Origin of the sequence: Ktedonobacter robiniae (genome assembly GCF_016587375.1) — a bacterium.
GTDB classification, from domain to species: Bacteria; Chloroflexota; Ktedonobacteria; order Ktedonobacterales; family Ktedonobacteraceae; genus Ktedonobacter; species Ktedonobacter robiniae.
The window spans coordinates 918383-976053 of sequence record NZ_BNJG01000003.1; the positions used below are offsets into that span (position 1 = coordinate 918383).

Consider the following 57671-nt stretch of genomic DNA (forward strand, 5'->3'; position numbering starts at 1 on the left):
CGGCGACGCGCCCGGAACCCAGCTACCACCAATCACACCCCCACCTCCCTTGCAGGTCCCACCACATACCGATGCCCCGACCCAACCAGAGATGTCCATGCTAACACCAGATCCTGACAGATTCAGGCGAGCCGCGAAGCGCTAATGATCTATGTTTTGAGTATTGTGATGGTCTGGCAGAGCCAGACCATCACAATACTCAAAACACTTTTCCCCTCTAAAAATTTGCTCAAGATTCTGGTCGCTGGCGCTAAATCTCTTTCTATGAGCGATCACGTATGCTATATTCAGCGTACAATTGATGCTCTATTAAGAAAGCTTAAGCTTACATATGGATAACCCCGATAAACTCTTTAATAGGGTAACATACATCGGTAAAGACAATGCGGAGATACAAGCAGATGACTACGATCTGCAGACGCCTGTAGGCGAGGAGCGACGAGGCGGGCGCCTGGGCGATATGCGCTATGTTATTATTCGCCCAGAGAATCCCCCTCTGCGTCGCGTCGGCAGTGGTATGTTAGAGGCCACCGAGGCTGCGGAGATTCCCGAGGGTCGCCTATCCAAAGCGGCCTACTGGACCAAGCGCGCCCTGATTGGCGTCCCCCTGGCCAGCGCTAAGGCGGAGCATGAACGCCTGAGCAAATTTAAAGCCCTGCCTCTCCTCTCATCTGATGCCATCTCCTCAGTTGCCTTCGCCACCGAGGCCATATTGATCAACCTGGCAGCCGCCGGGCCTGCTCACCTGGGCCTGACCCTGCCCATCAGCCTGGTCATTATCCTGCTTCTCTGCATCGTCACCATCTCATACCGCCAGACTATTCCCGCCTATCCCAATGGGGGCGGCTCCTATACTGTGGCGCGCGAGAATCTGGGCAAGCTTCCCGGGCTAGTTGCCGCCGCCGCGCTCCTCATAGACTATGTGCTTAACGTCGCCGTCTGTATCTCGGCTGGCGTCCTGAACATGGTCTCGCTTTTTCCAGAGCTACATGGCTCGATTGTGCTCCTCGACATCGCGCTCGTGGTACTCGTCACACTGCTTAACCTGCGTGGTGTGCGCGAGTCCGGCTCTATCTTTGCCTTTCCGACCTACTTCTTTGTCATCAACGCCGCCCTGCTCATCGGCGTTGGCCTCTTCAAGGCCTATGTCATTCATCACCAACCTTTCATTGGCACTTTTGCACCAATGAAAGACACAGTTTTCGAACCCCTCACAGTCTTGCTCGTACTGCGCGCCTTCGCGACCGGCTGTTCAGCGATGACGGGCGTAGAGGCGATCTCCAACGGCGTGCCTATCTTTAAGAAGCCAGAGACACGCAACGCCGCGACCACCCTGACTATCATGGCTGTTATTCTAGGAACACTCTTTCTAGGCATTACGCTGCTGGCAATGACCTATGGCATTGAGGCTCATCCCTCCGGCAACCCTACTGTGGTGGCCCAGATCGCCCTGAAGGTCTACAGCAATTCTGGCCCGTTTATCGTCCTCTTTCCCATTTTTCAGCTCGCAGTGCTGGGTATTCTGGCCCTCTCGGCGGAGACAAGTTACGCCGACTTCCCACGCCTGGCCTCGCTCCTCGCGCACGATGGCTTCCTCCCCAGGCAGTTCTCGTTCCGGGGAGACCGCCTGGCATTCTCGGTTGGCATTATCGCCCTTGCCATCATGTCCTGTATCCTGCTCATAGTCTTTGAGGGCAGCACCGATGCCCTGATCAACCTCTTCGCGGTCGGCGTCTTTATCGCCTTCACGCTCTCGCAGGCAGGTATGGTCATGCATTGGTGGCGCCTGCGCGGGACCGCTAATAACTGGCGCAGGAGCATCATGATTAATGGCCTGGGCGCTGGCACAACCGCGATTGTGGCTATGATCATTGCCACTATGAAGTTTATGGAGGGAGCCTGGATCGTCATCTTATTGATACCTTTGCTGGTCCTGATGTTTCTAGGTATCGAGCACCACTATCACGTCTTCGAAAGCGAGCGCACCACCGACGTTCCCGCGCAACCACAACAGATCAAGCATCGCGTCATCATCCCTATTGACCGGCTTGACCGCGTCACCATTCAAAGCCTCTCCTATGCGCGCTCTATTACACGCCACGTGACCGCCGTCCATGTCGTCGTCAATGAGGAGAGCGCACTCAAGATACGCCAGGACTGGATGAAGTGGCAGCAGTATATTGGTGAGGATGAGGAGACACACCTGCTGCTGATAGAATCTCCCTATCGCTCACTCTTTCGCCCATTGCTGGCCTACATTGATACGATACGCAAGCGTCATCCCGATGAAACCCTCTCAGTAATTCTGCCAGAGTTTGTCGTCGCACACTGGTGGGAGTATTTTCTGCATAACCAGACCGTGTTACGCCTGAAGGCCAAACTCCTGTTCCGTCCAGGCATCGTTGTGATCAATCTGCCACAACACATTCGTGGCAAACAGCCTGCACTCAGACCGCTTCCCTGGTAAAATAGAGACAATGCCAACCCGGGCATAATAATCAGTGTAAAATACGGAGTAGTCCCTGTATGTATGATATACTCTGGCTTCTATTGCGCATCCTGGTCTTTATACTAGGGGCCACGAGCGTCATTGCCGCGGCGCTTTCCGCGATACGCACCTTTGTGCTACCACGTAGCGTCTCCGATGTGTTTAGCCGCAACGTGTTTCTCGTCGTGCGCATGCTTTTTGAAATACGCAAACGGCGCACCACCACCTATGAACAACGCGATCAAATTATGGAGCTGTACGCCCCCATGAGCCTGTTAGCTCTCCTGGTTACCTGGCTCCTCTGCATCCAGTTGGGCTATACTGCTATGTTCTGGGGATTGAACAGTGGCTCCCTCTACCGGGCGTTTGAGATTAGTGGCTCCTCGCTCTTCACCCTGGGAATAGCCTTTGTCGATACCTTTCCCGACACGCTCCTGACCTTCTCGGAAGCCGCTATAGGCTTGCTGCTCGTTGCATTATTAATCTCCTATCTACCAACCATCTATACCTCGTTCTCACGTCGCGAAGAGGCCGTGACACTGCTGGAGACACGTGCTGGCTCGCCACCTTCGGCGGTCGAGCTGATCAAGCGCTACTACCGCATTGGCGGCCTGGAGCGACTCACCGAGGTCTGGCGTAGCTGGGAGAAATGGTTTGCGGAGATCGAAGAGAGCCACACCTCGCTGGGTTCGCTCACATTCTTCCGCTCACCTCAACCGCAGCGCTCATGGGTGACCGCCGCAGGTGCTATCCTGGATACCGCCTCGCTGATCAATGCGGCTCTGGATATTCCGCACGATCCCCAGGCGGATCTCTGTATTCGTGCTGGCTATCTCTGCCTACGCTATGTCTCAAGCTTCTTCAAAATGCCCTTTGATCCTAATCCCGCGCCAACCGATCCTATCAGTATCTCTCAGGTAGAGTTTAATCTCGCCTATGACGAACTCGCCGCGGAAGGTGTGCCGATGAAGCCGGATCGCGAGCAGGCCTGGCGCGACTTCGCCGGTTGGCGTGTCAACTACGATACGCCCCTTCTGGCCCTGGCGGAGCTAACCGACGCACCGCGCGCCCCCTGGGTCTCCGACCGCTTCCTGATTCATCCCCCTCGTCTGCTAGTTCGCTACCGCAGGTAAAATGGCCCCCGCTCATACAGGAGGGCACGGTAGTGCTTGTAAACGGCGCGTTCAATGATTGTGCTGCTCAACGTTCGCGCCTTTTACCACTCTCATCGCTTGATAACGTGCAGGTGTGATCCCAAAGGTGGCTTTAAACATCCGACTGAAGTGCGCTTGATCAGCAAAACCAGCCTCTATAGCGACCTCGGCCAGCGATCGGCCCTGGACGAGCTGTTCGCGAGCAAAGTCAAGACGCCGCATAAGCAAATAGCGGTAGGGACTGGTCCCACACATGATCCGAAACTGCCGGGCCAGATCGTAGCGGGTGAGTCCAGTCACCGCCTCCAATTCCAATGAGTGGACGACCCGCGTTTTCTGAGTGTCAAGATACTGGCCTGCTCGTTTCAGGGCAGCAACATCGAGATGACGAGGAAGGGGGGCTTGCTTGCAACTCGGATCTGCCTCCATCAGCCCCTCTGCCAATTGCATGATGAGACTATCGATTGCCAGCGATTCGCGGGTGTCCTGAAAGGCATTGATGACTGCGGCAGACAATTTCTGATTCATTGTAACCGGCGCGCATACAAATGGCAGCGAGCAGTTATGAGTACACATGGTCTGGATCGCTTCAAAAATCAAAGCCGGTTCCACATACAGCTCGCGATATCCGAAGCCCTCTTCCGTGCCTGCATGCCCATCATGGACCTCATCGGGATGCAGTACCACTACCTGGCCTGGTGTGCTGATCTCTGAGTGGCCTCGGTAGTCGAAGGCCTGGATACCAGCGGTCGTCAGGCTGATCGCATAGGTGTCGTGGCGGTGCTTCTGATAGGCACGCCCTTGAAACCATGCTTCTAAGAATTCTACTCCATATTCCGTCTCAGTACTCCGCATCCAATCCTGTGTGCACAATCGTTCAAGACCAATGCCGCTGGCTTTGCTATGCTTCTCAATCATAACGACTGACCTCAAGAATTCTAGTATGAGGAGGGATCTCAGTGATGACAGCCAGTCAAGGTATCACCTTTTTGCTCTTCGCCGTCGTTGCTGCTATTACGCCTGGACCCAGCAATCTCATCTTAACCTCGACAGGTGCCAACGTAGGGTTGCTTCGTGGGCTCCCCTGCCTGGGTGGGGTGGTAATTGGAATGGGGCTCATGATGTTCCTTGTTGCCTTCGGACTTGGAAACGTCGTTCTGGCGAGTCCGGGACTCATCCTGCTTCTCAAGTGGGGGGGCATTGGCTTTCTGCTCTGGCTGTCGTGGAAGGTTGCCACGGCAGGTCGCAGTGACACGACAACAGAGAAACAGCCTCTCGGTTTTTGGGGCGCAGCTGCTTTTCAATGGATCAATCCTAAGTCGTGGCTCGTCAGTGTCAGCGCGGTTAGCGTCTACTTGCATCCTATCGCAGGCACAGCATTCACCCAGGCGATAGGCTTTGGTATGCTGTTTATCCTTGCCGCTCTGCCAAGTTGTTTCATCTGGCTGGCGTTTGGAGCAAGCGTACAGCGATTTCTGTCCACGAAACGAAGCGCAAGAATATTCAACGTTACAATGGGAGTCCTGCTCGCAGGATCTGTTCTTCTGTTCATCTGGTAACTAAATAGTCCACTGTCTCTTTGCTCTCCTGCCGGGCGGGGGCATGGCCAGTTTATTCTGATTAATGGTGTGTTGAAGGATGGCGCCCAAGGCCGCCATCCTTCAACACACCATTACCCGGCGAGAAACACCGCAGGGGCAAAAGAGGTTGCCTACTGGCTGGTGAAGCGGTCGATGGTCACGCGAATAACCTGGTTATACTCCTGCCTCATCGACTCGGGAGTATAACCTATTTCCTGCATTTCAGCGCCATATTTAGCCTTATAGGCGGGCAGGGTAGTGTCGGGCCGCTCTTCGTCACTTGAGAGCACACGCGCCTGGCCTTCAAGGATAATCACGTCGCCACCATCATCAGTATTGTCCAGGGCTAACACGACATTAGGATTCTGGGCAAGGTTGCGGATCTTCTGGTTATTCTTGCTAAAGATGAGGACTGATTCGCCCTCCCACAGGAACCAGACGGGCACGCTATGTGGGCGTCCATCGGATCGCACCGTTGTAAACCAGGCAATCACCTCATTTGTCAAACGCTCTTTTGTGTGCTCTTTTAAGGTTTCAACAGAGAAACTCATCTTTCTACTCCTTTATCATAACCGTTACTTATCATAACCATTACTTCTGCGATTCCTTTACAGGTGCATAGCCGATTAATGCCAGCAGCAGGAGCACAGGCGCGCTCCCCAGGAGGGCCAGGCCAGCAAGCAGGCCAAAGCGTGCCGCCAGCAGACCTACAATAGCGGGCAGGGCGGCCTTAAGAGGCTCTCCAAAGCCAGTAATAGCTCGGACCAGGCTGGAACGTCCCGGCAACTGCGCATAAGTCTGAGCCTGAGCAATGGGATACCAGCCCGCAGCACCTAGCCCGACTATACCCAGAGCCAGGCCCGCTAGCCAGGTGACATGCGTCGTCAACAGCAAGAGCATGCCAGCCAGGACAACTACAGCCATCCCAGCCAGCACGCGATGCGGCACCTGGCTGGCGACTCGGCGTAGCCACGGCTGACGATCCAGCAGCGCCAGACCCAACAGACTGCTCATCAATGTACCTGTAAGTAGCCAGCCAATGGTCGTCTCGCTGGCATGGAGCGTATCGCGCAGGTAGAGCGCTGCAAAGCCAAGCAAGACCTCATCCACCATATCTGGAATTAACGCGAGCAGCCCCCAGCGCAGTAGAGCAGGATTGCGCATAGCCTGGCTCAAAGCACTCCAGGTACTTACACGACCTTCTTCTGGGATGACACCAGGCTCGGCGCGAGCTATATCATCACTGCTAACGAATGACCCTTCAGCTTTTATTCCCACAGCTTCGCACCTGGGAAATGGCTGCGCGACCGTAAGCAGGAACAGAAGCGCCCATAAGCCAGCCGCGAGCCAGCAGATCTCGGGCCAGCCCTGCTGTAAGCTCACCAGGGCCGTTACCAGGAGCGGCGCCAGGATATCTCCCACGCTGGCAAGCAGGGTCCAACGCGTCATTATCGCTACACTCCTGGCAGGATCACTATCAATCAGTGTGGCCTCCGCCAGCCCCACAGCGGTTCCTACGGCGGGATAATAGAGCGCAAACACCACCAGCAGGACACCATAACTGGAGGCGAAAGCCGCCACGACAAAGCACAGGATCAAACACAGCAGCCCACCAAAAATCCACCAGCGCTTGGAGTGGCGGTCACTGAGCACATTGATAATCGGCTCCAGAACCATAGCTGAACAACTGCCAACGGCAAACAACAGGCCAATCTGTTCATAACTGAGTCCCAGGCGATCACGCAAGAGGGGCAGGCCAACAACAGGAAAACCTGAAACAATCTCGTCAAACAAACCATAGCTGAGCAGGGTTGCCTGCATATAGGCCGCCGATATCCCCCGGGTAGCAGGCTGGCGAAAAACATTCTTGAAGTACATCACGCAAACTTCTCCTCCAACAAAAACTCTGAATAAAGAGCAAAATCTCATTCAGAGTGGGAGGAGCGCGCGCACAAAGGCCGCGACCGGCCATTGCCGCTCGCGACCAATCTTCACCCGTGAAAGAATTCGGGTTGCAAAACTGAAAGTTACTTGCGGGTTAGCAGGGGCTATGTGTACTCATAGAGGTGTTTACCTTATAGACAAACGTTGTTACTCATAGTATACCTCAAAATCTGCATTCGCGCCTATAGCACCCCGTCTATCTTGCAACTGATCAGCGACAAGATGCGTACTTGTTTTCAGTACACACATTCGTCGCATGTTTGAAGCGGCGCTAGCAGAGAAAGGATATGCTGTGTCCGAAAATCCATCGACTGCAACGACCCCTCGCCTGGAAGAGTTCACCACCTTTGTCCACCAGATGCTGAAGGAATGGCAGGTCCAGGGAACAGCCATCGCGATTGTCAGAGATGGGCAGGTTATTTTCCAGCAAGGCTTCGGCAAGCGCGATACAAAACATGACCTGGATGTCACGCCTCAGACGCTCTTCCCCATTGCATCATGTAGCAAGGCCTTCACGACGGCCGCTCTCGCGATCCTGGCCGATGAGGGACGCCTGGATTGGGATACACCGATTCGCACCTACATCCCTACCTTTCGCCTGGCTGATCCCTTTGCCAGCGAGCGCCTGACGGCTCGCGATCTGGTCTCGCATCGCTCCGGCCTGCCACGCCATGATCTGGCATGGTATAACTCAACCGCCAGCCGGAAAGAACTTTTTGAGCGCCTGCCCTACCTGGAACCAACCAAAGACTTTCGTACCCTCTGGCAATACCAGAACCTGATGTACATGGCCGCAGGCTACCTGATTGAGCAGATCACCGGGCAGACCTGGGAAGAGTTTGTACGTGTACGCATCTTCGAGCCGCTTGGCATGCGCCAGAGCAATTTCTCTATCGTGGAGACGAGCGAGCAGGCAGAAAACTTCTCCCATCCCTACAAGGAAAGCAAGAGTGAGGTCAATGAAATAGCTTTCTATGGAGCGCAGGGAGCCATTGGACCCGCGGGAGCCATCGTCTCTAATATCGAAGAGCTAAGCAACTGGCTTCAACTACACCTGAACAAGGGACTTTACAACGACCAGCGCATCCTCTCTGAGAGCCAGGTAACACAGCTACATGCCCCTCAGATGGTCATCCCAGGCATAGACAACTATCCCGAACGCCCCTTTGCCAGCTACGCGCTGGGCTGGTTTGTACAGCCCTATCGTGGCTACCCCATGATCCATCACGGTGGCAATATTGACGGCTTTAGCTCCCTCGTTTCGCTCTTCCCCGGCCAGAATATTGGTATCGCCGTGCTGACAAATATGAGTGGCTCCCCTGTACCAACTCTCCTGACCTACGCGGCCTTTGAGCACCTGATGGGCCTGGAGAGAGTGGACTGGCACGCACGCGCGCAGAAAACTCGTGAAGAATTCAAAGCAGCGGAGCAGCAAGGCCAGGAGCAGGACGCAGACGAGCGCATACCAGACACTCAACCATCACACCGACTTGAAGCGTATGTGGGAACCTATACACATCCAGGCTATGGCACATTTGGAGTAACACTGGAGGGCGAAGAGCTATATGCCGAGTTTAACCAGATGAAAGCGCCGCTCAAGCATTACCATTACGATATCTTCTCCCTGGAGATTGAGCGTTTCGATATCAACCTCAAGGCCTCGTTCCAGGGCACTGTCCGTGGTGATATTGATACCCTCATCGTTCCGCTAGAGCCCACCGCCAACGATATCGTCTTCAAACGCAGCATCAATAAGCAGCTCACCGAGAAGAGCTTTTTGGAGCAATTTATCGGTGAATATGAGGTACTTGATACAGTTATGGTCGTCGTCCTCAAGGGTGAACAGACGCTCCAGGCAACCATTCTCGGTCAACCCGACTACGAACTCCTACCCTATAAAGAGACAGAGTTCCACGTCAAAGGCCTATCAGGCATACGCATCAACTTTGTGCAGGGGGCTGAAGGCCAGATCGTTGAAGGCAAACTAACACTCCCCTATGGCGTCTTCAACGCCAAAAAGAAGTAGTAGAAAGCAGAGAAAGGGAAAGGGACCGGTGCGACGTATACGTCGCACCGGTCCCTTTCCCTTTCTCTGCTTTCTGACTTGTATCAATAAAAATTAGGGACTAAAGTCCCTATACAGTTGGGGCTACACTGGAATAAAACATAGCGACATAGTGAGCAGGTAGAATCAGCAATCAAGACTATAAGAAGGTGCGCGTATATTAAGGAGTGCCACCAATGGAAACCAGCCCTACTCCGGCTCAACCGCATAACAGTCCTACACCTGAGCGCCACACAGACCAGGATCCCTTTCTGAGGCGCCTGGATATCGACGCAAACGTTCCTCTGCAAGCTACCCAGCCTGTTCATGCCTTGCGCCAGCTCCCAAAAACGCTTACTAAAAGAGACCTGCTAGTGTTCTCCTTGCTCACCGTACTGATGTTTACACCCGTTAGCATAGCAGGCGGTGTAGGGTATGGTGCACTCATCTACTGGCTCCTAGCCTTCCTCATTGTCCTTCCTATCATCATTATCTCACGCTGGCTTTCGCTACGCGTTGCCAGTTATGGAGGACAGTATCGCTGGATTACGGCTCTGGGAGGATCACAATGGGGATCAATTACGGGACTTTTCTTCTGGCTCGCGGGACTCTTCGCTACTATTGCCTCCCTCATAAGTAGTCTGGTAATATTCCAAATATTTGCTTCACCTCTATTTGCTACACCTGTTGAAGAGCTAGAGGGGTTGCTATGCCTCACAGCTATTGTGTTGGGACTCATCTTTATTCCTCTAGGCAAACTCAAATATATTCTTGCAGGTATTCTCATCCTCAATATGCTTCAGATTCTTCTCCTGGGGCTGGCAGGCTATCTCTGGGTCCTCAATGGGCATGCCCCGGCGACAAGTTCAGCTACCATACTGCCAGGGCCGCAGCATATGGAGTTTTTTAGTATCGCCATTTGGGGCCTGCTGGGAGGCGAAGCTCCATACATTATGACAAGCGAAATGAAAAATCAGCATCCTGATAGAGGCCGTAAGGTGGGTAATTTTATCTGGAGGAGCTATGCCATCATCCTCCCGTTCTACCTGTTCTCAACACTAGGCGTTCTCTTATTCTTCGGGCAACAAAACAATCCTATCCCTATACAAACAGGTATTGCTGCGATTCAAAACACCTTCGGGCTAGCGATAAGTAAAGTTGTTCTCATTTTCTTTCTTATCGGTACGACTGGAAAGACTGTGCTGTTCATCACGATGTCCTCACGTCTCCTGTTTATGGCCGCTCGCGATGGGATGTTACCCGAAGGGCTAACGCGCATCAACCGCCAGGGCATTCCCTATATAAGTTTACTGGTTCAGGTAGGGATAACTGCGGCTTTTGTTCTCTTGATGGACCTGCTTCTAACAGGAATATCTGATTTTAATCCAATCAGCACGCAGCACGGTCTCCCTTTCTACCTTTTCCTACGTGCTATTACTACAGTTATCTGGCTTTTGGCCGCCATCCAGGTCTTCGCCATGGTCATTCGTTATATTGTGCATTTAAAAAATCGTTCTCGCCATTCACGCTTAGAGGCCCGTATTAGCGGACGTGAGGGTGCCTGGATTGTAGCTGTTTCATGCTTCGGCATTATCACAATGTTGATTAGCATCGTAGAGATTATTGGCCATTCCTGGGCACCCACGATCTTTTCACAAATGCGCTGGAATTTTACCGTCGTCACCTTTACTCTCATCGCTATTGTCATTGGTTGGCTCTGTGCCGAGATACCGCGGAAACATACCCTGCTGACGACGCTGCGCAAGGTCAATACACGTGAGCAGGCACTCCGCAACCAGTTAGAGGAGGCATATCACGAGCAACAGATTCTCGTTGCCCAGCAGCAGGAGCTTCTCACAGCCGTGGATCAGCTTTATCGTGAAAACGCCCGCGCGGCAGTAACCGATCCCATCACTAGCCTGCCAAACCACCGGGCAGTCATCGCATACATTGACACAGCTCTACGCGAGGCCAGTGAAACGCAGGAATCCATAGCCCTCCTCTTCGTGGATTTAGACCGCTTCAAGCTGATCAATGACAGCTGGGGGCACCCGGCAGGCGATGCTGTCCTGCACGAGGTTGGCATACGCCTGCAAGACACCGTTGGCATAACAAACTTTGTGGGCCGCTACGGCGGCGAAGAGTTTGCAGTCATACTGCGTCACAGTAATGTCTCTGAGGCCGTTCAGATCGCTGAAAAAATTCGTCACAAGATCATGGAAAAACCCTTCATCTGGGATATCGACGAGAGCGCAACACCGGTTGAGCTAACCATTACGGCGAGTATCGGTATCTCCATCTATCCCTATCATGGTGAGACACGCGAAGCCTTGCTTGAGCAGGCCGACCGCGCGATGTACCGCGCTAAGCATAGCGGTCGCAATCGCGTCTGCATCGTCTTCGCGGAAGAGCGCGCTCACCAGATCATTACCGTCTCGGGATTGGGCAGTTTCTCCTCTGAGGAGATCTGCACGGCACGCGCCCTCCTGGCTGCCATGCAAGCGTATGACAAAGAGACATATGAGCACGCGCAACGCATGGTTAACCTCTCGGAGGCCGTCGCCCGTCGTTTACGCTGTGGATCGGAAGAAATCCATAACGTGCGCCTCGCTGCCATGTTCCATGATATAGGCAAGGTCGCCGTTCCAGATAGCATTCTACACAAGCCAGGGCCGCTGAACACAGATGAATGGGAAGTTATTCGACGCCACCCAGACACCGGCAGGCAGATCCTCTCACGCGCCGGCGGGACCTTCGCCATTGTCGCCTACATCATTGGCGCGCATCATGAGCGCTGGGATGGCCAGGGCTATCCTGGTGGCCTGGCCGGCGAGCAGATTCCGCTGGCCGCGCGTATCCTCTCGGTTGTCGACGCCTATGACACCATGATCTCAGGGCGCATCTATCGCAAACCCATCAGCCATGAAGAGGCTTGCGCGGAACTCAAGCACTGTGCGGATACCCAGTTTGATTCCACAGTCGTCGAAGCCTTTTTACAGGTCCTCCAACTGTCTGATGTCACAACCGAGGCCAGCGAACCTTTCCTCCCCCAACACCTGGTCGAAGCCATAACAGAATAGTAAGTCAGGGTACGGAATGAGGATGTGGTTGATGGGCTTCGCCCATCAACCACATCCTCATTCCATACCCTGAGCGCCGCAGGCGCGAAAGGTCAGGCTCTGATGTGCACGGGGCGCAAACCAAATAACAGGACGCGCATAGGAATATCGCGCAAGAAGGGAATGCTAAAGAAGACGCGCATCATCAGCGGAAGGCTGGGTGGCGTTCCCTCCTTCTCCAGGGGCTTCACCAGGCGCTTTTGCAACTTCTGCTGGTGATTTTGAATCAGCTTGACCGGTAGCATGCGAGCACGCTGAATCTGCTCCATATCCGCTGGCTGTACATTCTTAGCCTTCAGCTTATCACCCAGGATATTCGAGGCGGTCACCGCATCCTGCACCGCAAGGTTGATGCCCGCACCCGCAATGGGAGACATGGCATGCGCGGAATCTCCAATCAGCAGCACGCCCGGAGCATACCAGCGCTTAAGGCAGTAAGCCTGGATAGAGAAGACCGAGACCTGCTTCCAATCCTTAATCTCATTGACGCGCTCCTCAAACAGCGGCTCGATATTGGCAATCGAGCGACGCAACGCCTCCAGACCCCGCTCATGCACACGAGCATAGCCCCCCTTAGGAATAGGATATCCAAGCTGCCAGACATCCGGGCGCGGCGAGACCGAGAGAATTCCTTTATCTGACTGGATGACCGTCGCCAGCTCAGGATCGGATGGTTTACGCGAGAGGCGCGTCCAGAGAATATCCATAGTTGGTTCCGCGAACTGAGGCTCCAGGCCTGCCATCTTGCGTACACGCGAGAAACGCCCATCCGCGCCGACAACCAGGTGCGCCTGTATCTCTCCTCGTCCGCTCTGGCCGCGATAGCGCACACCGCATACCTTACCATTCTCCTGCAACAGGCCATCAACCTGGGCGCCCATCAAGACCTGGAAGTGAGGATACTGCTTGGCCTCCTCTATCAGCATCGAGATAAAGTTAGGCTGAGGCAGAATCGTCACATGCGGAAAGCGAATCCGCAGGCGTGAATAATCCGCTAGAGAGATTACCCCCTTCGGCGTCTGCATACTCAGCTTTGAAATCTTGGTATGCGGAATCTTCATAAGCTTCTCAATCAAGCCAAGTTCATACACCACATCCAGGACCGAGGGAAATACGGTATCGCCGCGAAAATCCCGGTCAAAATCCATATGCGATTCAAGCAACACAACAGGAATATTCTGCCGAGCCAGCAGCAAACCAAGCATAGCACCGGCAGGCCCCCCACCAACAATACAACATGATGTCTGTGAGACCGAAACAGATGTATCTAACATATCTCTACTCTTACCTCTCTCATGCCTATTCCTAAATGATGAAGCATAGCAGTCAAGCATGGTACGACACTACTGGATAATTACTATACTTAAGCCCATCATACGCCCATACTTGAAAAGCACTTCATCTATAAAGAGAGGGAGGTGGTGAGGCTGTCCTCACCACCTCCCTCTCTTTATAGATGAAATTAAACACATCTTTTCTGGACAGGGGATATAGTAACAACAGGAGCGGGAACGAAACGCTCCTGAAGAGGCGTAATCCACCATCGAGACAACGTATCCGTATCTTGCTTGCTTACCACTTTGGGGCAGATGCAGCGCACCAGTCGGGCATAACTCCTATGCTCGTCTAGTGCTGCTGCCGCTGTTCCAGCAACTTCACAACAGGGGTCTTAGCGGTAATATCCTGCGCCGCCAGGGGGAAACGCAGGGTAAAGCAGGTCCCCAATCCCACCTCGCTCTCAACTTCCACACTCCCACCCATAGCCTCCGTCATCTCTTTGACAATCGCCAGTCCCAGGCCGGTTCCAGAGGCAGGCTGCTGGCGCGACTTCTCCGTGCGGTAGAAGCGTTCCCAGATGTGAGACAATTCGTCAGCGGGGATACCCTCACCCGTATCTTTGATTTGCAGCACTACCTCTTCATGTGCCAGATCTGCCTGCGCACCGACGGAGATAATACCTCCCGGTGGTGTATGCCGTACTCCATTGTTGAGCAGATTTTGCAGAATCTGCTCCAGCCGGGCCTCGTCAACCACGGCCTGCGGCAGGTTCGCCGCAACCTCGGCGATGATCTCCACACGACTACCACGCCAGGTCAGGGGAGCCAGCACGTCCACAATACGCTGTATTAACACATCCACATGACTGGGGGCACAGCGCAGCTTCAATTTGCCAACCTCGGCCCGCGCCAGGGCAAAGAGGTCATCGATCAATCCCTGCAAGCGTACCGTCTGCTGATTAATAACGTTCAGATCCTGGCGCAACATAGGAGGGGGAACCTCATTCCAGTTGGCCAGGGTTGACTCAAGATAACCACGCATGGTCGCCACAGGCGTGCGTAGCTCATGCGAGACGCTGGCTATCAGCTCCCGGCGCTCATTGAGCAGTTGCGCAACGTTGTCGCGCTCCTTCTGAAGCTCATGCAACGTCTCTTCCAGGTGGGCGGCCATGGCGTTAAAGTCGTTCTGTAGCCGCGCCACCTCGTCCTCGCCCTGCACTGGAATACGGATGCTATAATTGCCCGCGCGCATGGCGCTGGCCGCGCCCACAAGTGTCTCTATGCGCTGCGTAATACGGCGCGCGAAGAAGTTCGAGAAAAGTAAGACAGGCGGCAGCACAAAGACCAGAATCGCCGCGATGGCGCTCCCTGAAAGAAACAGATTCAAGAACAGGTAGAGCGGCAGGTTCTCCGGTTTTGAGTAAGAGAAAGCACTCGCGAATAAAATAAAAAGCGAGAGCACGCCCACTCCAAACATGGGAATCATCATAATAGCATGGGTAAGCGCCCAACTCAAGTGCTGCTTACGCAAGCGATTCCAGGCCTGGAGCACACGAATCGCTGCTCGCAGGAACAGGAAAAAGCTGGCGCTACAGAAAGAGAGGAAGACATCAATAGCAAGCGAAGTTGCCGGAGAATGGGCTACATCAGTGGATCGAAAGCGATCCGCATAGTCAGACCAAATGATCGTGTTCAGACCCGATAATGAAGGGAAAGGGGTCCAGACCAAAAAAACCATCTCAAGGAGGAAAATCACAAGCACACAGGCCGCCATGAGAAATTCGACGCCCACCTGTCTGCGCCAGGGACGCACTTTTGACGTACGCCAGCGCATGGTACTCCAGAACACACTTACGGGGCAATAAAACAGGAAAAATGTGACTGTATTATTCATTAATTGCCCAGGTTCGTCCGCCATCTGCGCACGAAAAAACAGCCACCAGGTAATGATCACTACTGCCTGGATGAGCACCATCTCGAACAAGGCCTGCCAGCCACGCGTCTGAAACCAGAACTCGCGCACCTTCCTGATCAATGTATTTCCCATATCATATGTCTCCAGGCCACAAACTCCAGGTTGCTGACCATTTTACTCTGCTCGCTTTGTAGGGGTCATGCTTGCACGGCCTTACCCAGGGAGTCAAGCATTTCTCTCCCCCAACAAAAGTCCAAGCAAGCGTGGACCCTACACCTTACCTGATGCTCCATTGTGCAGGCGGTAGCCGATGCCCCAGACCGTCTCAATGGAATCGCCCAGTTTGCCCAACTTTTTGCGCAAACGCAAGACGACGTTATCAACCGAGCGATCACCACCAATATAGGTACCACTCCATAGCGTCTCTATGAGATAGGAACGACTAAAGGCGCGCCCGGGGCTGCGCAGCAGCAGTTGCAGCAGCGCGAACTCGGTGGGGCTCAAATCCAGCATCGCACCTTCGAGGGTTACCTCGTGCGTTTGAGGATTGAGGCGCAGGTTGCCCAGGCATAGCTCCTCGCTCGCCACACGGCGGTCCGCGCTAATAGTCAACTTAATCAATTCGGCGCGCCTGAGCAGGGCACGCACACGCGCTACAAGCTCGCGCATACTAAAAGGCTTGGTCAGATAGTCGTCTGCCCCGATCTCCAGCCCTATGACACGATCCGCCTCCTCGCTACGAGCCGTCAGCATTAACACGGGGGTCGCCGAGCTCTGACGCAAGCGTCGTAGTACCTCCAGGCCATTGAGCCGGGGCAGCATCCAATCCAACAAGACCACATCTGGTTGGTGGCGCTCATGTAGATCTAGCGCGCTCAGGCCATCCTCAGCGTGAAATACCTCGTATCCCGCACCCCTCAACTCGCGCATAACAATCGTTGCCAGGTCGTTCTCGTCTTCAACTAGTAGTACCTTCTCCATAACAGGTGCGTCATCCCCTCTATACATGTGCTCTATTATAGCTTTGCCAACTGGACATGAAAATAGCATACAGACCCTACAGAGTATATACCCATAAATTGCGACAAAGTTGCGACAACTTGCATCACACCACCAGACAATTACCCTTTTATAGGTCAAATGACTCTTTCAAGGAAGAAGAAAAGCATCTATACTATTGGCAAAACAATGCATATACGGGATTGTACACAAAAGAGGGAAAGCTAGCATGCAAACCGAGGCACAGAATAATCATCCCCTTGGGCAAGATGCTGGGGGAGAACAAGCTCTCAAGGCTACATCTACAACCAAAGGTAAATTCCGGAAACGTGGCAGCATAGTTTCTCTCATGGCACGTTTCTTGCTGGCGCTGCTTTTCCTTGGCGGCATATACACCTCGCTCCTTCCCTGGGGCCAGGCGACTCTGCGCGCAACCTTTATTCTTCCATCGCTGCTCACGGCTTCAGAGCCGCTACCGCTCACACTTGGGGGCGAAACATTCACTCATACGCAAAAAGTCCTTCCCGCCGAGCATGGTATTCTCTACCTGGATATCTTTACACCCAACACAGTTCCGCTCATCCATGGCGAGCGCCAGGGCGTGCTGCTCTTACCTGGAGTGGGAGACCAGCGCCAGGTGCCACAGCTGATCAATCTTGAGCAGACGCTGGCACGCTCAGGCATCGTTGTCGTGGCAATGACCACCTCGACCCTCTTGCAGGATGATGTCTCTATAGAGGATAGCGCGGACGTGGTGCAAGCCTATCAATACCTACAAGCTCTCCCCGCCTTACAAGGCCAGCGCACGGGCATGATCGCCTTTAGCGCAGGTGTGCCACTGATAACGCACGCGGCGGCGGACCCCCATATTCGCGACCAGGTGGCCTATGTCACCGCCTTTGGTGGCTACTATAACGCCGAGACCCTGCTTGAGACCTTTGGGCGCCGCGCCGTCTCCTACGATGGCAAGACCGAGTCCTGGCAACCAACCGCCTACGCGCTACAAGTACTTGCCAATGTGACCACCGAACAGCTTCCCGTCTATGAGCAGGAACTCATTCGCCAGGCTCTCAGTCAGGATGGCTCACCACTCTCACAAGGAGAACAGGATCAGCTCTCGCCAGAGGGACGCGCCGCCTATCAGCTCCTCAGTGGTACAGCTCCGAACCGGGTCGCACAGAATATGGCCGCGCTAACGCCCGCGATGCACGCGCAGCTCCAGGGCCTCTCAACCAGCCAGATCATCAAAGAGATTCACGCTCCCGTATACCTGCTGCATGATCGTAACGACGCCTTTCTGCCCTTTACCGAGACCCGCGCTTTCGACCGGGATCTCACGCGCCTGCATCATCCACATAACTACGTCGAATTCCATATCTTTGATCATGTCGAAGTGCGTTCCAACCTCAACTTCTTCCAGACCATCGGCGATGGCTCAAAGCTCTTCAACCTGATCAGCCAGGTCTTCCAGGCAGGATAAATTGGGTGATGGGATGTGGATTGTGGAAATGCAGGAGGCATTTCCACAATCCACATCCCATCACTTCGGACAATAGAAAAGAGAGATTACAGATGACAGAACTATCACTGACACTTGGCTGGCTCCTGCTGGGGGCGCTACTGGGTCTGTTGACATGGCTCACCCGGCTGGGACAGCACCACCGCTTTGGCTGGTGGCGCATGACCTTTCTTGGCGCATTCCTGGCGCCCATCAGCGGCTGGGGTGCCTCGCTACTGCTGGGACGCTTCTTCGCGACAGGCGTCGTGCTCTGGCTCACTATTGCTGGCTGCCTGCTCCTGCCGCGCCTAGTACGCATGCAGGGCTGCCAGGGTGCCCAGGCGCGGACTGGTCAACATGGGTAGTTCAATATCGGGACACAAATCGCTCACACCTGCCATAGAGGCCTGAGACAACACCACAACGTTGGCCTCATGAGCATGCGCGCGGTGCTGCGTAGCAATCTTGCCCAGGTAGGTCTGTTGGAGGAGGAAGAGGTCTAAGCCAGGAGGTGGCTAACAACGTTGTTAGCCACCTCCTGGCTTAGACCTCTGAATTCTAGCTCACGCGCTGTGCGAGCTAGAAAAGACGGGCGTTAGGCGCGCTGTGAGCGGGCCGCGACGTGTGTCAGGTGATCGTCGGCATCCTCTTCGGGTGAACCCAGTTGCGCAAGCAGGACGCGATGATCAAAAGTGGTGCGCACTTCATGGATCTGGCCGTCATAAATGACGAAGTTGTCGATGCGTGGGAGGGCGAAGCGCACGCCGCTGGCGGGAATATCGTGGAAATCACGCTGGTGGACACCGCTCATGATGGCATAGGCGGCGACCTTCTCGTCATCGGCGATAATGACCTCAATCTTGAACTGAACGTTCAAGGCGCTACGAATCTCACTGCTGAAGCCCAGGAAACCCTCAGCACCACGAATGCCATCGGGGGGGCCATAAAAGGCAAAGTCCGAAGCCAGGATCTCATTGGCGACCGCGCGGTCACCCTTGCTGAAGACATCTTCGAAGAAACGTTTTACCAGTTGCTCGCTCTGCTCTTTGGACATAAAGCTTAGATACCCTTTCCAGGTACTACCTAATTAAGAAGGTAGAAACACCATACTTCCTTATTGGGAAGAGACAACACTGCCAGGGGCAGTGTTGCGATAGCTCGCGGTATAAGACCACCAGGGGATGCCCACATATCCGGCATCCTCCAGCCCAGCCGCTTCGGCGCACCTGCGCACCATACCAGGCAGGCAGAAATCAGGATCGCAGAGTTGCTCTGTGACCGATACTACACCTCCCACTTTGAGCACACGCGCACACTCGCGGAAGAACGCTACTGGATACGGAAGCTCGCCCACGACCGTCACCAGGAAGACCATGTCAAAGCTTCCCTCGGGCAGAGGCATATGGCAACCATCCGCTTGAATGATCTCCACATTGCCCACCTCTTCCCGCTCCAGGCGCTGGTGCAGCAGTTCAATCATCTTCGATTGCACCTCCACACACGTGACGCTGCCAGAGCTTTTGCCCGCAGCCACACGACGCGCCAGGACGGTCGTGAAGAGTCCCGGCCCCGGCCCGATCTCCAGGACACGCATACCAGGCAGCACGCCAGCGCACTCTACGATGTGCTCCGGGGAGCCAAAGAGTTTGCGCCTGAGCGGGGCATCCAAGTATGGCGCGATCTCAGGGGGCATGGGTTCCGGGTGAAGCCTGCGCCTGATACGGAGAAATACCTGGCCAGTAATAAAAATGCTTACGAGGCATAAGAGCACAATCCCTAACCCTCGTAACCACCTGACTGCAAATAGGCGCATAACTTCCCTTTTCTCAACGAAAACTATTAAAAGTAGAGCAAAGTTATACGAGAGCCTTTACTCATTTTAATATTTTTGCGTATCTCAAAGCGTTCTTATTTCTATTGTAACTCTTCGCTTTTAACTCTATATAGGCATATATCACAACTTTTAGTGCACATTTTTGTCACTAAGTGTGATCGCTTTGTGATTGCTATCTATACTGAAATATAGGAGCAATACAGGTAGCAATTGGAAAGGATAATTTTCGATGAGTAAAGCGTTGCCGGAGCGACCAGAGGTTCAGGAGTTTTCCGCGCAGCAGGAGAACATACATGAGATTAAGAAGACGACCTGTTGTATCGTGGGGGCGGGGCCAGCCGGGGCCTTTCTCGCCCTGCTGCTCGCGCGTCAGGGGGTGCCTGTCATACTACTTGAGGCGCATAAAGACTTTGCGCGCGAGTTTCGTGGCGATACCATTCATCCATCTATTCTGGAAGAGATGCAGAAGCTCGGCCTGGCTGAGCGCCTGCTCCAACTCCCCATACCAGGGCCTATAACGTCCAATTCCATATGGGAGAGAGGCAGCTTACCTTTGACGATTTTCGTCGCCTGAAATCGCCCTACCCCTATATTATGAAGCTCTCACAGGTCAGGTTTCTCAATTTCCTGGTGGAAGAGGCCAGGCAATACCCTCACTTTCAGCTCGTGATGGGGGCGCGCGTCGAGCGCCTGCTGAAAGAGGAGGGAAGCATCCGTGGCGTACGCTATCGCACGCCCGAGGGCGAGGTGGAGGTACAGGCCGTGCTGACCATCGGCGCGGATGGACGCTTCTCCTGGACGCGGCGCCTCGCGCATATGGCGCCCATTACGCTCTCGCCACCACTGGACTTCCTCTGGTTCCATCTCCCACACCATGAGAGCGATCCACACTCTGAAGCAGTCGAACTGCATTTCGCACCCGGCATGTTTATCATCCTCCTGGATCGAGGCGATAAATGGCAGGTCGGTTGCGCCATTAGCAAAGGAACCTATCAGCAGGTGAGGCAGGCGGGCATTGAAGCGCTTCAGCGAGAGGTGGAGAGCTGCGTCCCCTGGTTCGCTGATCGCGTTGAGCACCTGGATAGCTGGAAGCAGGTCTCGCTGCTCTCGATTGAATCCAGCCGCCTGGAGCGCTGGCATCGCCCTGGTCTCTTGCTTATTGGGGACGCGGCACACGTCATGTCGCCCATCGGCTCCGTCGGCATCAATCTGGCCATTCAGGACGCGATTGCGGCGGCCAATATGCTCACCAGGCCCCTGCTAGACCAAACACTCAGCGAGAGCGATCTGGCCGCCGTACAGCGCAGGCGCGAATTACGTACACGTATCGCCCAGGGCTGGGTTGGCCTGATCCAGCAACAGATCGTCAAGTCTCTCAATGCACGCATGCCTTTCCAACTACCGCCAATCGCCCGCCTGCTGCTACGCGCCCCCGTGATTGGTACGATTCCTACGCGCATCACAGCCCTCGGCTGCTGGCAAGAACGCATCAAACCACGCTTGCTGCGACCTGCGTCAAAATTGTAGGGTTCATGCTGGCATGGACTTTTAGGCCGAGCAAGCTCTGCCCCTACACAGCCTGTGTACGCAGTAGCGTACACAGGCATTAGCGAACATGGACGAAAGCCATGAAACTTTACCTCTTTCTTTCCAGCAATTTGTTAGTGCAAACTACTCATAACTAGTTATAAGGTAATTGAATATTTATTTTCTACCGTACTCTATACTTAACTCAACAGGACATAAGAAGCGCGTGACGCGAGATCAAGTCAGATCAGATCTAATATGTTCTTAGTTCTCAGTTCTTAGTCCTTAAATAATAGTAGACGGTATGCATTCAAGAAAGGATTACTACAATGAAACACCTTCGTTCTCAGGATGTCCCAACCGATATCGTTCGCGAGCCAGGTGCCAAGCAGGCCACCATTAAGCGTCTCATTGACACTACCGATGGTGCGGACCGCTTCGTCCTTAGCCTCTTCGAGGTCATGCCCAATGGCTCAACCCCCCCTCACTACCATGAGTGGGAGCATGAAATTTTCATCCTCGAGGGTTCGATGACGCTGCAGTTGCCGCAGGAGAAGCGTGACGTGAAGCTCAACGCTGGCGATGTTATCTTCATCCCTCGCAACGAGCCCCATGGCTTCATTACCGGTAGTGATGAGACCTGCCGCTTCCTGGTTGTCGCTCCCACGGAGCGCCCGCCCATCCGCAACTACTTCCTGACCGAGGAGCCATACCAGTACGAGGAGACCGCTGGTCATCGTCGCTAGTTTCTGGCCCTACTGTCAACTCTTTATATAAATAAGCCTCCTCCTCTCCTCTTCTCTGAGGAGGAGGCCTTAATCCATCTTTTATTCATCCATTAGATCTTATTCGGAAACCAACGCCGCTCTCGCGGCTAGCGCTTCGCGCTCAGGTTTTCCGAAAGGCAACACTCTTATCCGTACCAGAAGCGTCTATGGCTACCCACTGGCTATGCCTTCACATTGTTTGCATTGTTTGAGAGCTACATTATGCCGCAGATTATTGACTTAAGCTTGCCTATTGAGCCCCATCCACGCGACCCAAACTTTGGAGGGATACGCACGACCGATCACACTACGGGTGGTGACCAGATCTGGCGCGCGCTCTTCTTTCCCAAGAAGGCATCCCTGCGCAAGAGGCTCAATGGCTTCCGGCGCTACCTGCGCCTGCGCCATAAGGCGAATCGCCACAGTTTTCCTGATGGCAAGTTTCTCAGCAACGAGGTCTACACGGTCTCGGTGCACTGTGGAGCGCACTTTGACGCACCCTATCACTTCGGTCCCGAATGTGAAGGGAAGCCGGCCCGCCGTATTCACGAGGTCCCGCTTGAATACTGCTTTGGGCATGGCGTTGTGCTGGACCTCTCGCACAAGGACCCCAGGTCCGCCATTACGGTCGCCGATCTGCAAGAAGCCCTGGTGCGCGCCAACTATGAACTACAACCCAAGGATATTGTTCTCATACGCACGGATTCCGATAAATTGTGGCCTCAACCAGAGTATTTCTCGGCTCACCCGGGAATGACGCTGGAGGCGACTCGCTGGCTTGTGGAACGCGGCATCAAGGTCATTGGCATCGATACCAACGGCTTCGATCTCCCCTTCATGGAGATGGTTCAGTCCTATCTCGCGACCGAGGATTCGGAGAAGCTCTGGCCCACACATATGTATGGGCGAGAGCGCGAATACTTCCACATGGAGCGGCTAGCGAATCTGCACCTCCTGCCGAAATCTCATGGCTTCCAGGTTGCCTGCTTTCCCATCGCGCTTCGCGATGCAGGTGCCTCCTGGGTTCGTGCTGTAGCGATTGTGTGATTGTGTAAAAAAGGGGAATCATGGTACTGCAAATTTCCAATCAAGAGCTGCTCGCGCCCTACCTACAGGTACCGATTGCCGCGCCACTCTTAGACATCAACTTTGGCTTTGCCCGAGCCAGGGTCCTTGATACAGCAATTGAGCTCAAGCTCTTTACGCACATCGCGGGGGGAGCACACACCTGCTCCGCGCTAGCCACGGTCGCGAGCTGCAACGCCCAGGCGCTACAGGCCTTGCTCGATGCCCTGGTGGGACTCGAGCTCCTCCAGCGGAAGCGCGAGGCCTACAGCTTAAGTGCACTCGCGGCAGTCTACCTGGTAGAGGGGCAACCGGGCTATATCGGCTCCCACCTGAGCGCGGTCATGGAGCAATGGGATACCTGGGGTAACCTCACCGAGGTCATGCGCACAGGCAAGAAGAAGTTGCGGCGAGACTGGGGTTCACCCGAGGGCCGTGAGCAAGACCCTGGCATGTTCACACACCTCTTCCCGCTGGTCTTTCCGGCAGCCTGGCAGGCCGCCTCACAACTAGATACCGAGCTACAAGGGCGTGTGCTCGATGTCTGCGCAGGCAGCGGGGCCTGGAGCATTGCCACGGCGTTACGCCATCCACAGGTCGAGATCATCGCGCGCGACGAGCCAGGTCTCCTCCCAGACCTACATGAACAGGTCTCACGGTTTGGTCTGCAAGAGCGTATCCTTCTTCAACCCACACAGTTGGAACTACGCTCACTGCCTTCCGAGAGCTTTAGCCTGGTTATTGTTGGTCACGTATGCCGCTTCAAGGGAGCGCGCAAGAGCCAGGCACTCTTACGCGAATGCTATCGTCTGCTCCAGCCAGGCGGAAAGCTGCTCCTCGCCGATATCATGCCTAATGATGAGCGAACCGGGCCAGCGGCGGCCCTGATGATTGGTCTGAGCCTCTTCCTCAATTCCCAGGAAGGCGGCGTGTTCACCACGACCCAGTTCCATACATGGTTACGAGCCACTGGTTTTGAACAGATAAAAGAACTGAGAATAGGGCCACTCCCCTTGCTCTTAGCTTCGAGGTAAAAGAAATGCGCAAAGTTGTCTTGACAGGATTAGGTGTTGTCAGTCCGCTTGGTATCGGCAAAGAACAGTACTGGCAGGGATTATCTGCTGGTCGCAGCGCGACAAAACACCTCTCACAGGTAACCAGTTGTCAGTTGTTTGAGAAATTTGATTTCGCCTCGCAGGTTGTCTCCGAGGTTGATAACTTCGATCCCGCGCAGCTTGGGCTTCCCCGCGAGGTACAGAACCTGGACCGCTTTATCCAGTTCGCAGTCGCGGGAGCCATGCAGGCTGTCGCGGATGCAAAACTTGATGTGAAGTCCATCGACAGCGACCGGGCCGGCGTCGCCCTCTCAACCGCGATCTGTGGCACGCGCCAGATGGAATCAGAGTTTATCAAGGTCACCAACCTGGGACGCGAAGAGATTGATCCCAGCAAGGTTAGTCCCAACCTCTTCCTGGCCTCAATGTCGAATACACCGGGTATTCTGATATCGGCGCTCATGGGCCTGCAAGGCCCCTGCGTGACACTCTCGACCGGCTGTATTGGCGGTCTCGACGCCATTGGCTATGCATTTGAAACCATTCAGAATGGCGACGCGGACATCATGCTCACGGGTGCCAGCGAGGCGCCGATTACGCCGGTAACCATCGCCTCCTTTGAGATCATTCACTGCCTCTCGCAACGCCATAACGACCAGCCACAACACGCCTCCCGTCCCTTCGATGGCAAGCGTGATGGCTTCGTGCTCGCCGAGGGCTGTGGCGTCCTGGTTCTGGAAGAGTTGGAGCACGCTAAACGTCGTGGAGCGCATATCTACGCCGAGATCACAGGCTTCGCCAACACCTCCAACGCCTTGCATATGACCGACCTCCTCTCCGATGGGGATGACCTCGCCCGTGCCATCAATAGCGCGATTGAGCAAAGCGGCATCCAGCCAACAGAGATCGATTATGTCAACGCGCACGCCAGCTCAACGACGCAGAATGATAGCTGCGAGACGAGTGCGATCAAAATGGCCCTGGGCGATCACGCATACAAGATTCCTGTCAATGGCACCAAGTCCATGCAGGGACATGCCCTTTCAGCCGCCAGCGCCATGGAGGTCGTCACCTGCGCCCTGAGCCTGGAGCACCACTATATCCATCCTACCATCAATTATGAAGAGCGCGATCCCCTCTGCGACCTTGACTACGTGCCCAACCAGGGACGCCCCTGGAATGGTGATGTCATCCTCACCAACGCCAGTGGCTTCGCCGGGCTACACGCATCAATGGTTCTGAGAGCAGCACCAGGAGAGAAGTAATGAAAAAGGTTGTCATCACAGGTATCGGGTGTATCACACCCGCAGGAATAGGCATGGACGAGCTATGGAAGCGCGCTCGTTCGGGAGAGGCCTGCACACAAACCATTGACCGTTTCGACCCTGCGCGCTACCAGTGCCAGGTCGCGGGCCAGGCCAACACCTTTGACGCGCAACAGGAACTGCCAGCGCGCACCGTCAAACGCACGGACCGCTTTACGCACCTGGCTCTCGCTACGGTCAACCAGGCCCTGGCAGACGCTCGCCTGAGCGTGGATGCCGAGAACGGCGTCCGCCCGGAGCGCGTCGCTGTCATGGTCGGCAACGTCCTCGGCGGCTGGGAGTTCGCCGAGCGCGAACTGCGCGAGTTGTGGCGCGATGGCGCACGCGAGGTCAGCCCCTACCAGGCCACGGCCTGGTTCCCCGCGGCGCCCCAGGGCAATATCTGCATCAACCTGGGCATCAAAGGGCCAGCACGTACCTTTGTCTCTGACCGTGCCAGCGGCGCCTACGCGCTCATTCATGGCGCAGACGTCATTCGCCGTGGCCAGGCCGACGTGGTTATCGCGGGCGGCACCGAAGCGCCGCTCTCACCCTACGCCTGGCTCTGCTGCCAGACCGCAGGCTATCTCACCCGCCACGGCAACAAGCAGCCAGGTGCGGCCTATCGCCCCTTTGAGCGCAAACACACCGGAACCGTTCTCGGCGAAGGCAGCTCCTTCCTGATTCTGGAAGAGCTGGAACATGCACAGCGTCGTGGCGCGACCATCTACGGAGAGCTCAAAGGCTGGGCGGTTGGTAGCGATGGCTATATCCCGCTCTACACTGTTGAGCCGCATGGCTACATCCTGGCCAAAACCATCCAGAAAAGCCTTCGCCACGCAGACCTGGAGGCTGGACAGGTCGACGCCATCTTCGCTCACGGCTCCGGCATTCCAGTAGAGGATATGACCGAGGTCTACGCCTTCAAGGATACCTTTGGCGCACGCAGCCAGGATGTCCCGGTTACGGCTCCTAAGTCCGCCATCGGGCATATGCTTGGCGCGGCTGCCCCGGCAGACGTAGCCCTGGCCCTACGCGCCATGGCGAAGAAGGAGCTTCCGCCCACTGCCAACCTGGATCAGCCAGCGCCCGGTTTTGACCTGAACTTCGTGCGCGGCAATGCCCAGAAGCTGGAATCCTTCCAGAACACCCTCGTCGTCTCACGCGGATTTGGAGGAGTGAACGCATGTATGGTAGTGAGCGCCTGGCCGACAACCGTGGCCTGATCCAGATACAAAACATTCAAGCACCCATGCAATCGCTCGCACTTCTGCCAACCATACAGGCTCTTGGGGTAGACCTGGTGCATATACAACGCATGCAGGATATCTACAATCGCTGGGGCGAGCGCATCCTGGTCAGGCTCTTTACTGACCAGGAGCGCCACTCCTGCCAGAACGCCAATGGCTATGGCTATCGCTGGCGCTCGCTGGCAGGCCGCTTCGGCGCTAAAGAGGCCGTCAAAAAGATCCTGGCGAGCCAGGGGCAACTGGTGGGGCTGAATGAGATCGAGATCCTGAATGGGACGTATGGCGAGCCATATATCAGGCTTCACGGGCGTGCGCAGGCCGCATTCGAGCACCTGGGATACACCCGCCTGATGCTCAGCATCTCACACGATGCAGGCATGGCCATCGCCACTGTGATTGCTTCATAGTAAAAGGGAGGTGCAGGAGGGAAACCCTCCTGCCGGGGCGTGGGGTGTCCCCACACAATTCCCCTGTTTACGTTGTAAACAAATTACTAACGAGAAAAGGGATAGAAACTATGAATATTCGTGCGGAACTTCTCCATGTCATGCAAGACCTGCACATTGATATTAGCAAGGTGACGCCCACAACCAGACTAAAAGATGATCTGGATATGGACTCCACCGAGATCGTCGAGATGGCGGTCGCGCTTGAGAAGCGCCTCCCTCTCACGATTGATGACGCCGCTCTGGGTAAATTACAGACCTTTGCCGACGTAGAAAAATTCCTGCAAGCCCTCATGGACAAACAGGTAGCCGTTTCCTAATCGCCAATTAAACAAACATAAAAATATAATATGGAGGATTACAACCATGCCACGCATTCAAAACAGCATCATTATTTGCAAAGACCCGCAGACCGTCTTCGACATCACCAACGACATCGAGCGCTGGCCCATTCTCTTCAACGAGTACCACGGCGCGAAGATCCTTAATCGCGAGAGCGAAGGCCGCTACACCCGCTTGGTCTTCCAGCTCACCAATGCCGAGGGCAACACCTGGCGCTCTCAACGCCTGTTAGACCGCCAGCAAATGGTCGCCACCGCTGAGCGCGAAGAGCCACTCTATCCCTTCGCGTACATGCACTTGAAGTGGACCTGCGAGGCCGCGCCAGAGGGTACAAAGATGACCTGGACCCAGGACTTCGAGCTCGATCCCAAATATCCCGATCCCCTGCCCGTCGTGCTTGACCGCATGAACGCTCACACCGTAGAGAACCAGCAGAATATCAAAGAGAAGATCGAGTCTGGACAGGCGGAGAAGCTGGCAGCAGAGGCCACGCGCTAACTCAACCAATTCCACGTCACGTGGTGTGTGGTAAGTCCATGGCAGCCTGCAGCCGCCATGGACTTACCACACACCACTAAAAAGCGAGCGCCGCAGGCGCGAGAAGTCAATAAAGCATACATGGCATCATCGAATATTTTGCAGTAAGAGGTGAGTGGGAGGGAATGTGAAAACGTCTTAATTGCAGTATCCTCAGACGGATCGAAGGAGGAGTCCGAGAGCTCAGCATTCGCTTCCCGCATCCAACCTCTATCTGCGGGAGCAGCATAACATGGAAAAGCCAAAGATGTCAATTGGTTTTGCATTAAGGAGTAGAAAAGTGTTTGATGCTACCTTAAAGTTAAATGCTCAGGTGCCTAACACCATTTATAGAAAAAGCGTGGCGGAGGTCGAGGTACAAAACCTGGCGAAGCGTTATGGCAAGCTAGAAGCGGTCAAAGGCATCACTTTTGGCATAAATAGAGGAGAAATTTTTGGGCTTCTCGGGCCAAATGGCGCAGGCAAAAGTACCGTCATCAATATGATGTGTGGCTACCTACGTCCCACCGCTGGCGATACCTACATTCGCAATCTCTCCGTCAAAAAGAAAGGCAGAGCCGTCAAATATCACATCGGCGTCGTGCCACAGGAGCTTGCACTATATAGTGATTTAAACGCCCTGGAAAACCTGACCTTTTTTGCCAAAATGTATGGCATTCCTGACCAGCAACGTAAGAAGCGTGCCGAAGAGGTTCTCAACTTTGTGGGACTCTACCAGCGGCGCAAAGATACGCCGAAGCATTTCTCTGGCGGCATGCAGCGCCGACTCAATATCGCCATTGCCTTGATGCACAGTCCATCCTTCCTGCTCATGGACGAGCCAACCGTCGGAGTAGATCCGCAATCGCGCGAGCACATCTTTGCAACCATCGAGCGCCTGCGCGACCAGGGAACAACCATTCTCTACACAACGCACTATATGGAAGAGGCCGAGCGCCTCTGCCAGCGTATCGCGATCATGAATGAAGGGAGCATCATCGCTATAGGCACATTGCCCCAGCTACTTGCCCGGCTAGAACCAGAACGCACTATTCAACGACCAAGAGGACTACAAGAACTCTTTATCCAGCTTACAGGCAAAACGCTACGGGACTAGACTGAAAGAACAATTCTATGAGAACGCTCTGGCATATCGCGAAAAAAGACCTCTTGCAGGTTATTAAAGATAAACACTCGCTCATTCTGCTACTTCTCGTCCCGCTTTTGCTGATCAGCATTATGGGCAGTGCCTTTGGCAGCGCCTTCAGCAACAACGCATCGGTAGAGTTTATGGTTGCCGTCAACAACCAGGACAGTGGGCGCGTAGGGGATACTATTATCAAAACCTTGCAAGGAACCAATAGCAGCTTCAAACTTAATGTGAAGGGATATAGCACTTCCCAGCAAGTCTTACAGCAGGTAGAGAACGAAAAAGCGGTCGCAGGCATCATAATCCCCACGGGGACCTCGCAGAAGCTCCAGGATGCCGCCAGCAAAGGCCAAACGCCGAACAACATCATTCAGTTCTACACCCGCCCTAACAGCAGAGATGAACGCAGTACCTTCACGCAACAGCTCGTCACCGGTGTCATCAATCGCCAGATCGACGCCCTTTACGCGGGGAGCGCCGCCGTTCAGCAGGTGCAAGCTGTCTGCCAGCAGCCAGCAAATACCTGTAATTATGCAACTATCAAACCTGAAGCCATCAGTAAAACGGTTGGGGAAGCCAGCCAGACAAGTAAAAATATAAGCCTGGTGCAAATGCTTACAACGGGGAGCGCACCCAAAAGCAACAACTTCGACCAGTTGCTGCCGGGCTTCGCGGTACTCTTCGCGCTGTTTGGTCTCAACTCGGCTGCGTCCACCATTCTCCAGGAGAAGGAAGAGGGAACATTTCGTCGTCTGCTGATTGCCCCAGTTCCCAGGTATGCCCTGCTTGGTGGTAAGCTTATCGCCCAGTTTCTGCTCACACTCCTACAATTGAGCGTACTCTTTACAATTGGCTATTACGTGTTCAAGCTCAACATTGGCTCCTGGCAGGCCATCGCGCTCCTGCTGGTCAGCACCAGTTTCGCGACCACGGGTCTCGGCATGTTACTCGTCTCAATCGTCAAATCGAGGAGACAGCTCACACCCATTGTCACGCTGACTACGCTGGTAACGTCCGCCATTGGCGGCTCCTGGTGGCCGCTCTGGTCGGAACCGCAATGGATGCAGCAGATAGCCAAAATTGGCATCACGGCCTGGGCCATTGATGGGCTAAACGGAGTCATGATCTTCGGAAAAGGCCTCTCCGAGGTGCAGTTCAATATCCTTGGCCTGCTTGGGTATGGCCTGATCTGCTTTTTCCTGGCCTTGCGCCTCTTCCGTTTCCAGGAGCAAAGCGCGTAGACGAGCGTTGCAAGCAAACTCTTCTCATCGTCAACTTTGCGCGTGTTCGACAGAGGAAGAGCCGATAATTATTTGAGCTAAGCTCAAATAATTATCGGCTCTTCCTCTGTATCTGTAACCTGTCCAAAGAAGTACTCCCTCAATTTTGCTGAGCCACGCTGGCCTGCTCACGCTCCCCGTGCCGCGATGTCCTCTCGCTCGTGCTCAGATCCGATCTCAGACCGCTCTCACTCACACCACAAGGACTCACCACATACGCGAAGAAACAGAATGGGAAACAAGCCGTACGATCATTAGTACTGCTCCGCTCCACCTGTTACCAGGCGTCCACGCGCAGCCTATCCACCAGGTCTTCTTCCTGGGATCTTGACTCTTCTTGAGAGTGGGAAAAGTTATCTTCGGGTCGGCTTCGCGCTTAGATGCTTTCAGCGCTTATCCCTTCTTGACGTAGCTACCCAGCTCTGGAGGAGGCCCCCCAACTGGCGCACTAGCGGTCAAGCCATCTCGGTCCTCTCGTACTGAAGATGACTCCCCTCACTTTTCCGACGCCCACGACGGATAGAGACCGAACTGTCTCGCGACGTTCTGAACCCAGCTCGCGTGCCGCTTTCATGGGCGAACAGCCCAACCCTTGGGACCTACTCCAGCCCCAGGATGCGACGAGCCGACATCGAGGTGCCAAACCTTGCCGTCGATGTGAACTCTTGGGCAAGATAAGCCTGTTATCCCCGGGGTAGCTTTTATCCGTTGAGCCACACTCCTTCCACACGGGAATGTGGGATCACTAAGCCCGACTTTCGTCCCTGCTCGGCCTGTACGCCTTACAGTCAAGCTCCCTTGTGCCTTTACACTCTACAGAGGGTGATGTCCATCCACCCTGAGGGAACCTTTGGGCGCCTCCGTTACTCTTTGGGAGGCGACCGCCCCAGTCAAACTACCCATCTGGCCCTGTTCACGTCCCGGATCACGGTGACGTGTGAGACACAAACCATGGTGAGAGTGGTATTTCACTGCTGCCTCCCTCACCCCCACAAGGATGAGTTCTTCGGCTCCCACCTATGCTACGCACACCATACTTCGTTTCCAGGCCAAACTGTAGTAAAGCTCCACGGGGTCTTTTTGTCCTGTCGTGGGTAACCCGTATCTTCACGGGTACTTCAATTTCGCCGAGTCCTCTGTCGAGACAGCGCTCAAGTCGTTACTCCTTTCGTGCGGGTCGGAACTTACCCGACAAGGAATTTCGCTACCTTAGGACCGTTATAGTTACGGCCGCCGTTCACCGGGGCTTAGATTCGTGGCTACGCACACCACTCCTCGTAACCTTCCGGCACTGGGCAGGAGTCAGCCCCTATACTTCCGCTTTCGCGTTCGCAGAGACCTGTGTTTTTGGTAAACAGTCGCTTGAGCCGATTTCTTGCAACCTTCTCACCATGTGTGCAAGCACACACAGCTACGCAGGCACCCCTTCTTCCAAAGGTACGGGGTTAATTTGCCGAGTTCCTTAACAGAGGGTCGCTCGATCACCTGGGGAGATTTCCCCCTGCCTACCAGTGTCGGTTTGCGGTACGGGCGGAACAGTTTCTGGCGAGAGGCTTTTCTTGACGGCCTGGGGACCAATGACTTCCGCACCCTCGCGGGCGCTCGGCCTCAGTGTCACGCATAATGTGTCCGGGATTTTCCTCGGTCACGCGCTTCAGCAGAGGCACCGATCCTGTCCATTCGATCGGCTCACCTTCCCTACCGCGTCCCCCCATTGCTCATAACGAAATGTTCCGGTGCAGGATTCTCTGACCTGCTTTCCATCGCCTACGGCATGACGCCCTCGGCTTAGGGCCCGACTCACCCTGGGACGATTGACGTTGCCCAGGAACCCTCAGGCATTCGGTGTGTCTGGTTCTCGCAGACATTGCGCTACTCATTCCGGCATTCTCACTTCTCTTACCTCCACCAGTCCTTACGGTCTGGCTTCTCAGGCGTCGAGAACGCTCCCCTACCAATATAGGTAGTCCTATATTCCACGGCTTCGGTACGATGCTTTAGCCTCGATACGTTGTCGGTGCCATTGCACTCGACCAGTGAGCTATTACGCACTCTTTAAATGGTGGCTGCTTCTAAGCCAACATCCTGGCTGTTTGGGCGCATTGACCCCCTTTGACACTGAGCATCGATTTGGAGACCTTAGCCGATGGTCTGGGCTGTTTCCCTTTTGACGACGAAGCTTAGCCCCCGCCGTCTCACTCGCGATAAACACGTAGTGGCATTCGGAGTTTGAGTAGGGTTGGTAACCCGCACAGGGCCCCTAGCCTATCCAGTGCTCTACCTCCACCACGCTCTTGGTCGCGGCTGTACCTCAATACATTTCGGGGAGAACCAGCTATCTCCGTGTTCGATTAGCATTTCACCCCTACCCACAAGTCATCCCCCAGTTTTGCAACACTGGTGGGTTCGAGCCTCGACGGACTGTTACATCCGCTTCACTCTGCTCATGGGTAGCTCACACGGTTTCGGGTCGCATCGCCGCTACATACCCGCCTGTTTGAGACTCGGTTGCCCTCTGGCTCCCCAGCTTTAGCGCTGGTTAACCTGCAACGTGCGATGCACTCGCCGGATCATTCTACAAAAGGCACGCCATCAGCCCTTGGTGCCTCGTGGCACAGTGGCCTCTGACTGCTTGTGAGTACGTGGTTTCAGGGACTCTTTCATCCCCCTCTCGGGGTACTTTTCACCTTTCCCTCACGGTACTTGTTCGCTATCGGTCGCTGAAGTTCTTTAGCCTTGGAGGGTGGTCCCCCCAGCTTCCCACAAGATTGCACGTGTCTCGTGGTACTCAGGATGCCAACCACGCTCATGTCCTCGTCCTCTACGGGACTCTCACCCCCTCTGGTGGCACCTTCCAATGCCTTCGAGTAAGCACATGATCGCTACTGTTGGTCCTACAACCCCGCCTATTCACGAAGAATAGATGGTTTGGGCTCGTCCCGGTTCGCTCGCCACTACTACGGGAATCTCGGTTGATTTCTCTTCCGCAGGCTACTGAGATGTTTCAGTTCACCCACGATCCTCCATATCGCCTATGTGTTCAGCGATAGGTCTCCAGACATGACTCTGGAGGGGTTGCCCCATTCGGATTCTCAGGGCTCATCGCTTGGATGCAGCTCCCCCTGAATGTTTCGCCGGTCTCCGCGTCCTTCATCGGTCTTCAGCGCCAAGGCATCCACCTCGTACTCTGTTTCGCTTGTTCTGCCTTGTCTGCTTCTTCTTGTGTTAACCCTTGTTGTATGGGATCTCGGTCTTCGTTCTTCACTGTCACGAGCTTCGAATGACTCACGTCACGGTTGGGCACTTGCATGCCAACGTGCTCGCTCAGCAAAATTGAAGGATACTTCTTTGGTTGTTCAGGTACAATGCGGGCTTCGGATCTGGGTTGAACCAGCGGCCGAACCGCTCAAGAGTGGAAGCAGGGGACAACGGACAGGTCGTTCCTGTTCGACCTGAGAGTGCAGTGCTACGTGAGCACTGATGACTCCCTAGAAAGGAGGTGATCCAGCCGCACCTTCCGGTACAGCTACCTTGTTACGACTTCACCCCAATCACCGACCCCACCCTCGACGCCTGCCTCTCACAAGGAGTTAGCCTGGCGGCTTCAGGTGTTGCCGACTTTCGTGGTGTGACGGGCGGTGTGTACAAGACCCGGGAACGTATTCACCGTAGTGTGCTGACCTACGGTTACTAGCAACTCCACCTTCATGCAGGCGAGTTTCAGCCTGCAATCTGAACTGAGACCAGGTTTTTGAGCTTGGCTCCCCCTCGCGGGTTGGCATCCCTTTGTTACTGGCCATTGTAGCGTGTGTGTCGCCCAAGTCGTAAGGGCCGTGCTGACTTGACGTCATCCCCGCCTTCCTCCCGTGAGGGCAGTTCCGCCTAGAAGTTGTAATAGGCAGTAGGGGTTGCGCTCGTTGCGGGACTTAACCCAACATCTCACGACACGAGCTGACGACAGCCATGCAGCACCTGTGCAAACGTCCCGAAGGAACAGCGCATTACCGCTGGTGCATCTGCATGTCAAGACTTGGTAAGGTTCTTCGCGTTGCATCGAATTAAACCACACGCTCCGCTGCTTGTGCGGGTCCCCGTCAATTCCTTTGAGTTTTAATCTTGCGACCGTACTCCCCAGGCGGACCACTTATTGCGTTTGCGACGGCACGGAAGGGGTCGATACCTCCCACACCTAGTGGTCATCGTTTACGGCTAGGACTACCAGGGTATCTAATCCTGTTCGCTCCCCTAGCTTTCGCACCTGAGCGTCAGATGCTTCCCAGGACACTGCCTTCGCCATTGGTGTTCCTCCGGATCTCTACGCATTTCACCACTCCACCCGGAATTCCGTGTCCCTCTGAAGCCCTCAAGTCTCGCCGTTTCCAAAGACCTTTCCCAGTTGAGCCGGGAACTGTCACTCCAGACGTACGAAACCGCCTGCGTGCGCTTTACGCCCAGTAACTCCGGACAACGCTCGCCCCCTACGTATTACCGCGGCTGCTGGCACGTAGTTAGCCGGGGCTTGTTCCTTGGGTACCGTCCTTGCTCGTCCCCAAGAAAAGCAGTTTACACTCCGAAAAGCGTCCTCCTGCACGCGGCGTTGCTCGTTCAGGGTTGCCCCCATTGACGAAAATTCCTCACTGCTGCCCCCCGTAGGAGTCTGGGCCGTTCTCAATCCCAGTGTGGCTGACCATCCTCTCAGACCAGCTACCGATCGTGGCCTTGGTGAGCTCTTACCTCACCAACAAGCTAATCGGCCACAGGCCCATCCCAAGGCGCCCTTGCGAGCTTTGTTCCCGAAGAAACATATGCGGTATTGTCGGCGATTTCTCGCCGGTATTCCTCACCTCGGGGCAGGTACCCATGTGTTACTCACCCGTCCGCCACTCCCTCTCTTGCGAGAGGGCGTTCGACTTGCATGTGTTAGGCACGCCGCCAGCGTTTATCCTGAGCCAGGATCAAACTCGCCATTCAAGTGATGAATGTATCTTCCACATCACTGCTACACAGCGACGTAGTAAGCATTGTAAGTTTGCGTCCAGGCTAGAAGCACGTTGTCGTTACTTCATTGCTTTGTTCGCAGAATTGACAGGAACGGTGTTCTCCGCGATTGAGACATGCTCAACCAGCGAAGTTCCGTTGTACTTCTGCATTCCACTCTTCAGTTGTTCAGGGTGCTCTGGTTCGTTCTTCTTTTGCTGTTGAACCGCAACCCGGCAGGCCTCGTGGGCTTGCCTCTTGTGTGTCGCTCCGGCGTTTGCGGTGTCCGTGCTCGCCGTTGACTGTGTCAGTATCGCATACACTTTGCGCTTTGTCAAGTACTTTTCTGACGTCTTTTTGCGGCTGCTAAAAACTCGTTTTCAGTCGCGCAAAACCTGGTCAGAGACCCTCTCTGCATCCTGTCAGAGACAGCACAAAAAGCACGTCCATTCATCGTGTGAAGGAACGTGTGATGCAGCGGGGGAAGTACCCGTGGCGAGCCACCTTAGCGTGGCACCTGGGCATCTGCGATCCTCACCGTTCCCAGTAAGGCAGAGATGCCGGGTAAATCGGACAGGAGCACCGATCAGGCCGGTGATTGTCGCTGTTTTACCATGTGTTTGGAGTGAAGGCATTATCCCACAGCTGTTCTGTACTGTCAAACAATGCGAGAAATCGGTACTATTGGTAGGCGTATTGCGCCAAGCGTAGTATATCATGGTGCGAACATGGTTAGCCGTCACATTTAAATATAAATATGATCATACCCTGACTGCCCTAAAGCATGTTAATCGCTCGGGCCGCTACAATAACGATCAATGACATGGCGATCAGGGCCTGGACCATCATTAAGGCCTTAATACGGCGCGTCAGAGGCATCGTATCGGTGGGGCTGAGCGCAGTGGCTGTGGTAAAAGCCACGAAGAGATAATCAAGATAGTGAGGTGCCCAACTGCCATCATTTCCGCCTATTTGTTGAGGAAACTGCCAATCAACAGCCTTGTGTCCGGTCTGGTGACGCTTGATAGGCCCTCCTCCATCCACCTCCCAGTACCAGAGTGAGAAAACAAGAATGTTAAACAACCATAGCACAATGGCTGATGAGAAGAGGACCTGGGCATGCTTATCCGCTGGTAAAGTCACAATAAGCAACAAGACACCAATAGCCAGGGCCGCCGTGACCACCCCCAGCGTAAGTAATGTCAGCAGGCGAGTCGTGAAATGAGGGAGGCGCCGCCCAAACAAACGCGCAATGATCGCTGGGCATAATGCTACAATCTCAATCGCCAACAAAAGCCAGGCAGGACCCAGGCGCAATTTCGCGGGTAGGAAGAAATAAAGCACACCTAGCATCAGAGAGCCAAGGATCGCGGCCCAGCGGGGGCTACTACCATACCTTCAGGCAGATCGCGTCGCGCTGGATCTGTAAGATTGGGATTTAAGGGGCTGTTCTCTTCAGCCGAGCACATAAGCTGTCTCTCCTCTCAATATATAGCGAGTTGCCTCTCTATTGTATTCCAGGATGCAGACATGTGTGAGTATTGTCTACCTCTGATGTTACGATTTCACATCAGCAAGCGTGTACTGCTAATATTTCTGCCTTTATTTTGGTACATTCATCAAATCTGTAGAGCCCATGCAATGCATGGACCCGACAAGGAGGAAAGCTGTTATGCATGAACCTGTTACAGAGAGCCACTTGCGGCAATGCACACAAACCTGCAACTACTGCCATGCTGTCTGTGAGCAAACTTTGCACTATTGCCTCCACAAGGGAGGACGCCTCCTGCAAGGCGATTGTGTACAGGCGCTAATCGACTGCTCGCAAATCTGTCAGCTTACACAGGATCTCACGCTACGCCAGTCGCCGCTTCAGGAACATACACGCGGTCTCTGTGCTGAGGCTTGCCACCTGTGCGCCCAGACCTGTCAGCAGTTCCAGGAAGACGCCCAGATGCATGCCTGTGCCAACATGTGTCAGCAGTGCGCGACTGCATGCCAGTAAATGCTTCACACAGGCACAATTTCGCTAGTTGACACCCCCATCTTCTTCGGGAGGCTCCATGTGGAGCGTAATCGTATCTAAGCATGGAAAGCGCTGCCGCAGATCGCGCTTGACCTCTTCGGCCTGGATATGTACCTGGCTTACAGGGGCATGCGCTTGAAAAATCAGGTGGAATGTCAGGTCGAGTTGAGACATATCCTCGGGGGTTAAGTCTTCCCGCGCCCGCCCGCCTTCATCCTGAGCACAATAGAGGTGAATATCATGCGCCCGCTCCCTACCCACTTTTTCGTCTACCCGCTGGCGGATCGCGTCTACCAGTTGAGGATATGTTGACGTGACCTCATTGCGCACGGCGACATGGGTTTCTGGCGCTTCTAAATGCGTGGTCACGAGCTGTATCTGTGGTTCAGAGGCGACAATGGTCTGCTCAAAGCGTGATGCCTGAGCATGGGCCTCCTGCAGCGACAAGTCTGTGGGGACCTCCAGGTCGACATCGGCTTCCAGGTGACTACCTACGGCGCGCAGGTGAATATCATGGATATGCACGCCCTGGCTCTCCGCCAGGCGATACAGGCGTTCGGCAATTGTCTCACCCGGCGAACGCATCGGCTCTGCATGCACGACAATATCGACCTCCGCTTGCTCAGCCTGTTCATGTACAGCCTGGCTCACTGCATCCTCAACCTGCTCGCTCACCATGTGCGTCTGCTCAAAAGTCAGGGTGCGCGCGACAGCGATGGTGATCTCGATGAAATACGTGTTGCCAGCGCGACGCACACGTAAGCGACGGATTTCTAGCACCTCAGGTAGAGTTCGCACATGCCCGGTAATCGGCAAAATAAGCGCGTGCGGAGCCTTGTCCAGCAGGGCATCAAGCGTTTCCTTCGCCAGTTGCACGCTCACCCAGATGACAATAAATGAGACGACCAGGGCAGCTACCGCATCAGCCTGAGTCAGCCATGCAGGGAGATGCAACGCATTTGTGACAAGTACGATAAACAGGCCAATAATCACTACCGCCGAACTCCAGATATCGGTGCTGAAGTGTAAGGCATCAGCCTCCAGGGCCTGGCTACCCACTTTGCGGGCTACGCGTAACAGGACGCGTGAGCGTGTGAAATCAACCACAATGGAAATACCCATCACCACAAAAGCCCAGATGCTAATCTCAACATGCCCTTCGTGGTACAGCAAACGACGTACAGCCTCATAAATGATCCAGAGCGCTGTTACGAGCAATAGGACCGCCTCTAGAAACGCGGAGAGATTCTCAATCTTTTCATGCCCATAGTGATGCGACTCGTCGGCTGGACGCGAGGCGAAGCGAACGGCGAAAAACGTCATCAGCGCGGCGATCAAGTCTAGTCCAGAGTGCGCCGCCTCAGCCAGAATGCCCAGGCTACCAGTCAATAAGCCAACGGCCAATTTCAAAGCCGTCAGGCCTATGGCTGCTCCTACCGAGGAGAGTGCAACCATATTCTTCTCGTGTTGCATTGCTTGCTTCTGTTTTTGCTGCTCTTGATCCGATACTGTCACAAATTCCTCACAAGCTCATCTTCAGATGCCTGGTTCTGCTCTCGCTGACCAGATACTACCGTAAATTCCTCGCAAGCTCATCTTCAGGTACCTAGTGTCACCACAGGTGTGAAAGGGTTCTCGGCCGCCATTGTATCTGATACAGAATAGCTATGTCCATAGAAAGTGCAAAAATATAATTTTTAGTTTAATAAAAACTAAAAGCCCCATTTTGGCCCCTGCTCAAACCCTACGCCACTTGCCTGCTTAAGCTCAAACAGCTCTCAAAATTGTAAAACAGTGCAAGCGAATGCACAAGCCTGTAAAATCGATTGGGTGCAAAATTGGGTGCATCGTCCATAATGAAAAGCCGTCAGAATTGAGAAATCACTTACAAATTGTAAGTCTATCACATATTCTCTCCCTGCTCAGCTCTCCTTTTGAGCTCAGAGCCACCGTCGATATTGTCCAGTTTTGCCTATCCATATCCAGCTTTGGACAACAAATTTACTGTCAAAGTTTGCCCTTCTGAAGGCCCATTTCAAGCGGCTTCATTGGTATAACTAAAGTGAACTTTTGGGCTCAAACGCGCTCAAACGCGCTTTTGATGATGAAGGAGAGAGCTTATTATAACGCCATAGAGGTCGTGAACCTGAGCGTGGATATCACAGGTCGTCATCCCACGAGCATAGAGAGCAAGGATCTTGTCTTCGAAACCATCCAGCCGGGTCTGGTGCTTGGGAATGAGGGCTGGCCCAAAGCTGGCTTTACGGTCACGCGGGACGGCGATGGTGATCTCTCCTTGCGATCCCTTGAGCGCCTTGCGGCTGCTTCCATTGCGGTTGTTACGTGTGGTTTCACTGCGCTTGGCATGCTTGGGACAGCCCAGGTGCTCCTCCATCTCCGTTTCCAGGCAGCGCTCAATGAGGGCGCTGGTCAGTTGTTTGAGCAAGCCACCTTCGGCAAGAATTTCCTTCGGGTCGGTGCATTCTTTGAGCAGTTCATCAATGAGTTCGCGTCGAACGGTCATACGTTTTTCTTCTTCTTTCATCTTCGCGCATCCACTACCTTTGCTGTGACCACATACACAAAATATTTTATACCCTCTCTTGACGACCCAGTGTAGATGGTAAAACCGAAGCCATAGCAGAAGGGAGGAATGGATAGAGTGCAGACACTCTATTATCAACATGTATCAACTTTAATTAAAATGCAATTTACTAAACTTTGAAGCAATTACTTTGCCAAATAATTTATTTTAACTTCCCAAGTTTTAATTGCAATAATTTAAAAAATAGTATATAATATGGGGTGTCCCATAGCTCTTTTTATGAGATCTGTCCAGCGTATAAGGTGCCTCTTCACACTCACTATCGCCTTCTTCATTCATATCCTGGCGATCTTTCTTTCATACAACCTTCACAGAGAAGCACTCTAGAGAAGGAGGCCAACATGCAACTCCTCATCCCTCTGATGCTCATCCTTGTCATCTTTTTGGGGCCCTTTGGATATATGACCGTTCAATATCAGTTGGAGAGGCAAGCGCTAAAAGATGAGGTCCTCCCATAAGAGATTTGACTGATTATTCCCCCCAACTATGCTGGCAGGCAACTTCATACAAATACATGAATTGGAAGTAGATAAGCCAGGACTTCACACCAGAACTTCATACAGGAACATCGAGTTTCCTGCACGAAGAGCAATGTGAGAAGGAGTAAAGTATGATGGGTACTCAGGTATATGGTACAGAACAACAGGAGTATACTGCCGGATTCCATATGGCAGAAAAGTACGTCTTCAAATCTGAGCGAGGACTAAGTAAGAAGGTCGTTGAGCAAATTTCCGAAATGAAGGGCGAGCCTGATTGGATGCGCCAATTCCGCCTCAAGAGTCTGGCCCTCTTTGAGAAACGTCCCATGCCAACCTGGGGCGCTGATTTATCGGGAATCGATTTCGAGAACATTTACTACTATATTAAGCCGGTTGCCCAACAGGGAAAGACCTGGGATGACATTCCAGCGGAAATCAAGGAGACCTTTGATCGACTTGGTATTCCGCAGGCTGAGCAGAAGTTCCTGGCAGGTGTCACGGCGCAGTATGAGAGTGAAGCCGTGTATCACAAGATGCGGGCCGACCTTGAAAAGCTCGGTGTAATTTTTACTGATATGGATACGGCTCTGCGCGAATATCCCGACATCGTCAAAGAGCATTTCGGCACCGTTATTCCGCCGTCTGATAACAAATTTGCCTCGCTCAACAGCGCGGTGTGGAGTGGTGGCAGTTTTGTGTATGTGCCAGAGGGTGTGCGGGTGGAAATCCCTTTGCAAGCCTACTTTCGTATCAATGCTCAGAACATGGGCCAGTTCGAGCGCACGTTGATTATCGCGGCCCCCGGCTCCTATGTTCACTATGTGGAGGGATGTACCGCACCTTCCTATGCAAGCGACAGCCTGCATAGCGCCGTCGTAGAGATTAAAGTGATGGAAGGTGCGCGTGTTCGCTACACAACCATCCAAAACTGGTCGAAGAACGTCTATAATCTCGTGACAAAGCGCGCGGTGGCATACCGAGACGCGACGATGGAATGGGTCGATGGGAACCTCGGCTCGAAGGTAACGATGAAGTATCCCGCGGTCCTGTTGATGGAGCCAGGTGCTCGTGGTGATATTCTCTCAGTAGCATTCGCTAGCGACGGGATGCACCTGGATGCGGGAGCAAAGGTCACGCATCTTGCTCCGCACACGACATCGCAGATTCTCTCGAAGTCGGTCTCGAAAGGAAATGGTCGAGCTTCTTATCGTGGCCTGGTTCGCGTTAACCCGGGTGCGCACCACACCAAGTCTAGTGTGCGCTGTGATGCGCTCTTGCTCGATGAGCACGCCCGCACCGATACCTATCCGACGATTCGCGTTGAAGAGAACCAGACTGAAATCGGTCATGAGGCAACCGTCTCGAAGGTTGGTGATGATCAGCTTTTCTACCTGATGAGCCGTGGCCTCGATGAGGCAGAGGCCTATTCGTTGATCGTCAATGGCTTCATTGAGCCGATCATGAAGGAACTTCCGATGGAGTACGCGGTTGAGTTGAACCGCCTGATCCAGTTGGAGATGTCGGGAAGCGTCGGCTAAACGGCAGTAACGAGCAGGGATCACTACTCTCGTTATCCTTGCTCGTTTTTATCGAGCAGATGAAGTGAACCTGGTTCCGTAGATTATTCGCAGAAACCCAGGTTCACTTCATTAGGCTTAGTTGCTCTCCTCCACGCTCTTAACAGTTTTCTGAAGCTGAGCGCCCTGGAATGGTGAAGAAAAACGTTGCCCCTTCCCAGGTGCACTTTCTATCCAGATTCGCCCTCCTTGCTGCTTCGTGATTCCCGCCGCAAGATATAATCCCAGCCCCGCTCCAGGCGGCCGTTTCTGTTTGGTATCATCACTCACGCGATAGAAACGCTCAAAGATTCTGGTCTGCAGGTCCTGGGGGATACCCTCGCCATGATCCTGCACACTCACGGTAACCATGTCTGCATCGCCAACAACTCGCACCTCAATAGGTTCTGCCGGCGGAGAATATTTGATGGCGTTTGTCAACAGGTTACTGAGCACCTCCCCGGTGCGCACTCGATCCCCGTAGACCTCCGCGTGGGCTTCTTGCGCAAACAAAATGCTGTGGGACGGGGTTGTGCGCTCGAGCTCTTCACAGATCTCCCGTGCCAAGTCATCTATCGCAAACAACTCCAGATGTAACGACAGCTTCCCTGTTGCAATCGCCGTTGTATCCAGGAAACTATCGAGCAGGCCCGTAAGCCTGTTCAAGTGCGCATCAATCTTTCCCAGTTGGGTCGCTGATGGCTCATCTCCCGCTTTCGTCAAGCGCCGTTGAAGCATCTGTAAAGTGAGTTTTGCGCTCGCGATTGGGGTCCTGAGTTCATGGCTGGCTAGACCAAGCAGGGCATCTTTCTGCCGCTCCAACTCTTTGCGATCAGTGATATCTTCTATGGCAAGCAGAATCAGGTGACTTCTCACCGATTTGTGCTCATGCAAGACACGGCGGGCATTGAGTAGCATGACCTTGTGCCCGATAAGGGGAAAGATGTACTCCACCTCAAAGTCGTGGAAAGGCTGATTTGTGAGACACACCTGTTCTAACAGCATTCGCAGACGGGGAATATTCCACTGGGCATTCCCCAGGTCGTAGAGGAAACATCCCTCGGTTTCCCAGGGGGCGACCTTGAAGAATTGGTAGAAGGCGTCATTAGCGCGCTCAACGTGCAGATCATCAGAGAGCACCACCAGGGGTTCGCGCACCGTCTCCACAATAGCGTCAGCACGCTCCTGGACAACTTTGAGTTGCTCGTTACGTGCCTCGAGTTCCTGATTGGCGGTGGTCACCTCCTGATTGGAGGTTTCCAGTTCTTCCTGGGAGGCTTCCAGTTCTTCGTTGACGCTTTGCAGTTCTTCATTGCTGGAACGGATCTCCTCGTTGGCGGCTTGCAGTTCCTCGTTGGTAGAGTCACGCTCTTCCAGCATCTCCTGCATATCCGCCCGTGTGGTAGCCAGTTCCAGTTCCAGGGCCGCGTTGCGTCTGGCTGCGGGACCACGCTTGCTCACGCGGCCTGTCTGCTCTCCTGGCGGTGGTGTGGCAGGCATAGGAGGTGCCATATCTTCAAAGAGCACCAGGAAGTAGTGCTCGGCAGGAGGGCCTTTCAGCGGGATGACCGTCACGCGAATCTCTCTCTCCGCGCCAAAGGTGGCTACCTGCAAGCCCTCCTTCGTTACCGGGCGATTGTCCTTTCTGGCGGCATGGATGGCCATGCGCAAGCCGAGCCTCAGACCTTCGCGGGCCATTTTGAGCAGGTTCAAGCTCGTCCTGCCAGGAGCCAGCTCCAGGTAGGAGCCAGTATGCCCGCGCACTTGCAGGATCTCCATCTCCGTATTGATGATCACACTGGCCGGGACATAGCTTGCGAGCAACAAGCGATCCGCCTCTTGCTGGATATCACCGTTTGGCGTCGTCTCCTCAGGCATTCGGGGGCCTCCTTCCTGCGGATTGCTGGTTGACAATACTCCCTCGCCCGTTACGACACTGAGGGGATAGCTGGGCTTACTGGCTTCTCTGGCATAGAGTTTCTGGCGGCGCTCGACAGGAGTAAAGAGCCGTGATAGGGGATCGACGTTTTCCGAGACCCCCAGCAAGAGAAACCTATGCGGCTTCAGCGCGTAATGGAAGGTCTGGATCACCTTCTGCTGTAAAGCCGGTTCCAGATAGATGAGTACATTGCGACAACTTACCAGGTCCAATTGAGCGAATGGAGGATCTTTTATCACGTTGTGTAGCGCAAAAATACACCGCTCGCGGATCGCCTGGCTAATGCGGTAGCTCCCCTTTTCCCAGTCGACCGGGGTGAAGAATCGCTCCAAGCGCGCGGGAGAGACCGCGCTGAGTGCGGTCTCTGGATAGACGCCAGTCCTGGCCCGTTCGAGTACCCTGGAATTGATATCGGTTGCAAGAAGTTGAATGGGAGGCATTAACGAGCGCTCCTCCAGGAATTCAAGCAAGCAGATGACCAGCGAGTACACTTCTTCGCCAGTGGAGCATCCCGGGACCCAGATTCTAATGGCATCCCCTGGAGTAAGATGCTGCGCGATGTCGGGAAAGGCGTAGTGGGTGAGAGCATCAAAGGCTGCTTCGTCACGAAAAAAACTGGTGACCGAGATCAGCACATCCTGGTACAAGGCATCTATTTCGGCAGGGTGCTCGCGCAGATAGGTCGCGTACTCCGCAAAGTGTTCGATTTGTAGCACAGCCATGCGATGCAGAATGCGCCGTTTAAGTGTGCCTCGCTTGTATGTGAGAAAATCGACGCCTGTCTGTTGTCTGAGCCCCAGGAGAATAGTGGTCAGAGATTGCTCCTCTTCCTGAAGTGTCTCGACCGGTTCCGCAATCTGAGCCTGGGAGATATAGGAGTGGGAACTCAACCGGGTAAGTACGCTGGCAATGCCCTCTGGTGGCAGTACGTGGTCGACACACCCGGCAGCGATGGCATTGCGCGGCATCTGCGGGAAGGCAGCGGAGTGTTCATCCTGCGCAAAGGTGATGCCTCCTTCGGCCTTGATCTCCTGCAGGCCCATGGTGCCATCGGAGGCAGTGCCCGAGAGCAATACTCCGATTGCTTGTTGACCGCGTTCGTGTGCCAGGGAACGGAAGAACGTATCAATCAAGAAGGGCTGTCCGAGACCCGGTAGCCTGGGGGAGAACTTGAGTGTACCTTGCTCGAGTGTCAATTCGGCTTGCGGGGGGATCACGTAGACATGATCCAGCTCCAGAATCATGTCATCCTGTGCTTCGTGTACAGGCATGGGTGCGATGTGGGCAAGCAGGGAGGGCAAGAGACTAGCGCGAGTTGGATCCAGGTGCTGGATCACGACGTAGGCCATGCCCGTGGCCGCTGGCAGACCCCTGAGCAATTGGGTAAAGGCTTCCAGTCCTCCGGCGGAGGCTCCAATACCCACAACAGGGAAGCCCGGCTGTCCGGATGGTGACTCGTGGAAGGCACAATTTGTGTCAAAGGTGGTATCCATGGTGTTCTCTCTTGGGCGTCCTCTGTTTGCCTAGCACTTCTCTTTCTATCAGGATAAACCCAGTTGCACTTTTCTCTGTCTCTCCTCTCTTTTTTACTATCTTTACCAACTCCGATCCTCCCGATCCTCGCGATCAGGATATTGCGCCGGCTCATTCTTCTCTGCGCGGATCTTGGCTCGCAACATCTGGCGATCTGCCAATTCGAGGGCACATTGAGGGGGCAGGAGTTCCGTATCATTACAGGCCTCAATTGCAAGCAGTGTATAATACCGAGCGATAGAAGGCGTGGCCGGGCGAATATAGTTGAGCGCCTGTTCGGCATCTGCGCCCACAATTTGCGTTTGTTGCGCACGTCGGGCAAGTTTCTTGGCCTTTGCTACGACAGCAGCAATATCAGCCGCGCTGTAATCATTCGAGCGGGTGGCAATGATGGTGACGGCCTCATTTGTAATGCCAATAGTTTGCCCCTTTGCCTGGGCACGGACAATGCGTGCGCGTGCTTCTTCGTTAGGAAGTAAGACTGGAATGACTGCATCCATGCGACCAAAACGCAGGAGCGCCTGATCAATGAGATCTGGTCTGTTGGATGCAAAGAACGCCACCATCTTACCACGTAAGGTTTCATCGCTCATAAACTGGAGCATTTGATTGAACAGATTACGCGCCACTGGATTGCTTTCGCTGCCACGGCTCGACATATCTGACTGATCTAACTCGTCGAAAAATACCAGGACGGGAGTCAATGCACGCGCAAATTCAAAGAAGCGTTTCAGCTTATTTTCACTCTCACCGACATATTTACTCAAGATGTTTTCTGTGCGCAACATCACCGCGTTAAAGCCCACTTCTTTTGCTAGAGCTCTGACGAAATAGGTTTTCCCCGTGCCTGGAGGTCCTACGAGTAACACACCTTTGGGAACGTCATCGAGCCCACGCGTTAATGGTTCGATCAGCTCTGATCTTGCCCAACTGGTGAGATGGTCCATGCCGCCGAGGGCAGCGAAGCCCTGTTCCAGTGGTTCAATCATTTCTGCAACCTCGGAAAACTCGCTGGTGATGATGGCATCTTTCCTGGACTTGACGAGTTGACGGCTCACGCCTCCTAACCGATACGCCAAAAGTAAGATCTCCTCCAAATGGCGTAGGTTCAAGCCAGCAGTCAGATTCGCCATTTCTTCTGTGTTCACATCAAGGAGCGAAATAGGCTTATTACGCTCTTCGCGCTTTGCAAGATACCGCCGTAGGTACATCAGTCGGTCTTCACGTGTTGGCAGAGGGACATCGATTACTTTATATCCTGATCCAGAAGCACGAAGATCAGCATGCAATTCAGGGATTTTAGCCACTAAAAGAAAGATGGGATTATTGCTTTTGCCGAGCGTTGTATCCTGGCCCCAGCGCAGCAAGAGGCCCAGGATATCACGATCCGTGGGACTCATAGTGGCCTTTTCTTGCACATTGGGACAAATGAGCTCAGAAAAGTCGAGGATGACTGCCACTTTTCCCCTGGCCTTGGGAGCACGCAAGAGGGTTTCAAGAAGACGAAGCGCTTCGACCGGCCCAGGCGAGCCCCCAAAGGGACCATCTGAGCCTAAATTTGCATCCTGGCCCGGGCTATTCAAGCAAGAATTCAGTTCGTCCAGCATGGCTGTGCTATCCTTAGAAAGTGGGGCGGTAGCTCCGATTCCCTGGGAGTTGACCAGCTTCACTGCCTTGGCACGCATAGATTCCATAGTAAAGCGAAATCCACCTGCTCGATCATAACGCAAGACGATCTCCCGTTTTTCGGCGAGTGCATTTTCCAGATAACCACGTTGGGACACACCACTGACCACAAAACCATAAATATCACCGGTCAAAATAAAGCCGTGCGTAGCGCCTGCGATATATGTCTCTTTGTACTCGTTGAACCAGGCTGGCACAGGAATTTCTAGCGCGCACTGATCATCCAGCATGCCCGAGGTGGTACTACCCTCTGTCATGATTGCCTCTCTTTCTCTTTGACGTTTTTCCTCTAGCAGAGCTCAGGTCGCCTGACAAGAGGAGTGAGCACTTCTATTTTTGCTCTACACCCTCCTAACAAACTCAGGAATACAAGATGACCCGTTTTTGTTCTTTTACTCCATGCCCACTCAAGCCTTTTTGTCTTTATGAAGTTGACCCGTGTCTGTAGATGTTCTACAGACACGGGTCAACTTCATAAAAGGCGATTTGAAGCTCGCTCGAACAGGTTCGCCCCCTAAAAGGCACCTCACAGCCACCATAGTGAAAAGCAAAGGAAATCCCATGCGTATAGCCGTTTTATCATCTTGACCGGGTCGCCAAGAGGCATTAAAAGGAGTGCGCTAAGAGCCTATTGATCTCTTAGCGCACTCCTGCTAACATCCTTTCGCTTTTGAACATTAGGCGTCATACTCACCTCGTCTCATCATCTAATGATCGTCCTCGAATAAGATTTTTCCACTGGGATTCAGCTTTCTCGTCTGCTACAGGCTCTGACGTTTCATCTTTCCGCGGTTTCAACGAACGTGCCGTCATTGGGCCTGCGTCATGTTGTGGAAAACGCTCATGTCTGGCATCTTGATCGCCAAAGGCAGTACGCTCCATTGAAGCGTTCCTTCCCCCTATGGTATCATGCACTGGATCTAACTCGTGTGTGATGCCTTTCTGTCTCTTTTCTCTCTCTTCCTTTGCATGTTTTTCTTGCAGATCAAACTCTTTTTGTCGCTGCAACGCCTCATCTTGCGCTCTAACCGCATCCTGCACCTGTTGCCTTTTTTGTTGCGCTCCGGCTTGCTGGACCTCGTGCTCTCGCTTTTCCTCCTCTCGTTCAGATGCCACTCTTTTCTCTCTCTCTCGCAGATGCACTGGAGACATTTTCGGATCATCCTTCATTGCCGCCCGTTGTCTCTCCGTCGTTTCCCCTCTTGTGAATGCGCTCTCTTGGTGAAACAGGTAGTGCGACGACATTGGATCCGATGTTTCCTGAGGGGCCTCCTCTACCATTCTGGTGAAGTTCTGCATCTCCTTTTCCAGTACGGTTTGAAAATGGCTATCTATTCCCAGCCATTCTGCCATTCTCCCAACGATACCCATCGGAGGGTCATGGTGGATGAAGACATCTACTACTGTCTGCTCAGCTCCTAAAGGCGTAAACTTGATCGTACCTCTATTCTGCAACCCCTTTATCGATCTCCAGCCTACCTGCCGCTCAGGAATCCAGTTCTCATTCACAGCATCCCACTCTTGTTTTCCTGCTACCTGTACAACCCAATGACTCCGTTGAGTGTCATAGTACGTCACCTCCCGAACGGAATGCATATACTTTGGGAAATCATGAAAATGTGTAAAGAACGCATAGGCATTCTTTACTGATGTAGGTACAAGTACCGTTACATGATGCTCACCCATCATTCCCTCCCTCTCACTTTACCAACACAACAATGAGCTGCCCAAAGGAGCAGGCCCTGGTCCGTTTTGGTGCCATACGCGTGCTCTGCTACAGGGCGCATCTCTTCACACTCCAGCTTTTAGACATTTAGAGGGATATAACTCTGCTACCCTCCTTTTTTGTATAAAATGCGCATTTTATCTGGAACGTGTTGGGATTGCTCTTCATTTACCGATTGATGTTGAGAGGCTCGAAGAGGATGCCTCTCCAGCATACTCTACAATTAATTTATCTTTAGTTTATAAAAAAACAATACCATGTTTTTGAAATTTTGTCCACTATTATTAACCTAACGCGGATTTTTGTGGTTGGGAATGTCAATAGCTTTTCTGTTTGTGCTTTTAGTAATACTATATTGGCCATTGGGCATTATAGATCTTAGAGCAGATCATACTTTGTGCATGCATGCCTCTTCACACTTGCTATCTGCTCTACCTGATCGAAGGTAGAAGCAACTGCCAGGATACAACCAGGAGGAAATTATTCCACAGATGAAGTGTGAGTAGTTTTCCTGGCTAAAAAATCCGAAGTCAATGTTGTTTCTTAACAGAATCAATTGAGTAGTATATCTTACCTTCCCCCCACTTCACCAAATCGGGGCAACGCCTTTTGGAGTTGCCCCAAAAGGACCGCAGTATTGTTCTTGAACAAAGGGATAGGAATGAAGAATAATCCCTACTCTCTTTCGTTCACCGTTCATAGGTCGCCGTGAGCCATGTACGCCCGAAGATATCCCGTCCCGCTACTGTACAAGAGACCAGTCGCCAGCCTCGTTCTGTGTGACGTTTCAAGTCATGTTCATACTTCTGATACGATGAACGCAACAGGCCGGGCCTATAACTCTTTCCTTCTTGCTGTGATATGGCAGGTTGTGACATTGCTTTTTCCTTCTCACCCGTGAACAACCCGGGTCTTTTCTTCTGAACTCTACCGTTGTCGTCAAATAGATATCCTTCTAACTTCTCGCTTCATAGCTCCATTCTATCTTATTCGCTTGCCCAGGATCTGGGGGTATTCTATTTATTAGTTGAATTTTACATAAAAAGCAATGAAATCAAAATAGCATAGCTTAGATATATATTTGTATTTTTCTCAAAAATAGTGTATACTAAAAGCAGCCCATAGAGCTTTTTATGAGTCAAGCCTCTCACACCATGTCCCTCGTAACTACTAACGTTCTGAGCGTTCCTCTTTCCATTCAGCAGACATGATTGCCACAATGGTTGCGTTCGCGCTCTCGCGTTTGTGCCTCCTCTCTTCCTTCAGGCATAGGCATCTGGAGGCAAACCATACAGGATCACATGATTATGCGACTCTTCATTCTCCCCTTGCTCCTCTTCGTCCTCCTAGTGTATCTTCTCTGGTTCAGGGAAATACAGGACCGGCGCCAACGAGCCCACCAAGGGATAGCGACACCATCTCTTCGATAACACAGTTTCAAGAGTCTGCTCCAGGTTGATATGCCTTCAGCAGAAGAAGCGCTCCTCTGGTTTCTCGCAAGAAAGGTAACTCCTATGAGCACCATTCAAGAAACACATTCACCACTCAAGGTGGTGAGAGACTCACCACCGGATGCGCATCCAGAAACAGTCGTGACCGCGCAAGGCGTCTCTCCATCTGGGCAGGGCTCCTCTGCGAGAGAAGACAGTGCAAGCCAGGGCAACTTCGCAGAGACAACCATGCCGGAGAGGCATGCTCCAACGCAGTGGGTTTACCCGGCATGGCCGACATCTAAGCCCGGTCCGCCGGTCACCCCCCTTCCTCCAGGGCAGAAGCCGCACCCAAAGCGCACTGATCAGATGGTCTATGACTGCTATGACCAGGAGCGAGGAAGACCATGCGTTGCTCCTGCAACCCAGGTGATGCGGAAAACGAGAGCCAGAACGTACCGTCCTGATGACCCCTTCTTAGAGGTGATCTCTGAGGCTGAGGTAACGGAACGCTGGCGTGATGATGGCAACGCCTCCGAGACCGAGGCCATAGGACGTTGGCTCGACGATGGCGGCACATCTGATGCCGCGTTTGAGATGGGAAGCTTTTCACCTCACCACAATGTACAACGCTAACGCCATCAGGAGGCTTGTCATGAATCTTTTTGCCATGTTTGTGTATGGTGTCATCGTGGCTCTGCTAGTGTGGGTCGCGTTTTCTGCGATTCGCGTGGTGCAGCAGTATGAGCGAGGTGTAGTTTTCGTGTTGGGACGTTTAATCGGAGCAAAGGGTCCCGGGCTCATCTTCGTTCCCCCGCTCATTTCACGCGTGAGTAAGGTCGACTTGCGAATTATCACGCTGACCGTGCCCCCACAAGAGGTCATCACCCGTGATAATGTCACGATCAAGGTGACGGCGGTCCTCTACTTCTACGTCGTCGATCCCATTGCGGCTATCGTCAATGTGATGGACTTTCACCAGGCAACCACGCAGATTGGTCAAACGACCTTGCGCAACGTCCTCGGTCAATCGGAACTGGATGAGCTATTGGCGCAGCGCAACAAGGTCAACCGTGATTTGCAAACCATTATTGACGAGCAGACGGGGGGATGGGGCGTAAAAGTGACCGCAGTTGAGATCAAGGATATTGAGTTACCTGTCACGATGCAGCGTGCCATGGCCAAGCAGGCGGAGGCAGAGCGCGAGAAGCGCGCGAAGGTGATTCATGCTCAGGGAGAATTACAGGCCTCGACCCAGTTGGCTCAAGCCGCCGAAATTCTTGGCTCACAGCCTGCCGCGCTACAACTACGCTACCTGCAAACGCTGACAGAGGTCGCGGTGGAGAAGAATTCGACGATTATCTTCCCGCTGCCGATCGACCTGATTGAACCGATGTTAAAGATGACGCACCAGAAGGCGGACGTGGCAGTACGTGAGCCACCCAACGATGTTCCTCTGAAGGAGTTCTCTCTCCCGCGTTAGATGACTGCTGGAAGTTGTCGTTGTCATGGAAGCAACGCCTCTCAGGTGCTGTGATGGGTGTGCGGTGAACGTGCATGTTTTGACTCTATTGAGAACGATACAGGGGTATTGTTTCAAGCAAAGGACGAGATCATGAGAGTTGCAAAACTTCTTCTGGGAGCTACTCTTACCCCAAGAGGCCTTCTTGTAGGGCTGATTGTGGGGTTGGCCGCTAGCTTTCTTGTGAGCCGGCTGATAGATAGGGAGCAGACCAGATGAAAATACTGGTTATTGATAGTGACTGTGATTTGGTGGAAATGCTCGTAAGTTGGCTCAAAACACTTGGATATAAAGTCTATTGGGCGTATACTTGCGAGCAAGCGAAGAGTGAATGGTTGGAGCAGCAGCCAGACCTCGTCATTGTGGATCCAGTACTAAAAGGCGTCGATATCCTGGGTATGTGTGAGGATCTACGCACGAAGCATGATACGCTTGTTTTGGTGATCACAGAGGGCAAAAATGTGCAGGATGAAATACGATGTTTGGAGTCAGGGGTCGATGATTATCTCCGCAAACCGTTCTTCCCTTCACAATTACTGGCACGTATTCGGGCTGTAAGTCGACGCGCGCGTTCAACATTGGAGCTTCGCCCTTCTTCGGTGTTAACGGTCGGACCCGTGTGTATTGATTCGCTGCATAATGAAGCGAGAATTCGTGGAAAAGCTGTGCATTTGACGCCGACAGAGAGTAAGCTACTCCATCTGCTCGCTATGAATGCCAATGATGTTTGCACTGCCAATCAAATCGTAACCCATGTATGGGGATATGATGGCGATGGTGATACCTGTCTGGTCAAAGCACATATACGCCATCTCCGCCAGAAAGTGGAACTTGATCCGAGTAATCCACACTCTATTCTCACTGTGACTGGCGTTGGCTATACGTTGATACGCCCTAAAGAAGAACAACAGAAGGTGAAAGAAATTGGTCGGCCAGTGCGTGTCGGCTGAGTGTAACCTGGTGGGTCAGCTAGCAATTGAGCAACAGTAGGGAGGCAGAGATGATAGAGAATGAGGGGAGAGAAAGAAGGAAAAGAGCAATGGCTCGCTCCCAGAAATATCCCCTGCCCCCCTTGAGCGAGCCGGAAGAGCGTGAATTGCGTCTTCATATGCCCAGGATCTGGGGATATTCTATTTAGTAGTTGAACTTTTCATAAAAAAGCTATGAAATCAAAATAGCATAGCTTAGATATATATTTGTATTTTTCTCAGAAATAGTGTATACTAAAAGTAGCTCGTAGATCTTTTCTTGAGTCAAGCCTCTCACACCATGTCCCTTGTACCTATCAACGTTCTGAGCGCTCTTCTCCCCACTCAGCAGACATGATTGCTACAATGGTCGCGTTTGCGCTCTCGCGTTTGTGCTTCCTCTCCTCCTTCAGGCATAGGCATCTGGAGGCAAACCATACAGGATCACATGATTATGGAACTCTTCCTTTTCCCCTTAGCGCTCTTTGTCCTCCTGATCACTCTTCTCTGGTTCAGAGAAATACAGGACCGGCGCCAACGAGCCCACTGAGGGAAAACGACACCATCTCTTCGATGACACTGTTTCAAGAGTCCGCTCCCGGTTGACACGCCTTCAACCGAAGAAGTGCTCCTCTGGTTTCTCGCAAGAAAGGCAACTCCTATGAGCACCATTCAAGAAACACACCCGCCAGTCAAGGCGATGAGAAACGCACAACCAGATGAGCATCCAGAAACAGTCGTGATCGTTCAAGGCGTCTCTCCATCTGGGCAGGGCTCCTCTGCGAGAGAAGATAGTGCAAGCCAGGGCAACTTCGCAGAGACAACCATGCCGGAGAGACATGCTCAAACTCCGTATGTCTACCCGGCTTGGCCGACATCTAAGCCCGGTCCGCCGGTCACCCCCCTTCCTCCAGGGCAGAAACCGCACCTAAAGCGCACTGATCAGATGGTCTATGACTGCTATGACCAGGAGCGAGGAAGACCATGCGTTGCTCCTGCAACCCAGGTGATGCGGAAAACGAGAGCCAGAACGTACCGTCCTGATGACCCCTTCTTAGAGGTGATCTCTGAGGCTGAGGTAACGGAACGCTGGCGTGATGATGGCAACACATCCGAGACCGAGGCCATAGGGCGTTGGCTCGACGATGGCGGCACATCTGATACCGCGTTTGAGATGGGAAGCTTTTCACCTCGCCACAATGTACAACGCTAACACCTCTCAGGTGCTGCCACGAGTGTGCCTCGAAAGAGCCTCTTTCCGGCAGTTCCCAGGTGTGAGAAGCGAAGAAAGAAGAGCTTGCTATGGAAGAAGCAATCGTTAGAACGGCATTGGTAACGCAGAAACTCGAAGCATTTGAGCGGCTACAATCCGAATTTGAGGCAAGTCTTGGCTTCATTCAGGACGTACATGGGCAGCAGCGCTTCTCAGCCTTTCCTGTTGCTGAAACTGTCCACTATCTTCATGCCCTCTGGATCTGTGCATGTAAAGACCACCTCCTGAATGTCTCGACGCACAGCCGACGATATGAGGGGAACACGTGCTTAGGTCTCTTACAGGGTTGGCAGGAGGGAAAGACAGCTGCGGTGGTGGCATTCCTCGAGCGAAAATTGGATGGGCTCGCTTTTGCTGGTCTCACGCGCAAAATCGAGACGGCTGCAACTGTTCTTCCTCCTCATGAGGATCTGGCACAGCGCCTTGCCCATGGTCGTCTCGTCTTGCTGAATCGGAGAATGAACTTGCTGCGAGCCTTAGACGCCATTTTCGCGCTGTCAGAGCATGATTTGTTGCAGGAAGTGCATGCTGCCAGTGTGTACTATGGGCATACCCCTCAGCAAATTGAGCAACAACGCGCCGAACAAGACGATGTTCGTTCCTCTTCTGTCCTCCATCCGCTCCTGGCACAACGGAACATGGTGGTGATGAATACAATTGGTACCCATGTCATAACGCAGCAAGTCGCTGGAGGAAGAGCGCGTTTTTGGAGGGCTGTAACACCAACGGACCCTTCGCGTCCCTTTGCTGAGTATCTTATGAGAACATATCAGGAACAGACGTCACGCTCGCAGAACGTCCAGGTGCAGGGAGATCTCCTTGCGCAAGCCCACGATGCTATCATCATCCATAGCCCAGACGACCGTATCCTCGTCTGGAACCAGGGGGCAACTGCGCTCTATGGATGGACCGAGCAGGAAGCTATTGGGAAGGATATCCACACCCTTTTGCAGACCTGCTTTTACGCGTCGCGTGAGGCGGTCGCTCTCGTCCTGGCCACACGTGGACACTGGCAAGGGCAACTCACCCAGACATCGCACGATGGGAAACGCTTGATCGTGGAGAGTCGCCAGATCTTCGTGCCTGCGAAGGCTGGTCAAGCAGCGGTCATCGTGGAGATGAATCAGGATGTTACCGAGCGGGAACAGTTCCTGCAAGAACAAGCCGAAGCGAAGGCACGTGAGTTAGCCTTGCAGGAAACAGCACGCCAGATGGATGCGTTTCTTGGTATCGCCAGCCATGAACTCAAAACACCATTAACCTCCATGAAAGGGAATCTTCAACTCGCACAACTCCAACTCACACACCTTCAACAACCGGAAACAACGTTCGACGAGACCATGGCCCAGGCCCTTACCACGGTTCGGAGCTTGCTTGATCGTGTCGAGCGCCAGATCAAGAGGCAAAATCGATTGGTCAATGATCTTCTTGATATCTCGCGTATCCAGACGAACCAATTCACCCTGCAGCGTACCCGGTGCGACCTGGTCAGGATTGTTTGCGAGGTGGTTGAAGATCAGCGCATCCTTGCCCCTACGCGTACGATTCGCTGGCATACCCTGGTTTCCCAGGCAGAGGTATGGGCCGACGCAGACCGTGTTGGACAGGTGGTCAACAACTATCTCTCCAATGCGCTCAAGTACTCTGAAGCCGGCACGCCGATAGATGTTCGCTTGGAGCAGGAAGAAACAATGGTACGCGTATCAGTGCATAATCAGGGGCCAGGTCTCTCTGAAACACAACAGCAGCAGGTCTGGAAAAAATTTTATCGGATAGGAGAGATGGAAGCGAAAAGTGGATCAGGGATGGGCCTGGGCTTAGGTCTCTATATCAGCCAAACACTTATTGAGCGCCATGATGGGCGAATAGGCGTCGAAAGCACTCCTGGAGAGGGATCAACGTTCTGGTTTACGCTTCCGTTCGCTCCTTTAGAACACATATAACGAAGGGAGAAGATGATGATAATGACTACCCCATTTTCTGAACAGCAGAGCGAACAATGGCTTCTTGAAAGGACATATCACGCCCAATTGCGCGATGGTCGGGAGCTTTCTGTTCCTGACTTCACATGGGCCATGAAGCAGCTCACTGATGTCGATATTCCTCTTTCGTCGCAGTCCTGGAAATCAAAGCTACCAGAGCAGTTGTCTGCCAAGAAGTGTACCAACGTTTCCATCCCCATCTCCACCTGGATGGAAATCTCACCAGAAGAAGCAGGTACCAGCTACCAAGAAGGATGCCCTGTTCTACTCTATGGCGAGCATCGGTGGGAGCATTTGAAAGCAACCTCTGAGACATGGAGGCCAAATAGAAACGTGTACACTCTCATTTATGGAAACGCCAAAGTAATGCCGGAGGTCGTCTCTGGGGTTGAATATGCCGTCTGCTCTCTCGACCCCAAACGAGGCCATGCTGCCAATGCTTCCTGGAGAGCCTGGTTCTCTTCGGACGTTGCCACGCTTCTCAATGGCAGCACGCACCGTAATATGCTCTTCCTTCGCCCTTGTATGCAGTTTCCTTATACGACCTATTACACCGTGATTGCTGCTGATGGGCAAGTCCATGAGTATTCAGACAGGGCCAGGGCAATACAGGGCTTTGCTCTCCTGGCATCGCAGGAGGCGCATGACCGGAGTGATCTCCACAGCATCTTCCCCCAATTCTGCTACTATCATGAGGTCAAATGTCCAAGTGGCATCTACCACATCGAATTTTTCGGGCCTCGAATGAATGAGCAGGGATACAATGTCCAGAAGGGATGAGTTTCCGCAGAATGAACAGCTCTTCCCAAAGAGCACGACATGCTAGCGGCAATGCTACGCTCTCTATTGGTGTCCCCTATGCCCTGGAACGCAGGAAGCATTCCATCCGAGAATCGAGGACAATTCCCATGCACCAGACACTCTCTCCCTCGCATATGTCACCACTGGTGTCTTCCTCCCAGGAGACACCACAGGGAACGTATGCTGAATTAAAACACGTATTGAAGCAACGAGGGTTGCTGGAGAAGCAGCCAACGTACTACATCTACCGGATTGCACTGCTCTGCGCTATGCTTGGACTTGGTGTGCTCTTCCTCCTCTTTGTCCACGTCTGGTGGCTTCAACTACTCAATGCCACCTATCTGGCCTTTGTCTGGACGCAGATTGGCTTACTGAGCCATGAAGCTGGACATCGGCAGATGTTTCATCACGCCTGGCAACATGACCTCGTGAGCCTCATCGGGGGAAATTTGCTGATTGGCATGAGTTATGGGTGGTGGCTTGAGAAGCATAATGCACACCATAGCCATCCCAATCAAGTAGACACCGATCCCGACCTTGCGATCCCTCTCCTCGATTTTACTGGCACAGCCGACCTTGCTAAGATAGGGAGGGTCAGGCAACTACTCGTGAAA

The 57671-nt window shown here is 53.5% G+C and carries 42 protein-coding genes, 2 rRNA genes and 2 pseudogenes (2 of these 46 running past the window's edge); 28 read left to right on the plus strand and 18 right to left on the minus strand.

Features of this window, described 5'->3' with window-relative positions; translation table 11 throughout:
- The 3 genes from JMJ04_RS36665 to JMJ04_RS36675 form a co-directional block, all read left to right on the plus strand.
- A protein-coding gene (locus tag JMJ04_RS36665) for a family 20 glycosylhydrolase (protein WP_201375312.1) crosses the window boundary here: on the plus strand, positions 1-145 show its 3' portion. The gene continues 1523 nt to the left of window position 1, outside the view; 145 of the gene's 1668 nt are visible here — the last part of the coding sequence; the start codon falls outside the window, past its left edge; it ends in the stop codon at positions 143-145.
- A 186-nt stretch (positions 146-331) separates the two neighbouring features.
- Positions 332-2467 carry an APC family permease gene (locus JMJ04_RS36670; RefSeq protein WP_236038854.1) on the plus strand — a complete coding sequence of 712 codons (2136 nt, stop codon included), beginning with the start codon at positions 332-334 and terminating at the stop codon, positions 2465-2467.
- A gap of 59 nt (positions 2468-2526) precedes the next feature.
- Positions 2527-3621 carry a hypothetical protein gene (locus JMJ04_RS36675; RefSeq protein ID WP_201375313.1) on the plus strand — a complete coding sequence of 365 codons (1095 nt, stop codon included), beginning with the start codon at positions 2527-2529 and terminating at the stop codon, positions 3619-3621.
- Positions 3622-3672: 51 nt separating this feature from the next.
- On the opposite strand, the gene JMJ04_RS36680 is transcribed toward JMJ04_RS36675, so the two are convergent.
- Positions 3673-4560, minus strand: coding sequence for an AraC family transcriptional regulator (locus JMJ04_RS36680; RefSeq protein WP_201375314.1), 888 nt, complete (start codon positions 4558-4560; stop codon positions 3673-3675).
- Between the two features lie 44 nt (positions 4561-4604).
- Between JMJ04_RS36680 and JMJ04_RS36685 the strand changes: the two genes are divergently transcribed.
- The gene (locus tag JMJ04_RS36685; protein ID WP_201375315.1) at positions 4605-5201 is read left to right on the plus strand and encodes a LysE family translocator; all 597 of its coding nucleotides are present in this window, start codon (positions 4605-4607) and stop codon (positions 5199-5201) included.
- Between the two features lie 152 nt (positions 5202-5353).
- Here JMJ04_RS36685 and JMJ04_RS36690 read toward each other — a convergent pair whose 3' ends face one another.
- Positions 5354-5773, minus strand: a complete 420-nt coding sequence (locus JMJ04_RS36690) for a pyridoxamine 5'-phosphate oxidase family protein (protein WP_201375316.1) — start codon at positions 5771-5773, stop codon at positions 5354-5356.
- A 40-nt stretch (positions 5774-5813) separates the two neighbouring features.
- Positions 5814-7100 (minus strand): MFS transporter, encoded by a 1287-nt coding sequence (locus JMJ04_RS36695; RefSeq protein ID WP_236038989.1) that lies wholly within the window; start codon positions 7098-7100, stop codon positions 5814-5816.
- A gap of 358 nt (positions 7101-7458) precedes the next feature.
- On the opposite strand from JMJ04_RS36695, the gene JMJ04_RS36700 reads away from it, so the two are divergent.
- Both JMJ04_RS36700 and JMJ04_RS36705 read left to right on the plus strand, forming a co-directional pair.
- Complete coding sequence (locus JMJ04_RS36700; protein ID WP_201375318.1) at positions 7459-9192, plus strand: serine hydrolase; 1734 nt, start codon at positions 7459-7461, stop codon at positions 9190-9192.
- Positions 9193-9407: 215 nt separating this feature from the next.
- On the plus strand, positions 9408-12290 hold the full coding sequence (locus JMJ04_RS36705) for an amino acid permease (RefSeq protein ID WP_201375319.1): 2883 nt from the start codon (positions 9408-9410) through the stop codon (positions 12288-12290).
- Positions 12291-12382: 92 nt separating this feature from the next.
- Here the strand turns inward: JMJ04_RS36705 and JMJ04_RS36710 are convergent, their stop codons facing one another.
- From JMJ04_RS36710 to JMJ04_RS36720, 3 genes are all read right to left on the minus strand, one after another.
- On the minus strand, positions 12383-13603 hold the full coding sequence (locus tag JMJ04_RS36710; protein WP_201375320.1) for an FAD-dependent oxidoreductase: 1221 nt from the start codon (positions 13601-13603) through the stop codon (positions 12383-12385).
- 352 nt (positions 13604-13955) lie between these two features.
- Positions 13956-15653 (minus strand): sensor histidine kinase, encoded by a 1698-nt coding sequence (locus JMJ04_RS36715; RefSeq protein ID WP_201375321.1) that lies wholly within the window; start codon positions 15651-15653, stop codon positions 13956-13958.
- Between the two features lie 138 nt (positions 15654-15791).
- Entirely contained in the window at positions 15792-16502 is a 711-nt protein-coding gene (locus JMJ04_RS36720) for a response regulator transcription factor (protein WP_236038857.1), read from the minus strand.
- 247 nt (positions 16503-16749) lie between these two features.
- Here JMJ04_RS36720 and JMJ04_RS36725 point away from each other — a divergent pair, with 247 nt between their 5' ends.
- Positions 16750-18000, plus strand: coding sequence for an alpha/beta hydrolase family protein (locus tag JMJ04_RS36725; RefSeq protein ID WP_201375323.1), 1251 nt, complete (start codon positions 16750-16752; stop codon positions 17998-18000).
- A 92-nt stretch (positions 18001-18092) separates the two neighbouring features.
- A complete protein-coding gene (locus JMJ04_RS36730; protein ID WP_201375324.1) occupies positions 18093-18383 on the plus strand; it encodes a hypothetical protein in 291 nt (96 codons plus the stop codon).
- A 230-nt stretch (positions 18384-18613) separates the two neighbouring features.
- Here the strand turns inward: JMJ04_RS36730 and JMJ04_RS36735 are convergent, their stop codons facing one another.
- Complete coding sequence (locus tag JMJ04_RS36735) at positions 18614-19072, minus strand: ester cyclase (protein WP_007919155.1); 459 nt, start codon at positions 19070-19072, stop codon at positions 18614-18616.
- 60 nt (positions 19073-19132) lie between these two features.
- The gene (locus tag JMJ04_RS36740) at positions 19133-19831 is read right to left on the minus strand and encodes a class I SAM-dependent methyltransferase (RefSeq protein ID WP_201375325.1); all 699 of its coding nucleotides are present in this window, start codon (positions 19829-19831) and stop codon (positions 19133-19135) included.
- 250 nt (positions 19832-20081) lie between these two features.
- On the opposite strand from JMJ04_RS36740, the pseudogene JMJ04_RS36750 reads away from it, so the two are divergent.
- The 11 genes and pseudogenes from JMJ04_RS36750 (at position 20082) to JMJ04_RS36800 (ending at position 30515) form a co-directional block, all read left to right on the plus strand.
- Positions 20082-21379 (plus strand): annotated as a pseudogene (locus JMJ04_RS36750) (FAD-dependent oxidoreductase).
- 329 nt (positions 21380-21708) lie between these two features.
- The gene (locus tag JMJ04_RS36755; RefSeq protein ID WP_007919161.1) at positions 21709-22125 is read left to right on the plus strand and encodes a cupin domain-containing protein; all 417 of its coding nucleotides are present in this window, start codon (positions 21709-21711) and stop codon (positions 22123-22125) included.
- A 243-nt stretch (positions 22126-22368) separates the two neighbouring features.
- Entirely contained in the window at positions 22369-23193 is an 825-nt protein-coding gene (locus tag JMJ04_RS36760; protein WP_201375328.1) for a cyclase family protein, read from the plus strand.
- 20 nt (positions 23194-23213) lie between these two features.
- Entirely contained in the window at positions 23214-24245 is a 1032-nt protein-coding gene (locus JMJ04_RS36765) for a class I SAM-dependent methyltransferase (RefSeq protein WP_201375329.1), read from the plus strand.
- 5 nt (positions 24246-24250) lie between these two features.
- Positions 24251-25531, plus strand: a complete 1281-nt coding sequence (locus JMJ04_RS36770) for a beta-ketoacyl-[acyl-carrier-protein] synthase family protein (protein WP_201375330.1) — start codon at positions 24251-24253, stop codon at positions 25529-25531.
- Positions 25531-26796 (plus strand): beta-ketoacyl-[acyl-carrier-protein] synthase family protein, encoded by a 1266-nt coding sequence (locus tag JMJ04_RS36775; RefSeq protein WP_201375331.1) that lies wholly within the window; start codon positions 25531-25533, stop codon positions 26794-26796. Before JMJ04_RS36770 ends, JMJ04_RS36775 begins: the two co-directional genes overlap by 1 nt.
- Positions 26757-27227: a holo-ACP synthase gene (acpS, locus tag JMJ04_RS36780; protein ID WP_201375332.1), complete on the plus strand. Its 471-nt coding sequence runs from the start codon at positions 26757-26759 to the stop codon at positions 27225-27227. The genes JMJ04_RS36775 and acpS overlap by 40 nt, the downstream gene beginning before the upstream one ends.
- A 110-nt stretch (positions 27228-27337) precedes the next feature.
- On the plus strand, positions 27338-27586 hold the full coding sequence (locus JMJ04_RS36785) for an acyl carrier protein (RefSeq protein WP_201375333.1): 249 nt from the start codon (positions 27338-27340) through the stop codon (positions 27584-27586).
- 46 nt (positions 27587-27632) lie between these two features.
- The gene (locus tag JMJ04_RS36790) at positions 27633-28106 is read left to right on the plus strand and encodes an SRPBCC family protein (protein WP_201375334.1); all 474 of its coding nucleotides are present in this window, start codon (positions 27633-27635) and stop codon (positions 28104-28106) included.
- A gap of 319 nt (positions 28107-28425) precedes the next feature.
- Complete coding sequence (locus JMJ04_RS36795; RefSeq protein ID WP_201375335.1) at positions 28426-29241, plus strand: ABC transporter ATP-binding protein; 816 nt, start codon at positions 28426-28428, stop codon at positions 29239-29241.
- Between the two features lie 17 nt (positions 29242-29258).
- Positions 29259-30515 (plus strand): ABC transporter permease, encoded by a 1257-nt coding sequence (locus JMJ04_RS36800; RefSeq protein ID WP_201375336.1) that lies wholly within the window; start codon positions 29259-29261, stop codon positions 30513-30515.
- A gap of 273 nt (positions 30516-30788) precedes the next feature.
- On the opposite strand, the gene JMJ04_RS36805 is transcribed toward JMJ04_RS36800, so the two are convergent.
- From JMJ04_RS36805 to JMJ04_RS36820, 4 genes are all read right to left on the minus strand, one after another.
- Positions 30789-33756, minus strand: a 23S ribosomal RNA gene (locus tag JMJ04_RS36805).
- Positions 33757-34046: 290 nt separating this feature from the next.
- A 16S ribosomal RNA gene (locus JMJ04_RS36810) occupies positions 34047-35525 on the minus strand.
- Together the 16S and 23S rRNA genes form the textbook arrangement of a ribosomal RNA operon.
- An 86-nt stretch (positions 35526-35611) precedes the next feature.
- Entirely contained in the window at positions 35612-35869 is a 258-nt protein-coding gene (locus JMJ04_RS36815) for a hypothetical protein (RefSeq protein ID WP_201375337.1), read from the minus strand.
- A gap of 439 nt (positions 35870-36308) precedes the next feature.
- Positions 36309-36875: a DUF1345 domain-containing protein gene (locus JMJ04_RS36820; RefSeq protein ID WP_201375338.1), complete on the minus strand. Its 567-nt coding sequence runs from the start codon at positions 36873-36875 to the stop codon at positions 36309-36311.
- Between the two features lie 328 nt (positions 36876-37203).
- Here JMJ04_RS36820 and JMJ04_RS36825 point away from each other — a divergent pair, with 328 nt between their 5' ends.
- On the plus strand, positions 37204-37536 hold the full coding sequence (locus JMJ04_RS36825) for a four-helix bundle copper-binding protein (RefSeq protein WP_201375339.1): 333 nt from the start codon (positions 37204-37206) through the stop codon (positions 37534-37536).
- Between the two features lie 24 nt (positions 37537-37560).
- Here the strand turns inward: JMJ04_RS36825 and JMJ04_RS36830 are convergent, their stop codons facing one another.
- Both JMJ04_RS36830 and JMJ04_RS36835 read right to left on the minus strand, forming a co-directional pair.
- Entirely contained in the window at positions 37561-39072 is a 1512-nt protein-coding gene (locus JMJ04_RS36830) for a cation diffusion facilitator family transporter (protein ID WP_201375340.1), read from the minus strand.
- 598 nt (positions 39073-39670) lie between these two features.
- Positions 39671-40081, minus strand: a pseudogene (locus JMJ04_RS36835) (transposase); the annotation flags it as partial.
- 691 nt (positions 40082-40772) lie between these two features.
- Between JMJ04_RS36835 and sufB the strand changes: the two are divergent.
- Positions 40773-42179, plus strand: coding sequence for a Fe-S cluster assembly protein SufB (gene sufB, locus JMJ04_RS36840; protein ID WP_307811800.1), 1407 nt, complete (start codon positions 40773-40775; stop codon positions 42177-42179).
- Positions 42180-42296: 117 nt separating this feature from the next.
- Here the strand turns inward: sufB and JMJ04_RS36845 are convergent, their stop codons facing one another.
- The 4 genes from JMJ04_RS36845 to JMJ04_RS36860 all read right to left on the minus strand — a co-directional run bounded on the left by JMJ04_RS36845 (position 42297) and on the right by JMJ04_RS36860 (position 49959).
- The gene (locus JMJ04_RS36845; RefSeq protein WP_201375342.1) at positions 42297-45629 is read right to left on the minus strand and encodes a chemotaxis protein CheB; all 3333 of its coding nucleotides are present in this window, start codon (positions 45627-45629) and stop codon (positions 42297-42299) included.
- Between the two features lie 102 nt (positions 45630-45731).
- The gene (locus JMJ04_RS36850; RefSeq protein ID WP_201375343.1) at positions 45732-47612 is read right to left on the minus strand and encodes an ATP-binding protein; all 1881 of its coding nucleotides are present in this window, start codon (positions 47610-47612) and stop codon (positions 45732-45734) included.
- 433 nt (positions 47613-48045) lie between these two features.
- A complete protein-coding gene (locus tag JMJ04_RS36855; protein WP_201375344.1) occupies positions 48046-49044 on the minus strand; it encodes an SRPBCC family protein in 999 nt (332 codons plus the stop codon).
- A gap of 726 nt (positions 49045-49770) precedes the next feature.
- Positions 49771-49959, minus strand: a complete 189-nt coding sequence (locus JMJ04_RS36860; protein WP_201375345.1) for a hypothetical protein — start codon at positions 49957-49959, stop codon at positions 49771-49773.
- 636 nt (positions 49960-50595) lie between these two features.
- Between JMJ04_RS36860 and JMJ04_RS36865 the strand changes: the two genes are divergently transcribed.
- The 7 genes from JMJ04_RS36865 to JMJ04_RS36895 form a co-directional block, all read left to right on the plus strand.
- The gene (locus tag JMJ04_RS36865; protein ID WP_201375346.1) at positions 50596-51147 is read left to right on the plus strand and encodes a hypothetical protein; all 552 of its coding nucleotides are present in this window, start codon (positions 50596-50598) and stop codon (positions 51145-51147) included.
- Positions 51148-51166: 19 nt separating this feature from the next.
- A complete protein-coding gene (locus JMJ04_RS36870; protein WP_201375347.1) occupies positions 51167-51994 on the plus strand; it encodes a slipin family protein in 828 nt (275 codons plus the stop codon).
- 254 nt (positions 51995-52248) lie between these two features.
- On the plus strand, positions 52249-52983 hold the full coding sequence (locus JMJ04_RS36875) for a response regulator transcription factor (RefSeq protein WP_201375348.1): 735 nt from the start codon (positions 52249-52251) through the stop codon (positions 52981-52983).
- 679 nt (positions 52984-53662) lie between these two features.
- Positions 53663-54214 (plus strand): hypothetical protein, encoded by a 552-nt coding sequence (locus JMJ04_RS36880; protein ID WP_201375349.1) that lies wholly within the window; start codon positions 53663-53665, stop codon positions 54212-54214.
- Positions 54215-54303: 89 nt separating this feature from the next.
- Positions 54304-56217 carry a PAS domain-containing sensor histidine kinase gene (locus tag JMJ04_RS36885; protein WP_201375350.1) on the plus strand — a complete coding sequence of 638 codons (1914 nt, stop codon included), beginning with the start codon at positions 54304-54306 and terminating at the stop codon, positions 56215-56217.
- Between the two features lie 21 nt (positions 56218-56238).
- The gene (locus JMJ04_RS36890) at positions 56239-57036 is read left to right on the plus strand and encodes a hypothetical protein (protein ID WP_201375351.1); all 798 of its coding nucleotides are present in this window, start codon (positions 56239-56241) and stop codon (positions 57034-57036) included.
- A 128-nt stretch (positions 57037-57164) separates the two neighbouring features.
- Positions 57165-57671, plus strand: partial view of a fatty acid desaturase family protein gene (locus tag JMJ04_RS36895; RefSeq protein ID WP_201375352.1) — the beginning only. It continues 555 nt past the right edge of the window; the window shows 507 of its 1062 coding nt (coding positions 1-507); the start codon lies at positions 57165-57167; the stop codon falls past the right edge of the window.

Coding starts and splice junctions, on each gene's coding strand:
- JMJ04_RS36670 (WP_236038854.1), top strand. CDS start 332: ATGGATAACCCCGATAAACTCTTTAATAGGGTAACATACATCGGTAAA.
- JMJ04_RS36675 (WP_201375313.1), top strand. CDS start 2,527: ATGTATGATATACTCTGGCTTCTATTGCGCATCCTGGTCTTTATACTA.
- JMJ04_RS36680 (WP_201375314.1), bottom strand. CDS start 4,560: ATGATTGAGAAGCATAGCAAAGCCAGCGGCATTGGTCTTGAACGATTG.
- JMJ04_RS36685 (WP_201375315.1), top strand. CDS start 4,605: ATGACAGCCAGTCAAGGTATCACCTTTTTGCTCTTCGCCGTCGTTGCT.
- JMJ04_RS36690 (WP_201375316.1), bottom strand. CDS start 5,773: ATGAGTTTCTCTGTTGAAACCTTAAAAGAGCACACAAAAGAGCGTTTG.
- JMJ04_RS36695 (WP_236038989.1), bottom strand. CDS start 7,100: ATGTACTTCAAGAATGTTTTTCGCCAGCCTGCTACCCGGGGGATATCG.
- JMJ04_RS36705 (WP_201375319.1), top strand. CDS start 9,408: ATGGAAACCAGCCCTACTCCGGCTCAACCGCATAACAGTCCTACACCT.
- JMJ04_RS36710 (WP_201375320.1), bottom strand. CDS start 13,603: ATGTTAGATACATCTGTTTCGGTCTCACAGACATCATGTTGTATTGTT.
- JMJ04_RS36715 (WP_201375321.1), bottom strand. CDS start 15,653: ATGGGAAATACATTGATCAGGAAGGTGCGCGAGTTCTGGTTTCAGACG.
- JMJ04_RS36720 (WP_236038857.1), bottom strand. CDS start 16,502: ATGGAGAAGGTACTACTAGTTGAAGACGAGAACGACCTGGCAACGATT.
- JMJ04_RS36725 (WP_201375323.1), top strand. CDS start 16,750: ATGCAAACCGAGGCACAGAATAATCATCCCCTTGGGCAAGATGCTGGG.
- JMJ04_RS36730 (WP_201375324.1), top strand. CDS start 18,093: ATGACAGAACTATCACTGACACTTGGCTGGCTCCTGCTGGGGGCGCTA.
- JMJ04_RS36735 (WP_007919155.1), bottom strand. CDS start 19,072: ATGTCCAAAGAGCAGAGCGAGCAACTGGTAAAACGTTTCTTCGAAGAT.
- JMJ04_RS36740 (WP_201375325.1), bottom strand. CDS start 19,831: ATGCGCCTATTTGCAGTCAGGTGGTTACGAGGGTTAGGGATTGTGCTC.
- JMJ04_RS36755 (WP_007919161.1), top strand. CDS start 21,709: ATGAAACACCTTCGTTCTCAGGATGTCCCAACCGATATCGTTCGCGAG.
- JMJ04_RS36760 (WP_201375328.1), top strand. CDS start 22,369: ATGCCGCAGATTATTGACTTAAGCTTGCCTATTGAGCCCCATCCACGC.
- JMJ04_RS36765 (WP_201375329.1), top strand. CDS start 23,214: ATGGTACTGCAAATTTCCAATCAAGAGCTGCTCGCGCCCTACCTACAG.
- JMJ04_RS36770 (WP_201375330.1), top strand. CDS start 24,251: ATGCGCAAAGTTGTCTTGACAGGATTAGGTGTTGTCAGTCCGCTTGGT.
- JMJ04_RS36775 (WP_201375331.1), top strand. CDS start 25,531: ATGAAAAAGGTTGTCATCACAGGTATCGGGTGTATCACACCCGCAGGA.
- acpS (WP_201375332.1), top strand. CDS start 26,757: ATGTATGGTAGTGAGCGCCTGGCCGACAACCGTGGCCTGATCCAGATA.
- JMJ04_RS36785 (WP_201375333.1), top strand. CDS start 27,338: ATGAATATTCGTGCGGAACTTCTCCATGTCATGCAAGACCTGCACATT.
- JMJ04_RS36790 (WP_201375334.1), top strand. CDS start 27,633: ATGCCACGCATTCAAAACAGCATCATTATTTGCAAAGACCCGCAGACC.
- JMJ04_RS36800 (WP_201375336.1), top strand. CDS start 29,259: ATGAGAACGCTCTGGCATATCGCGAAAAAAGACCTCTTGCAGGTTATT.
- JMJ04_RS36825 (WP_201375339.1), top strand. CDS start 37,204: ATGCATGAACCTGTTACAGAGAGCCACTTGCGGCAATGCACACAAACC.
- sufB (WP_307811800.1), top strand. CDS start 40,773: ATGATGGGTACTCAGGTATATGGTACAGAACAACAGGAGTATACTGCC.
- JMJ04_RS36845 (WP_201375342.1), bottom strand. CDS start 45,629: ATGGATACCACCTTTGACACAAATTGTGCCTTCCACGAGTCACCATCC.
- JMJ04_RS36850 (WP_201375343.1), bottom strand. CDS start 47,612: ATGACAGAGGGTAGTACCACCTCGGGCATGCTGGATGATCAGTGCGCG.
- JMJ04_RS36855 (WP_201375344.1), bottom strand. CDS start 49,044: ATGATGGGTGAGCATCATGTAACGGTACTTGTACCTACATCAGTAAAG.
- JMJ04_RS36860 (WP_201375345.1), bottom strand. CDS start 49,959: ATGTCACAACCTGCCATATCACAGCAAGAAGGAAAGAGTTATAGGCCC.
- JMJ04_RS36865 (WP_201375346.1), top strand. CDS start 50,596: ATGAGCACCATTCAAGAAACACATTCACCACTCAAGGTGGTGAGAGAC.
- JMJ04_RS36870 (WP_201375347.1), top strand. CDS start 51,167: ATGAATCTTTTTGCCATGTTTGTGTATGGTGTCATCGTGGCTCTGCTA.
- JMJ04_RS36875 (WP_201375348.1), top strand. CDS start 52,249: ATGAAAATACTGGTTATTGATAGTGACTGTGATTTGGTGGAAATGCTC.
- JMJ04_RS36880 (WP_201375349.1), top strand. CDS start 53,663: ATGAGCACCATTCAAGAAACACACCCGCCAGTCAAGGCGATGAGAAAC.
- JMJ04_RS36885 (WP_201375350.1), top strand. CDS start 54,304: ATGGAAGAAGCAATCGTTAGAACGGCATTGGTAACGCAGAAACTCGAA.
- JMJ04_RS36890 (WP_201375351.1), top strand. CDS start 56,239: ATGACTACCCCATTTTCTGAACAGCAGAGCGAACAATGGCTTCTTGAA.